This is a genomic window from Nocardia miyunensis NBRC 108239, assembly GCF_001613065.1.
GTDB classification, from domain to species: Bacteria; Actinomycetota; Actinomycetes; order Mycobacteriales; family Mycobacteriaceae; genus Nocardia; species Nocardia miyunensis.
This window is the reverse complement of sequence record NZ_BDBQ01000005.1, coordinates 1-57,671: the sequence shown is the minus strand read 5'-3', so window position 1 is coordinate 57,671 and position 57,671 is coordinate 1. Positions and strand designations below refer to the sequence as shown.

At 67.2% G+C, this 57,671-nt stretch carries 43 protein-coding genes (1 of these 43 running past the window's edge); 23 read left to right on the top strand and 20 right to left on the bottom strand.

Annotated elements, in window-relative coordinates; translation table 11 throughout:
* Window positions 1-228, bottom strand: partial view of a MarR family winged helix-turn-helix transcriptional regulator gene (locus NM2_RS03455; protein WP_067663883.1) — the 5' portion only. Its footprint begins 237 nt before the window's first position; only the first 228 of its 465 coding nucleotides appear in the window; the start codon lies at window positions 226-228; its stop codon lies off the left edge, out of view.
* 122 nt (window positions 229-350) lie between these two features.
* On the opposite strand from NM2_RS03455, the gene NM2_RS03450 reads away from it, so the two are divergent.
* On the top strand, window positions 351-1,319 hold the full coding sequence (locus NM2_RS03450) for an alpha/beta hydrolase (protein ID WP_067663880.1): 969 nt from the start codon (window positions 351-353) through the stop codon (window positions 1,317-1,319).
* Between the two features lie 73 nt (window positions 1,320-1,392).
* Here the strand turns inward: NM2_RS03450 and NM2_RS03445 are convergent, their stop codons facing one another.
* Window positions 1,393-1,887, bottom strand: coding sequence for a MarR family winged helix-turn-helix transcriptional regulator (locus NM2_RS03445; RefSeq protein WP_067663877.1), 495 nt, complete (start codon window positions 1,885-1,887; stop codon window positions 1,393-1,395).
* Between the two features lie 108 nt (window positions 1,888-1,995).
* Window positions 1,996-3,171 carry an alpha-hydroxy-acid oxidizing protein gene (locus tag NM2_RS03440; RefSeq protein WP_067663874.1) on the bottom strand — a complete coding sequence of 392 codons (1,176 nt, stop codon included), beginning with the start codon at window positions 3,169-3,171 and terminating at the stop codon, window positions 1,996-1,998.
* A gap of 351 nt (window positions 3,172-3,522) precedes the next feature.
* Here NM2_RS03440 and NM2_RS03435 point away from each other — a divergent pair, with 351 nt between their 5' ends.
* Window positions 3,523-4,512, top strand: a complete 990-nt coding sequence (locus NM2_RS03435; protein ID WP_067664166.1) for an NAD(P)H-quinone oxidoreductase — start codon at window positions 3,523-3,525, stop codon at window positions 4,510-4,512.
* A 13-nt stretch (window positions 4,513-4,525) separates the two neighbouring features.
* Here the strand turns inward: NM2_RS03435 and NM2_RS03430 are convergent, their stop codons facing one another.
* Entirely contained in the window at window positions 4,526-5,728 is a 1,203-nt protein-coding gene (locus NM2_RS03430; protein WP_067663871.1) for a cysteine desulfurase-like protein, read from the bottom strand.
* A gap of 412 nt (window positions 5,729-6,140) precedes the next feature.
* Between NM2_RS03430 and NM2_RS03425 the strand changes: the two genes are divergently transcribed.
* The 7 genes from NM2_RS03425 to NM2_RS03395 all read left to right on the top strand — a co-directional run bounded on the left by NM2_RS03425 (window position 6,141) and on the right by NM2_RS03395 (window position 12,578).
* Entirely contained in the window at window positions 6,141-6,731 is a 591-nt protein-coding gene (locus NM2_RS03425) for a bacterial proteasome activator family protein (RefSeq protein ID WP_174575595.1), read from the top strand.
* A gap of 56 nt (window positions 6,732-6,787) precedes the next feature.
* Complete coding sequence (gene wzm / locus NM2_RS03420; RefSeq protein ID WP_439956831.1) at window positions 6,788-7,681, top strand: galactan export ABC transporter permease subunit Wzm/RfbD; 894 nt, start codon at window positions 6,788-6,790, stop codon at window positions 7,679-7,681.
* 8 nt (window positions 7,682-7,689) lie between these two features.
* On the top strand, window positions 7,690-8,505 hold the full coding sequence (wzt, locus tag NM2_RS03415) for a galactan export ABC transporter ATP-binding subunit Wzt/RfbE (protein ID WP_067663869.1): 816 nt from the start codon (window positions 7,690-7,692) through the stop codon (window positions 8,503-8,505).
* Complete coding sequence (gene glfT1, locus NM2_RS03410; RefSeq protein ID WP_067663866.1) at window positions 8,502-9,455, top strand: galactofuranosyltransferase GlfT1; 954 nt, start codon at window positions 8,502-8,504, stop codon at window positions 9,453-9,455. The genes wzt and glfT1 overlap by 4 nt, the downstream gene beginning before the upstream one ends.
* Window positions 9,456-9,481: 26 nt before the next feature.
* Window positions 9,482-10,405, top strand: a complete 924-nt coding sequence (locus NM2_RS51335) for a hypothetical protein (RefSeq protein ID WP_245717825.1) — start codon at window positions 9,482-9,484, stop codon at window positions 10,403-10,405.
* A 633-nt stretch (window positions 10,406-11,038) separates the two neighbouring features.
* Entirely contained in the window at window positions 11,039-11,887 is an 849-nt protein-coding gene (locus NM2_RS03400; RefSeq protein WP_067663860.1) for an SDR family oxidoreductase, read from the top strand.
* A 91-nt stretch (window positions 11,888-11,978) separates the two neighbouring features.
* The gene (locus tag NM2_RS03395; RefSeq protein WP_067663857.1) at window positions 11,979-12,578 is read left to right on the top strand and encodes a TetR/AcrR family transcriptional regulator; all 600 of its coding nucleotides are present in this window, start codon (window positions 11,979-11,981) and stop codon (window positions 12,576-12,578) included.
* Window positions 12,579-12,671: 93 nt separating this feature from the next.
* On the opposite strand, the gene NM2_RS03390 is transcribed toward NM2_RS03395, so the two are convergent.
* Window positions 12,672-14,567, bottom strand: coding sequence for a glycosyltransferase (locus NM2_RS03390; RefSeq protein WP_084530442.1), 1,896 nt, complete (start codon window positions 14,565-14,567; stop codon window positions 12,672-12,674).
* A 66-nt stretch (window positions 14,568-14,633) separates the two neighbouring features.
* Window positions 14,634-15,125 carry a GtrA family protein gene (locus NM2_RS03385; protein ID WP_245717824.1) on the bottom strand — a complete coding sequence of 164 codons (492 nt, stop codon included), beginning with the start codon at window positions 15,123-15,125 and terminating at the stop codon, window positions 14,634-14,636.
* Between the two features lie 202 nt (window positions 15,126-15,327).
* Between NM2_RS03385 and NM2_RS03380 the strand changes: the two genes are divergently transcribed.
* Together NM2_RS03380 and NM2_RS03375 are read left to right on the top strand one after the other, a co-directional pair.
* Window positions 15,328-16,293 carry a glycosyltransferase gene (locus tag NM2_RS03380; RefSeq protein WP_067663854.1) on the top strand — a complete coding sequence of 322 codons (966 nt, stop codon included), beginning with the start codon at window positions 15,328-15,330 and terminating at the stop codon, window positions 16,291-16,293.
* A 104-nt stretch (window positions 16,294-16,397) separates the two neighbouring features.
* Window positions 16,398-17,855, top strand: coding sequence for a DUF2142 domain-containing protein (locus tag NM2_RS03375; RefSeq protein ID WP_245717823.1), 1,458 nt, complete (start codon window positions 16,398-16,400; stop codon window positions 17,853-17,855).
* A gap of 24 nt (window positions 17,856-17,879) precedes the next feature.
* Here the strand turns inward: NM2_RS03375 and rfbB are convergent, their stop codons facing one another.
* Entirely contained in the window at window positions 17,880-18,881 is a 1,002-nt protein-coding gene (rfbB, locus tag NM2_RS03370; RefSeq protein WP_067663843.1) for a dTDP-glucose 4,6-dehydratase, read from the bottom strand.
* 310 nt (window positions 18,882-19,191) lie between these two features.
* Here rfbB and NM2_RS03365 point away from each other — a divergent pair, with 310 nt between their 5' ends.
* Window positions 19,192-19,905, top strand: coding sequence for a DUF8020 domain-containing protein (locus tag NM2_RS03365; protein WP_067663840.1), 714 nt, complete (start codon window positions 19,192-19,194; stop codon window positions 19,903-19,905).
* A 109-nt stretch (window positions 19,906-20,014) separates the two neighbouring features.
* Here the strand turns inward: NM2_RS03365 and NM2_RS03360 are convergent, their stop codons facing one another.
* On the bottom strand, window positions 20,015-21,013 hold the full coding sequence (locus tag NM2_RS03360; protein ID WP_067663838.1) for an alpha/beta hydrolase: 999 nt from the start codon (window positions 21,011-21,013) through the stop codon (window positions 20,015-20,017).
* A gap of 228 nt (window positions 21,014-21,241) precedes the next feature.
* Here NM2_RS03360 and rfbA point away from each other — a divergent pair, with 228 nt between their 5' ends.
* Both rfbA and NM2_RS03350 read left to right on the top strand, forming a co-directional pair.
* Window positions 21,242-22,141, top strand: coding sequence for a glucose-1-phosphate thymidylyltransferase RfbA (gene rfbA, locus NM2_RS03355; RefSeq protein ID WP_067663835.1), 900 nt, complete (start codon window positions 21,242-21,244; stop codon window positions 22,139-22,141).
* Between the two features lies 1 nt (window position 22,142).
* Window positions 22,143-22,703, top strand: coding sequence for a dTDP-4-dehydrorhamnose 3,5-epimerase family protein (locus tag NM2_RS03350; protein WP_067663832.1), 561 nt, complete (start codon window positions 22,143-22,145; stop codon window positions 22,701-22,703).
* A 66-nt stretch (window positions 22,704-22,769) separates the two neighbouring features.
* Here NM2_RS03350 and NM2_RS03345 read toward each other — a convergent pair whose 3' ends face one another.
* Window positions 22,770-24,245 (bottom strand): MFS transporter, encoded by a 1,476-nt coding sequence (locus tag NM2_RS03345; protein ID WP_067663830.1) that lies wholly within the window; start codon window positions 24,243-24,245, stop codon window positions 22,770-22,772.
* Between the two features lie 86 nt (window positions 24,246-24,331).
* Here NM2_RS03345 and NM2_RS03340 point away from each other — a divergent pair, with 86 nt between their 5' ends.
* On the top strand, window positions 24,332-24,733 hold the full coding sequence (locus NM2_RS03340; protein ID WP_067663827.1) for a MarR family winged helix-turn-helix transcriptional regulator: 402 nt from the start codon (window positions 24,332-24,334) through the stop codon (window positions 24,731-24,733).
* A gap of 49 nt (window positions 24,734-24,782) precedes the next feature.
* Here NM2_RS03340 and NM2_RS03335 read toward each other — a convergent pair whose 3' ends face one another.
* Window positions 24,783-25,661 (bottom strand): helix-turn-helix domain-containing protein, encoded by an 879-nt coding sequence (locus tag NM2_RS03335; protein WP_067663825.1) that lies wholly within the window; start codon window positions 25,659-25,661, stop codon window positions 24,783-24,785.
* A 184-nt stretch (window positions 25,662-25,845) separates the two neighbouring features.
* Entirely contained in the window at window positions 25,846-26,400 is a 555-nt protein-coding gene (locus NM2_RS03330) for a DUF4282 domain-containing protein (protein ID WP_084530441.1), read from the bottom strand.
* A 350-nt stretch (window positions 26,401-26,750) separates the two neighbouring features.
* Between NM2_RS03330 and NM2_RS03325 the strand changes: the two genes are divergently transcribed.
* Both NM2_RS03325 and NM2_RS03320 read left to right on the top strand, forming a co-directional pair.
* Window positions 26,751-27,248 (top strand): hypothetical protein, encoded by a 498-nt coding sequence (locus tag NM2_RS03325; protein WP_174575594.1) that lies wholly within the window; start codon window positions 26,751-26,753, stop codon window positions 27,246-27,248.
* 130 nt (window positions 27,249-27,378) lie between these two features.
* Window positions 27,379-29,595, top strand: coding sequence for a molybdopterin-dependent oxidoreductase (locus NM2_RS03320; protein WP_067663823.1), 2,217 nt, complete (start codon window positions 27,379-27,381; stop codon window positions 29,593-29,595).
* Window positions 29,596-29,741: 146 nt separating this feature from the next.
* Here NM2_RS03320 and NM2_RS03315 read toward each other — a convergent pair whose 3' ends face one another.
* The gene (locus NM2_RS03315) at window positions 29,742-30,224 is read right to left on the bottom strand and encodes a GtrA family protein (RefSeq protein ID WP_245717822.1); all 483 of its coding nucleotides are present in this window, start codon (window positions 30,222-30,224) and stop codon (window positions 29,742-29,744) included.
* A 159-nt stretch (window positions 30,225-30,383) separates the two neighbouring features.
* On the opposite strand from NM2_RS03315, the gene dprE1 reads away from it, so the two are divergent.
* Together dprE1 and dprE2 are read left to right on the top strand one after the other, a co-directional pair.
* Window positions 30,384-31,874: a decaprenylphosphoryl-beta-D-ribose oxidase gene (gene dprE1 / locus NM2_RS03310; RefSeq protein WP_084530440.1), complete on the top strand. Its 1,491-nt coding sequence runs from the start codon at window positions 30,384-30,386 to the stop codon at window positions 31,872-31,874.
* Entirely contained in the window at window positions 31,871-32,632 is a 762-nt protein-coding gene (gene dprE2, locus NM2_RS03305; RefSeq protein WP_067663820.1) for a decaprenylphospho-beta-D-erythro-pentofuranosid-2-ulose 2-reductase, read from the top strand. Before dprE1 ends, dprE2 begins: the two co-directional genes overlap by 4 nt.
* A 104-nt stretch (window positions 32,633-32,736) precedes the next feature.
* Here dprE2 and NM2_RS03300 read toward each other — a convergent pair whose 3' ends face one another.
* Both NM2_RS03300 and NM2_RS03295 read right to left on the bottom strand, forming a co-directional pair.
* Window positions 32,737-33,084: a type II toxin-antitoxin system PemK/MazF family toxin gene (locus NM2_RS03300; RefSeq protein WP_067663817.1), complete on the bottom strand. Its 348-nt coding sequence runs from the start codon at window positions 33,082-33,084 to the stop codon at window positions 32,737-32,739.
* Window positions 33,085-33,303, bottom strand: a complete 219-nt coding sequence (locus tag NM2_RS03295) for a ribbon-helix-helix domain-containing protein (RefSeq protein ID WP_067663814.1) — start codon at window positions 33,301-33,303, stop codon at window positions 33,085-33,087. It lies immediately after the preceding gene.
* 621 nt (window positions 33,304-33,924) lie between these two features.
* On the opposite strand from NM2_RS03295, the gene NM2_RS03285 reads away from it, so the two are divergent.
* From NM2_RS03285 to NM2_RS03270, 4 genes are all read left to right on the top strand, one after another.
* Complete coding sequence (locus NM2_RS03285; protein WP_084530439.1) at window positions 33,925-35,919, top strand: galactan 5-O-arabinofuranosyltransferase; 1,995 nt, start codon at window positions 33,925-33,927, stop codon at window positions 35,917-35,919.
* Between the two features lie 338 nt (window positions 35,920-36,257).
* Entirely contained in the window at window positions 36,258-38,135 is a 1,878-nt protein-coding gene (locus NM2_RS03280; RefSeq protein ID WP_157120864.1) for a DUF6541 family protein, read from the top strand.
* Between the two features lie 655 nt (window positions 38,136-38,790).
* Window positions 38,791-42,084, top strand: coding sequence for an arabinosyltransferase domain-containing protein (locus tag NM2_RS03275; protein ID WP_067663808.1), 3,294 nt, complete (start codon window positions 38,791-38,793; stop codon window positions 42,082-42,084).
* Window positions 42,085-42,164: 80 nt separating this feature from the next.
* Complete coding sequence (locus NM2_RS03270; protein ID WP_067663805.1) at window positions 42,165-45,536, top strand: arabinosyltransferase domain-containing protein; 3,372 nt, start codon at window positions 42,165-42,167, stop codon at window positions 45,534-45,536.
* Window positions 45,537-45,588: 52 nt separating this feature from the next.
* Here NM2_RS03270 and NM2_RS03265 read toward each other — a convergent pair whose 3' ends face one another.
* From NM2_RS03265 to NM2_RS03240, 6 genes are all read right to left on the bottom strand, one after another.
* On the bottom strand, window positions 45,589-45,789 hold the full coding sequence (locus tag NM2_RS03265; RefSeq protein ID WP_067663802.1) for a DUF5988 family protein: 201 nt from the start codon (window positions 45,787-45,789) through the stop codon (window positions 45,589-45,591).
* Between the two features lie 252 nt (window positions 45,790-46,041).
* Complete coding sequence (locus tag NM2_RS03260) at window positions 46,042-47,586, bottom strand: acyl-CoA carboxylase subunit beta (RefSeq protein ID WP_067663799.1); 1,545 nt, start codon at window positions 47,584-47,586, stop codon at window positions 46,042-46,044.
* The gene (pks13, locus tag NM2_RS03255) at window positions 47,583-52,949 is read right to left on the bottom strand and encodes a polyketide synthase Pks13 (protein ID WP_067663797.1); all 5,367 of its coding nucleotides are present in this window, start codon (window positions 52,947-52,949) and stop codon (window positions 47,583-47,585) included. Before pks13 ends, NM2_RS03260 begins: the two co-directional genes overlap by 4 nt.
* Before the next feature lie 67 nt (window positions 52,950-53,016).
* Window positions 53,017-54,939 (bottom strand): long-chain-fatty-acid--AMP ligase FadD32, encoded by a 1,923-nt coding sequence (gene fadD32, locus NM2_RS03250; RefSeq protein ID WP_218025843.1) that lies wholly within the window; start codon window positions 54,937-54,939, stop codon window positions 53,017-53,019.
* Between the two features lie 656 nt (window positions 54,940-55,595).
* Window positions 55,596-56,561, bottom strand: coding sequence for a cutinase family protein (locus tag NM2_RS03245; RefSeq protein WP_067663792.1), 966 nt, complete (start codon window positions 56,559-56,561; stop codon window positions 55,596-55,598).
* 29 nt (window positions 56,562-56,590) lie between these two features.
* Entirely contained in the window at window positions 56,591-57,124 is a 534-nt protein-coding gene (locus tag NM2_RS03240) for a DUF732 domain-containing protein (RefSeq protein ID WP_067663789.1), read from the bottom strand.
* Window positions 57,125-57,671: the final 547 nt, after the last annotated feature.

Sequence of the window (57,671 nt, the reverse complement as noted above, 5' to 3'; positions counted from 1 at the left end):
GCCGTAGTCGAGTTGGAGGGCTGCGCCGATGTCCTTGACGGGGACGGTGTCGTGTTCCCAGAGGACGAGTAGGACCAGGTATTGCGGGTAGGTGAGGCCGAGGCTCTCCAGGAGGGGGCGGTAGCGCTGGGTGACGGCGCGGGAGGCGGCGTAGAGGGCGAAGCAGAGTTGGTCGTCCAGGAGCAGGGAGAACTCCCGGGGCGGATCCTCGCCGATGTTCCTGGTCATCTGCCGAAGGTACGTTACCTATCGGACAATTTCAACGCTGGCATTTTACTTGTGCACGAGGTAATCGTGCGCTAGCTTTTTGGCAGCGGGGTCCACCGGGGGTCTCGCGGAGGAGGAACACCATGTCGGAGTACACACCCGTCGCGCCGGTGCTGGAGCAGGCCGCGGCCGAGTTCGCCCAGGCCACTTCGAAGCCGCCGTTCCTTTATCAGCTGTCCGTCGAGGAGGGGCGCAAGACCGTCGACGAGGTTCAGGCCGGGGAGATCGCGAAGCCCGCGGTCGACGAGGAATGGGTGAGCGTGAGCGGGGGGCCGACCGGTTCGGTCAAGGCTCGGATCGTGCGGCCCGCCGGTGTCGCGGGGACGCTGCCGGTCATCATCTACATCCACGGGGCGGGTTGGGTTTTCGGTGACGCGCACACCCACGATCGACTGGTCCGCGAGCTCGCGGTCGGCGCGAACGCGGCCGTGGTCTTCCCCGAGTACGACCGCTCGCCCGAAGCCCGCTACCCCGTCGCGATCGAGCAGAACTACGCGGTCGCACAGTGGGTCGTCGCCGAGGGCGCTGGTAAGAATCTGGATGCCACCCGGATCGCCGTGGCCGGTGACAGCGTCGGCGGCAATATGACCGCAGCGCTCACCCTGATGGCCAAGGAGCGCGGCGACGTTCCGCTGGTCGCGCAGGTGCTGTTCTACCCGGTCACCGATGCCGGCTTCGACACCGGTTCCTACCACCAGTTCGCCGAGGGCTACTTCCTCGCTCGCGAAGGGATGCAGTGGTTCTGGGACCAGTACACCACCGACGAGACCGAACGGGCCCAGATCACCGCCTCACCGCTGCGCGCCACCCTGGACCAACTCGCCGGACTCCCCCCGGCGCTGGTCATCACCGGCGAGGCCGACGTCCTGCGCGACGAGGGCGAGGCGTACGCCAACAAACTCCGCCAAGCAGGCGTCCCGGTCACCGCCATCCGCTACCAGGGCATCATTCACGACTTCGTCATGCTCAACGCCCTGCGCGGCACCCACGCCGCCGAAGCCGCCATCACCCAAGCCATCACCACCCTCCGGAATGCCCTGGGCACCAACTGATCACGGCACAGCGCCCGGCGGTCCGGAACAGCCTCGCCCGGACCGCCGGGCATTTTTTCGAAGGCGGTATTTCCTACTTCGTTGTGCGCGTGGAGAGTTCGGCGTCGACGAGTTCGAAGACCTCGGCGATGACGCGGAGTTGGGTGGGGGTGAGCAGGTCTACGAAATCTCGGCGGACCTCGGTCACGTGGCCGGCGGAGGCGGCGCGGAGCCGGTCCATGCCCGGGTCGGTGAGGTGGGCGCGGACGCCTCGGCCATCCTCCTCGCAGGAGGTGCGGCGGACCAGGCCCGCGGTTTCCATACGCCGGATCTGGTGTGTCAGACGGCTTCTGGAGGACAGGACGCCGTCGGCCAGATCGCTCATCCGGAGGGAGCGGTCGGGGGCCTCGGACAGCAGGACCAGGATGCGGTACTCGGCGACGCTCAGGTCGCTGTCGCGCTGGAGCTGACGATTCAGTTCCGCCATCAGGCGCTGGTGGCCGTCCATGTAGACGCGCCACGCCCGCTGCTCGTCCGAGCTGAGCCACCTCGGTTCCACCGCCGTGTGACTGCTCGGTTCCTCGATCATCCGCACAGTCTATTGGCCGAGCCGATCAGCACCGCCATCTCGGTGGCCGCTCGATCGCCGCACCGCAGTACCCGCGCCGCGAAGCACACCGCCAGCTGAGTGAAGGGTTCAGTGTGCCCGCGCCAGGACACCGCGATCCAGGTCGGCGGGGCGGGCATAGCCCGAAAGTCCCATCGACGCATCGAAATCGGCCAGCAGCAGGCGCAGCGCGTGACGTACGCCGTCGCGACCGGCCAGGCCCAGGCCGTATGCCCACGGACGTCCGTAGAGCACGGCCCTGGCCCCGAGGGCCAGGGCGATCATGACGTCCGAGCCGGTGCGCACGCCGGAATCGAACAGGACGTCGGCGCGATCGCCGATCGACGCGACGACCTCGGGCAGGGCGTCCAGCGCCGCGATCGAACCGTCGACCTGACGGCCGCCGTGATTGCTCACCACGATCGCGTCCGCGCCCGCGTCGACCAGTTCGCGGGCGTCGGTGGGATGCAGCACGCCCTTCACCGCGATCGGCAGATCGGTCCATTCGCGCAGCCGACCGAGGTCCGCGGGACGCAGGGTGTGATTGCCGAACAGTCCCACCCAGGTCAGCACGGCCATCCGCATCGCTTCCTCGCTCCGCTCCGGCGGGGTGGCGAGTCTGGCGCGGAAAACCGGGTCGGACAGATAGTTCGCGATGCCCTTGGCCTGCAGGAAAGGCAGATGGCCGAGTTCGAGATCGCGTGGCCGCCAACCCATTCCGGGAGTGTCGGCGGTGACCACGATGGCTCGCGCCCCGGCCGCTTCGGCACGTTCGACCAGTGAGCGGGCCAGCTCGTGATCGCCGGGCCAGTACAGCTGGTACCACCACGCGCCCGCGGCCGCGCCGACCTCCTCGATCGGCGTGGACGACGCGGTCGACAGGACCATGCCGACGCCCAATTCCCGAGTGACCTCCGCGACCAGCTTCTCGCCCTGCTCGCGCAGCAGTTCCAGCACGCCGATCGGCGCGGTGAGCACCGGCGCGGCCAGCTTCGTGCCCAGCACCTCCACCGACAGATCCCGCCCGCCCGGACCGCTCGTCCCGCGCCACATCCGCGGCAGCAGCCGATGCCGATCGAAGGCCGCCGCATTGGCCGCCGCGGTCCGCTCCGCCGACGCACTGCCCGCCACATACGCATAGGCCACCGCATCCAGCTGCTCACGCGCCCGCCGCTCCAACCCCGCGGCGGACATCGGCAGATCCGGCACCACACCGGACAACCCGGCCAGATAGATCTCGTTCTGGAAGTCGGCGAAACTGCTCATGCCGGGAACGCTAGTCCGCCGCGTCCGACCGCGGCACGCGACCGGCGGATTCGAAGATCTCCTGCTCTCGCGGCCCGCACCGACAAGACTTCGGTCCGGCTGTGCCGCCCGGCAGCGCATCCCGATGCGGTCCCGAACCATGCGGCCGAACTCATCCGCGGATCCGGCGACGCTCCCCACTTTCCGGACGAAACCCGGCAATCGGGCACATCGGACGACGCGAAGCGGCGCAAGCCCCCTGGACTTCGCGACGGACACCACCTGCGAGTCCGCGGATACTCCGCCCGGCGATGGCACGCCCGGTGAACCCCGGGACCGCACCGGAGGCGAACGGAGTCCACAATGAGCGTCATGTATGCGATCGAGCTGGACGGCTTCGGTGGACCCGAGGTGATGCGGTGGGCGCAGGCCCCTGATCTGCCCGGTCCGGGGACCGGGGAGGTTCTGATCGACGTTGTCGCGGCGGGGGTGAACCGAGCGGATCTGTTGCAGCGGCAGGGGTTCTATCCGCCGCCGCCGGGGGCCAGCGAGGTGCTCGGGCTGGAGTGCTCGGGTGTGATCGCGCAGGTGGGGGACGGCGTGCGGGAGTGGCGGCCCGGCGATCGGGTGTGCGCGCTGCTGTCCGGGGGCGGGTACGCCGAGCAGGTCGTGGTCCCGGCGACGCAGCTGCTGCCGGTACCCGAGGGGATGGATCTCGCTGTGGCAGCGGCACTTCCGGAGGTCGCGGCGACCGTCTGGTCGAATCTGGTGATGCGGGCCGGGCTGCACGCCGGGCAGCTGCTGCTGATCCACGGCGGCGGCAGCGGGATCGGGACGCACGCCATTCAGGTGGCGGTCAGCCGGGGTGCGCGGGTCGCGGTGACGGCCGGGTCGCAGGGAAAACTGGACCGCTGCAAGGAATTCGGCGCGAGCATCCTGATCAATTACCGCGAGGAGGATTTCGTCGCCACACTCGCCGAATCCGGCGGCGCGGACGTCATCCTCGACAATATGGGCGCGGCCTACCTGGGCCGCAATATCGAGGCCCTCGCCGATGACGGCCAGTTGTGCGTCATCGGCATGCAGGGCGGCGTCAAGGCCGAGATGAACCTGTCCACGCTGCTGGGCAAGCGCGGCACCGTGCACGCCACCAATCTGCGCAAACGCCCGGCAACCGGACCATCCAGCAAGGCCGAGGTCATCACCGAACTGCGCCGCCACCTCTGGCCGCTGATCGCCGAGGGCACCGTGGTCCCGGTCGTGCACGCCGAACTCCCCGTCACCGAGGTCGCCGCCGCCCACGAACTGCTGAATTCCGCGGAAACCGTCGGCAAGGTCATCCTGCGAATCCGCGAGGACTGACCCCGAAGCTGTTTCAGTCCAGCGAGGTGAGCGCCCGGCCCAGCTGATCGATCTCGAATTTCGTTGTGTACGGGGCCAATCCGATGGTGACCGCGCCGCCCTCGTCGTTCACGCCCAGCGCGTCCAGCAGACGGCTGCCGCCGTGCGCGCCGGACAGTGTGCCGATGCGCAGATCGGCGAGTTTGGCGGACACCTTCTCGGCCTGCAATCCGGAGATGGTGAAACTCACCGTCGGGATGCGGGTGGACGCGCGGCCGATGACGGTCAGGTTCGGGATGCGATCGAGCACCTCCATGAGGTGCTCGAACAGGTGATCGTGGTAGTCCTGCAGTGAGGTGATCGACATCTCGAGCCGCTCACGCCGGGTGCCGGTGGCCTGCTCGTCCAGACCGGCCAGATAGTCGATCGAGGTGGTGAGCCCGGCCAGCAACGCGTACTGGTGCCCGCCGACCTCGAGCCGTTCGGCGCCCTTGGCGTACGGATTCAGCGACATCGACGGGATCCGGTCCAGGAAGGCCGGATCGCGGAAGACCAGCGCGCCGATCTGCGGACCGCCCCACGCCGGAGCCGACAACGCCACCACATCGGCATTGAGGTCGTCGATATCGATCAGCGCATAGGGTGCCGCGCCGAAGCAGTCGGCGACCAGCAACCCGCCGACCTCGTGCACGCGATCCGCGGCCACCCGCACCGACGGGGCCGAACCCACGATCGGCGAGGCGGCGGTCAACGCGACCAGACGTGCGGTCGGCCCGATCAACTCCTCGAACTGCCAGGCGGGCATCTCGCAGGTCTCGATCTCCACCTCGGCCCAGCGCACATGCGCCCCATACCGATTCGCGATCCGCAGCCACGGCGCGACGTTCGCCTCGTCGTCCAGGCGCGAAAGCACGATCCCGGTGCCCAGTCCGAGCCGGGAACTCAGCGATTCGGCGAGCCAGGCCAGCAGGACCGCCCGATCCGGGCCGAGCACCACACCCGCCGGATCACCACCGACCAGGTCCGCGACGGCCTCGCGGGCCGCGTCCAGGATGGCGCCGCTACGCCGGGCGGCGGCGTGGCGATTGGTGTGCGAGTTGGCCGACGTGCGGAAACCCGTTGAGACAGCACGCGATACCGAATCCGGAACAAGCATGCCTGCCTGTGGGTCGAGATGGATCCACCCGTCGCCCAGGGACGGTATCAGGCCCCGAACCCGTGCGACGTCGTAAGTCATGCAGGCCACTCTAAGCGCAGGGGGCAAGTCGGCGTAACCGTGTTCACGGCAAACGACCGGTCGCCGACGAATGAGCGCAGCGCCGCGGAACCCGCGCCGAGCGGATTACCGGGTGGGAGATCACGCAACATGGGTAACCGACTTTCAGCAAACCGAGCACCACATACGATGCGGACACGACCGCAACAGAATACTGAATTCTTGGCCTCCGCTCCGCTCCGGCGTGTTCGCGGCCCCGGAGAGTCTCACCGCTCGGCCCCCTGTCGGGCACTCGTGCTTGCGCCTGCGGCCTCCGCTCCGCTCCGGCTGTTCGCGGCGTCGGTGTTGTCCGGGGTATCGGAACTGGGTGCGCTGGGGGTTGTGTCGTCGGCCCGCTTAGCGCGTCGCGACCGAACCGGACATGATGGAGGCCATGACGCACTCGGACGGAGAATCGGAATCCATCGTGGTGATCGGACCCGACGGCCAGCCGCTGGTCGTCCCCGCCAGCTCCCGGGGTGAATCGCCGTTCGCCGGGCAGGTGGTCGGCGAGGGCGCTGCCGGGGACGACGACGAGCAGAGCAAGGAGGAGTCGCTGGCCGACATGGTCGAGCAGCCCGCCAAGGTCATGCGGATCGGCACCATGATCAAACAGCTGCTGGAGGAGGTGCGGCACGCGCCGCTGGACGATGCCAGCCGCACCCGGCTGCGCGAGATCCACAAGACCTCGATCCGCGAACTCGAACAGGGCCTGGCACCGGAGTTGCGCGAGGAACTCGAGCGGCTGGCGCTGCCGTTCGGCGACGACACCATCCCGTCCGACGCCGAATTGCGCATCGCCCAGGCGCAGCTGGTCGGCTGGCTGGAGGGGTTGTTCCACGGCATCCAGACCGCGCTGTTCGCCCAGCAGATGGCCGCGCGCGCGCAGCTCGAGCAGATGCGGCACGCGCTGCCGCCGGGGATGCACGCTCCCCGCGACGGAGGTCAGCAGGGTTCTTCGGGAGTCTCCGGGCAGTACCTGTAGCCGGATCTACTCCGTACCTGCAGACCGCCGTGCACCGTCGGCTACAGTCGAGCACTGTGCCCGCAGCTGCCCCTGCCGAGTCGGCGACCGCCGAGCAGAGCCCGGCCGACGTCTCGGTACCCATAGTGTCCGACTCCCAATCGTTCCGGCGTGCGTTCAAGGATCTGCGCGACGGCTTCTCCCAGCGCGAGCTATGGCTGTCCCTGGGCTGGCAGGACATCAAACAGCGATACCGCAGATCGGTGCTCGGCCCGTTCTGGATCACCATCGCGACCGCGGTGCAGGCGGGCGCGATGGCGATCCTGTACTCGACGCTGCTCGGTCAGGATCTACGCGCGTACGTGGCCTATGTGACGGTCGGCCTGATCACCTGGAACATCATCCAGAACAGCATTCTGGAAGGTTCGGAGATCTTCATCGCCAACGAGGGGTTGATCAAACAACTCCCCTCGGCGCTGAGCGTGCACGTCTACCGGTTGGTGTGGCGGCAGTTGCTCTTCTTCGCCCACAACCTGATCATCTACGCGATTCTGATCCCGGCCTCGGGCCTGTGGCATCACCTGCATTGGACTGTGCTGCTGGCGATTCCGGCGATCGCGCTGATCTTCCTCAACGCGATGTGGGTCTCGCTGGTGTTCGGCATCTTCGCCACCCGCTACCGGGATATCGCGCCGATCCTGAGCAGTATGACGCTGATGCTGTTCGTGCTGACACCGGTGATGTGGAATACCAAATCGCTCGCCGACCACACCGGTTCGATCGGCGAACGCGCCCGGCTGATCGAGATCATTCCCACCTACCACTATCTGGAGATCGTGCGCGCGCCGCTGCTCGGCGAGCCGTCGAGCCTGCTGAGCTGGGTTGTGGTGCTGGGCATCACCGTGGTGGGCTGGGCAGTGGCGCTACTTGCCATGAAGCAATTCCGTTCTCGCGTCCCGTACTGGGTGTAAAGGGCCACATGACCGAGCGAGTGAGCATCGATACCCATGACGCATGGGTGGAATTCCCGATCTTCGACGCCAAGTCGCGATCGCTGAAGAAGGCGTTCCTGGGCAAGGCGGGCGGCGCGATCGGACGCAATCAATCCGACGTGGTGGTGGTCGAGGCGTTGCGCGAGATCACCCTGTCCTTCCGCGAGGGCGACCGCGTCGGGCTCGTCGGGCACAACGGCGCGGGCAAATCGACTCTGCTGCGGCTGCTTTCGGGCATCTACGAACCCACCCGCGGCAGTGCGCAGGTGCGCGGACGGGTGGCGCCGGTCTTCGATCTGGGCGTCGGGATGGACCCGGAGATCTCCGGCTACGAGAACATCATCATCCGCGGGCTGTTCCTCGGGCAGACGCGCAAGCAGATGCTGGCGAAGGTGGACGAGATCGCCGAATTCACCGAACTCGGCGAATACCTGAACATGCCGCTGCGCACCTATTCGACCGGTATGCGGGTGCGGCTGGCGATGGGCGTGGTGACCTCCATCGACCCGGAGATCCTGCTGCTGGACGAGGGCATCGGCGCGGTCGACGCGGAATTCCTGAAGAAGGCGCGCAACCGGCTGCGCGATCTGGTGGCTCGCTCGGGCATCCTCGTGTTCTGCAGCCATTCCAACGAATTCCTCGCTCAGCTCTGCGATTCCGCGATCTGGATCGATCACGGCACGGTGCGGATGCGCGGCGGCATCGAGGAAGTGGTGCGGGCCTACGAGGGTCCGGAGGCCGGTGACCATGTCGCCCAGATACAGCGCGAACTCGCACGGGAACTGGAGCACAATCGTTCATGAGTGATCAGGTCTCGGGTGAGGGTGTGCGGCTGACCGGCCCCGATTCGACGTCCCGGATCGTCGCGGTGGTCGTCACGCACAAGCGTCGCGAACTACTCGCCGAATCGTTGAAGGTACTCACCGCGCAGACGCGTCCGATCGATCACCTCATCGTCGTGGACAACGCCAACGAGCCAGAGGTCGGCGAGCTGGTGCGCGAGCAGCCGGTGGAGTCGACCTATCTGGGGTCCGAACACAACCTCGGCGGCGCGGGCGGTTTCGCGCTGGGCATGCTGCACGCGCTGACGCTCGGCGCGGACTGGGTGTGGCTGGCCGACGACGACGGACGTCCCGAGGGGCCCGAGGTGCTGGCCACGCTGGCCGACTGCGCGACGGCGCACGGCCTGGCCGAGGTGTCCCCGGTGGTGTGCGATATCGACGATCCGGATCAGCTGGCCTTCCCGCTGCGCCGCGGGGTGGTGTGGCGGCGGCGGCGTTCGGAGCTGTACACCTCCGCGGACGGCGACGAGGATCTGCTGCCCGGTATCGCCTCGCTGTTCAACGGCGCGCTGATCTCCGCCCGCGCGGTCGATGTGATCGGCGTGCCGGATCTGCGGTTGTTCGTGCGCGGTGACGAGGTGGAGGTGCATCGGCGGCTGGTGCGGTCGGGTCTGCCGTTCGGTACCTGTCTGCGCACGGCCTATCTGCATCCCAACGGATCCGCGGAGTTCAAGCCGATTCTGGGCGGCCGCATGCACACCCAGTATCCGGACGATCCGGTGAAGCGGTACTTCACCTACCGCAATCGCGGATATCTCATGTCGCAGCCGGGTATGCGCAAGCTGCTGCCGCAGGAGTGGGCCCGGTTCTCCTGGTTCTTCCTTGTGCAGCAGAAAGATCCGGCGGGTCTGCGAGAATGGTTGCGCCTGCGGCGACTCGGGCGGCGCGAGCAATTCCACAAACCTGGATAGACCAGCATTTTCTTGGAGGCACGGCCGTGAGCAATCCCTACGGCGGACAATCACCCTACGGCCGGCCCTGGCAGCCGAGCAGCCCACAGCCCGGTCCGGATGCCCCGCAATCGTCCAATGGGCACAGTCCTCAGAGTGCTGCACAGCCGGGTCAGGCGGCAGCCGCGCAGCCGGGTTACCCACAGCCGCAGGGTAATTCCACGCCCGGGTATCCGCAGGTCGGCTATCAGCAGCCCGGTTATCCACAGCCGCACAACGTTTCGTCACCCGGAATTCCCCAGCCGGGTCATCCACAGCAGGGTGTTCCGCAGCCCGGGTATCCCCAGCCGGGCACATCACAACCGGGATATCCGCAGCAAGGCGTTCCGCAGCAGGGGTATGACCAGCAAGGCACTTCGCAGCCGGGTTACCCGCAGCAAGGCGTTCCGCAGCAGGGGTACCCACAGCAGGGTTACGGTGCGCCGAATCCCGGTGTGCCGCAGCAGTTCGGCGGCGCACCGGCGAATCCCTATCCGTACCCGCAGCCGAATTACGTTGCGCCGCAGGGTGCTGTCTTCCAGCCCCAGCCCGGACCGCCGGGAATCGTGGTGGAGTCGTCGTACTACCCGCTGCAGATCCTGCTCGCGCTGAGCAGTCCGCGGATTCTGCTGAACGGGCAGGAGGTGCCCGGATCACGTTGGGGCACAACGCATATCCCCGTCGGTGCGGGCCAGTACCATGTGCAGGTCAAGACCAAATGGCTCTGGGATTACGGCCCGGGCGACGCGGTCGTGCCCGTCGCCGACGGACAGAGCACCAAGGTCTACTACCGCTCACCGGTGATGTGGATGTTCCAGGGCGCCATCGGGCCGGTGCCGCAGAAGACGCCCGGCGTCACGGCCATGTACATCATCTGGGGCATCGTGGCGGCGCTGATCCTGCTCGAGCTCATCGTCGGCCTGGCCGCGTAGCCGACGCGAAATTCCGTTGCGGTCCGCGTAATGGACTGCGACAGTAGGTATCACAGTTCAGCAGCCAGTGAAGAGCAGGAGGTGAGATACGTGAAGGCGAATTTCCGGACAGTGGTGGCCGGGCTGCGAGGTGGTGAGGCGACCCCCGTCGCCGCACATATCTCCCTCGGCTTCCCGTCGCGCTGAGTCCCGCGCGCCGGCACCGGACCGCCCTACTGGCCCGGTCGCCGGCGACGTTCTCGCCGTCGACGCGGCCCCCTGTCCACACGGCTGGCTACAGCCGTTTTTTCGCTGGGTGAGCACGGCTGTTCGATACCGGCTGGGTCCCGGCCCGCGCGATCCGTATGGACGCGGCGCAGATATCGCGACACCCACCGGGCTCTCGCATGCGCGCCGCCGCGGGCGGATACCAACATCGGCGGCCTGTGCACCGGTGACTCTTGTTGTCCAGCATTCGATTTCGTCATACCCGGTCGGGCAATCGGGTCCAATTCGCACAGTGTGACTTTATATGCAACTGATTGCATATACACCGAGCGTGGCCTACTGTGCGATTCAGTCGATCCGGACAACCGGCGGCGGCTCGTTCGAGATCATCGAAGGGGAGCGACGCCGAGAAGATTGGAGACAGGCATGACGAACGCAGCAAAGCCGCTATCGGGCAGAACCATGATCATGTCCGGCGGCAGCCGGGGTATCGGACTCGAGATCGCCAAGCGTGCCGCCGCCGACGGGGCCAACATCACCCTGATCGCCAAGACAGATCAGCCGCATCCCAAGTTGCCCGGCACCATCCACACCGCCGCCGCGGAACTCGAACAAGCCGGCGGGGCGGTGCACAAATTCGTCGGCGATGTGCGCGACGACGAGGGCGTCGCCCGCGCGGTGCAGGAGACCGTCGAGCGGTTCGGCGGTATCGACCTCGTGGTGAACAACGCCTCGGCGATCGATCTCGCGCCCACCGAGCAGCTCGCGATGAAGAAGTACGACCTGATGCAGGACATCAACTGCCGCGGCAGTTTCCTGCTGTCCAAACTGAGCATTCCGGCGTTGCGGGCCTCGGCCGAGGCCGATCGCAACCCGCACATCCTGACCCTTTCGCCGCCGTTGAACCTGGACCCGAAGTGGGCCGGGGCCTCGCTCGGCTACACCATCGCCAAGTACGGAATGTCGCTCACCACACTGGGTTTGGCCGAGGAACTGCGCAAGTACGGCATCGGGGTGAACTCGCTGTGGCCGCGCACCACCATCGCCACCGCCGCGGTCCGCAATCTGCTCGGCGGCGACGAGATGGTCTCCTCCTCCCGCACCCCCGACATCTACGCCGACGCCGCGTACCTGGTGCTGACCTCCCCTGCCAAGAGCACCACCGGCAACTTCTACATCGATGACGAGGTGCTCGCCCAACACGGCATCACCGACCTGGACAAGTACCGGGTGACCCCCGGCGACGGTCCGCTCACCACCGACCTGTTCCTCTAATCGCCAGGCCGCGCCCGGACCTCGTGCGGGATCCGGGCCGGACTAGTCTGGGGTGCCGTCAGACTTCCGAAACCGAGGAACGCACTGGTAGATGGCCCCGCCCCGCAAGCACGACACCGACGCGATCCTGGACGCCGCCCGCAGCCTGGTGCTGCGGGACGGCCCGCGCGCGGCCAGCGTCGCCGCGATCGCGACGGCCAGCGGCGCGCCGGTGGGCACGCTCTACCACCGCTTCGGCAATCGCAACGGCGTCCTGGTCGCGACGTGGGTCCGGGCCCTGGAACGCTTCCAGGCCCGCGCCCTGACCGCCGCGGAACATCCCGACCCGCTCGAGGCCGCGATCGGAATGGCCGTTGCCACAATAGATTTCGCCCGCGCCCTCCCGGAAGACGCGAGACTCCTCCTGCAGCTGCGCCCCCGCGACCTGCTCGACGGCGAACCGGAATCCGACCTGCGCCACCGCCTCGACGAGATGAACGCCCCCCTGTTCGCCCACATCCAACGCCTCACCCGAGAACTCTTCCACAGCACCGCCCCCCGCGACCTGGACCGCGTAGCCAATGCCGTAGTCGACCTCCCCGGCGCCACCCTCCGCCGCCACGCCCGCCAAGGGGAACTACCCCCTTGGCTGGCAGCAGACATCGCGGAGTCGGCCCGAATCCTGCTGACCGCCAAGCGAACTGGCCGCTGAGCCAGACCCTCACAGCACCCAGGAACGCCTACCCCGGACAACGCCGACTCCTGGCCGGGGCCACGAGGGCCCCGGCCCGCCGGGAGGCGGAAATTACTTGATGCCGTAGAGGCGTTCCCAATTCTCGCGGCTGGTGAGTTCGGGCATGGCGGCTCGGTACTGCCGGCTCAGGGCTGGCAGGTCGCGGCGCAGGCGGCGCAGGACGCGGATGGTGCGCAGCAGCAGGGCGCGGGCCTTGGCCTTGTCGCGCTTGCGGATTCGCACACCGGACTGCGAGGCGTCGGTGACCATGACGTGGTCGAACAGCGCCACGTGCCACCAGTGCGCGTCCTCACGGGTGATGGCCTTGAGGCCGGGCTGGGTGCGGCCGGTCCACTGCTGGATCGCGCGCTTGACCAGCACCAGCATGGGCCGGCTGGGTTCTCCGGTATCGCGGCGCACCTGGATGTCGGCGGACCGGACGGGGGCCGTCGCGGCCGGATGCTTGACCGTCTCCTCGTACTCCGAGCGAGTGCCGCGCGCGGCGGCGAGGGCGTCGATTCCGCCGTCCCGCAACACCTTCGGGCCCTTCAGGAAATCCTCGATGCCCTGCAACGTGGTGTGCACCAGGCCGTACTGCATCGCGACGAGATGTTCGGCCAGGGTCTGGAACAGCTGGCGGGTGACCGCCTTGGGATCCAGATCGGCGTGCATCGATCCGACGATGAGCGAATTGCGCATGCTGAAATAGCGCGCCCAGTCGTCGTAATCCTTCCAGTAGAAGTCCGCGTGCCACACCGCGGCGTTCGGCAGCGTCACCGTCACGAAACCCGCCTCGCGGGCCCGGATGCCGTATTCCACGTCGTCCCACTGGAAGAAGACGGGCACCGGAAGTCCGATCCGGTCCACCACCTCGGCCGGGATCAGGCAGGTCCACCAGGCGTTGTAGCCGGCGTCGACGCGACGCTCCTGATTGCGCTTGAGCATGCTGGTGTTGCGCAGCGCCTTGGGCACCTTCTGCCCATGCTTCAGCTCGCCCAGATGCACCTCCTCCGCGCCGACGTTCAGGTAGTCGGGGTTGAGCAGGAACAGCATCTGCGCGCCGACCAGCGTCGGCTCCACGGTCAGATTGGCGAAAGCCCGAAGTCGCACAACGGTTTCCGGCTCGCAGAGAATGTCGTCGTCCATCAGGATGATGTCGGCGTGCTCCGAACCGGCGAAGCTGCCCGACGCGGACACCTCGTACAGTCCGCGGGTGAACCCGCCCGCGCCACCGAGATTGGGCTGGCGGATGTAGTGCAGCTTCTCGCCGAACCGCGGCGCGGTCTCCTGATACAGCGGGCGGTTCTCGACCAGGTCGGTGCCCTGATCCACGACGTACACCGCGGTCAGCGCGGACAGCACCACCGGATCCGAGGCCAGCGCGGCGACGGTGTGCGCGCAGTCCTGCGCGCGGTTGAACGTGCAGATCGCGATGGCCACCGGACGAACGCGTTCGGGCGCGGGCGCGCTCCAGGCCAGTTCGGTGATGCCGAGTTCCCCACCGACAGCGTCGAATTCGAGCCACAGCGCACCACCGTCGACGTACTGGTCCAGCGGTGCGCGCAGCACCACCCGGCCGTCGCCGGACACGTCGGCGGAGTCGATGATGCGGCGATGCCCGGCGATATCGGACGCCGCCAGACGAATGCGCGCCCGATCACCAACCTCGAGGGTCATCGCGACCTCGACCTCGGTCACGGTCGTCCAGCGCTGCCAGTAACTGGCCGCGAACCGGCCGAAATAGGTGTTGGTGTGCGCGCTCGCGCCCTTGTCCAGCCGTAACGACAGTCGCTCGCGCTGTGATTTGCCTTTGACCACCGCGTACAGTTCGTCGCTGATCTTGGGCGCCGGGCCGGTGAACACGCCGCGCGCCAGCACCATCCGGTCCGGGGCCAGGTTTTCCGCGGCCCGCACCTCGGGGGCGGGGCGTTCGTTCTCGGTCACGGCCTGGCCAGCCGACTGTTCCATACTGGATTTCCCTCTGTGTTTCGTCTGCTAGGTGTTTCCTGTGCGGCGGCAACCATTATCGCCGACTCACGCATCCGTGGCGGGCTGGGTCGCCGACGCACCGGTGAACACGAATTTGTCGTATGCCCAATAGCGAAAAATCACGGCCACGATCTGACCGATGAGTGTGCCCGAAATGTTGTCCGACAGCGGCGTCGACAGGTGCAGCACGTACCGGGAAAACCCCAGGCAGCCGAGCTGCAACGCGATGGCGATCAGATTGAACACCGTGTACAGCACGTATTCGCGCGCCGCGCTGCCGCCCTTCTTGTGCGCGAACGTCCACCATTTGTTGCCGAAATAGGTGACGACGGTCGCGACCGCGATCGCGATGATCTTCGCGACCAGCGGCGAGTGGTACAGCACGCCGTGACCGCCCCAGAACACCAGCAGGTTGTAGGTACCCGCGTCGACCAGGAACCCGATCGCACCGACCACCAGAAATGCTCCGCCGGTACGCAATGCGGCGATCAACCTACCGAGCATGGCATCACCGGATCTCCCGGTTTCCTCGGTCACTGTCTCACTCCGGGACACCCGGCGACGGTACCCGATCCACACGAATAGCGCTCCCACCACTGGGTCGCCCCTGGTCCGGCGCGGGCCGGGCTCGGCCGCACAGCTCGTATACAGGGTTCGAGGAGAGGGGCCCGTGGGAGCCCTGTAGCCTCCCGTTGTTCGTAATTTCGTCGGCCGATCAAAATACCGAGGGATTGACGGGGTGGACCCCACCGAATTTCGCATCGCCGCCGTGGTGCCGTGCCATAACGAGGAGGCCGCGGTGGCCAAGGTCGTCAAGGACCTCAAGGCTGCCGTGCCGGACATCGTCGTCTACGTCTACGACAACCTGAGCACCGATGCCACCGCCGACCGGGCCCGCGAGGCGGGCGCGATCGTACGTACCGAGACGACCAAGGGGAAAGGCAACGTTGTCCGGCGTGCCTTCGCCGATATCGAGGCCGACATCTATCTGATGATCGACGGCGACGACACCTACGACGCCGCCGCCGCGCCCCGGATGATCGAGGCTCTGCTGGCCGGCCCCTACGACCACGTACTGGGCGTTCGCCGCGAGGACGCGGGCGCGTCGGCCTACCGCACCGGTCACGAAACGGGCAACAAGGTGCTCAACGGCGTCGTGGGCAAGGTGTTCGGCGATAACGTCGAGGACATGCTCTCGGGCTATCGGGTGTTCTCGCGCCGATTCGTCAAGAGTTTCCCGGCGGTCTCGCGCGAATTCGAGATCGAAACCGAGCTCACGGTGCATTCACTGCACCTGCGAGTGCCACAGACCCAGGTCCCGGTGGGTTTCCGCGATCGCCCGGCGGGCAGTGAGAGCAAACTGCGCACCTATCACGACGGTTTCAAGATCCTGGCGCTGATCGTCGGCCTGGCCCGGCACGAGCGCCCGGTCGCGTTCTACGGGCTGTTCGGCACGGTGGCCTGGCTGATCTCGATCATCCTGACCGTGCCGATCATCGTGCAGTTCTATCAGATCCACTCGGTGCCGCGATTCCCCACGCTGTTCCTGGCCTTCACGCTGTTGCTGCTGGGCAGTCTGGCCTGGACCGCGGGCCTGATCCTGGACGGCATCCGCCGGTCCCGGCACGAGGCCGCGAGACTGATGTATCTGCGGTATTCGGCGGTGGGAACCCCGGTGCCCGAACGTGCCGAGCAGGCCGGATGACCACGCAGGCGGAACCCGAAGCCTACCGATCGCCCGCCGACGCCGCCGGGACGAACATCGGAGAAAAGCCCGAAGATGCTGCGCCACAGGCGGATTCACCCAGAATGAGCCGCGCGAGCGCCATGCTGGGCCGAGTGCGGCGACACTTGGGCCCGGGCGCGCTGGCCTTCGTGTTGATCGCCGCGGTCTTCGGCGCGGTGTTCACCGTGGTGACGCCGCCGTTCTGGGGACACGACGAACTCACCCAATTCGGCCGCGCCTATCAGGTCGCGCACGGCGGATTCGAGCCGCAGCGGATCACCGACTCGCGCGGCGTGGCCTACGGCGGGCAGATCCCGGTCAGCGTCGACGCGATGATGAACTACGCGTTCAAGGACTACAACCGCAAACCGCCCGAGCCCGCGCCGCTGTCGGCCGGTCGTGCGCAGTACAACCGGCTCGGGGACGCGCCGGTGTCCTCGGCGACCAAGGAGATGTGGTTCACCAATACCGCCGCCTACTCCCCGGTTCCGTACCTGCCCGCGGCCGCGGGCCTGCGCATCGCCGAGGCGACCGGGCTGAACGTCGGGCAGACGGTCATGCTGACCAGGCTCGCCGGACTGCTCGCCTATCTCGTGCTGGTCGGCTTCGGGCTGCGCGCGTTGCGCGGATATCGGGTGCAGTGGCTGGCGTTCACGGTGTCGGTGCTGCCGATCGCGCTGTTCCAGGCCGGTACGGTCACCGCCGACACGATCACCAACGCGCTGGCCGTGCTGGTGTCCTGCCTGGTGGTCAAGGGCCTGTTCCTGAACGCGCGGCTGTCCCGCGGCGAGGTGGTCGCGGCCCTGATCGCCACGATCGCGCTACCGTTGAGCAAACCGACCTACGTGCTGCTGGCGATGCTGGTCGCGCTGATTCCCGCGCGGCAGTACGGATTCCGCCGCGCGTTGCGCTGGATCCCCTGGTTCTTCGCGATTCTCGGCGCGGCACTGTTCGCGGCGTGGATGAAGATCGCCGCGCCGACCGGTGACGGGATGGGCCTGATGCGGCCTCGGGCGCAATGGTATTCGGTGCGGACGGGCGATCAGCTGCAGTTCATCCTCGGCCATCCGTGGCAGTTCACGCAGATCTTCTACCACAGCGTCTGGCTCCGGGATCAGCACTGGTTCACCCAGTTCTTCGGTGAGCTCGGCTTCTCCTACGTCGAGGTTCCGGCGCTGTCGGTGCTGGCCTGCCTGCTGGCGTTCGCGGTGAGCGCCGGGATCGCCGAGCGGATGTCCGCGGCGCACCCGCGCACCGCGATCGTCGCGCTGGTGGTCGTGGCGAGCGTCGCGATGATCTACGTGACGTTGTACATGTCCTTCTCGCCGGTCGGGTACTACCTCGTCGACGGTGTGCAGGGACGCTACTTCGTACCGCTGGCCATCGTCGGCCTGGCGGTGCTGCTGCGCTGGATGCCGTTGCGGCTGAGCGACTCCGCGGGCCGCACACCGGCGCGCGGCCCGGCCGTGGTGATCGTCGTCGCGACGATCGTGGCGCTGGTGGCCGCGGTCCTGAAGTACCACTTCATGGTCTGGGGCTGACGCGCCGAACGCGGCGGGGGACGATTACAGAACCCGTTCCCCCGCTTGGGCATACGCGGTTTCGACGTCGGCTTTGCCTGGCCGCCACCAGGTTTCGTGCTCGCGATACCAGCCGATGGTGGCGGCCAGCCCGGCGCGGAAATCGGCGTACCGCGGCTCCCAGCCGAGTTCGGTACGCAGCAGGCTCGCATCGATGGCATAGCGGCGGTCGTGGCCGGGCCGATCGGTGACGTGGTCGAAATCGTCGGGATCGCGTCCGAATTCGGTGAGGATGAGCTGTACCACGGATTTGTTGTCGAGTTCCCCGTTCGCGCCGATCAGATACGTCTGTCCGATTCGCCCGAATTCCAGAATCGTCCAGACCGCTCGATTGTGGTCCTCGACGTGAATCCAGTCCCGAATCTGATTCCCCGCGCCGTACAGCCGCGGCCGCACGCCGTCGATGAGATTGGTGATCTGGCGGGGAATGAACTTCTCCACATGCTGATACGGCCCGTAATTATTACTGCAGTTGGAGATGGTCGCGCGGACGCCGAACGAGCGCACCCAGGCCCGGACGAGCATGTCGCTGGACGCCTTGGACGCCGAATAAGGACTGGACGGATTGTAGGGAGTGTTCTCGGTGAATGCCGGGGCGGCGGCGGCCAGGTCGCCGTAGACCTCGTCGGTGGAGATGTGGTGATATCGCACGTCGTGCCGCCGCACCGCCTCGAGCAGCGTATAGGTGCCGACGATATTGGTCTGCACGAACGGCCACGGCCGGGCCAGGGAGTTGTCGTTGTGCGATTCGGCCGCGAAGTGCACGACCGCGTCCGCGCCACCGACCAGGCGATCGACCAGTTCCGCGTCGGTGATATCCCCGCGGACGAACTCGATCCGATCGGCGATCGAATCCAGCGAGGCCCGGTTACCGGCGTAGGTGAGCGCGTCGAGTACCACCACACGGATATCGGGACGTTCCACAACGGTCTGCCGGACGAAGTTCGCACCGATGAATCCGGCGCCCCCGGTGATGAGCAATCGCATGATCACCGATCATATCGGCCGGGTGGAAACGCCCAGTGCGCGTCGTGTCAATACCCCATTCAGATCAAGTTTCCAGCACTGAATGCCTTCATGCTGTGTGATGTTGGTCACATACAATGCTTTATCATCGGTCCGATAGTGTCCCAGAAACCACACGCGTGCTGCGATTTTGCGGAATCGCACAGACCGCAGGTACCGCTCGGTGAACAGAATTTGAATTAACGGTCACAGGTGATTCACCGGACGTTAGCTGATCTGGATTTCGATTCCCGTGTCCCCCCGATTCGAAACCACCGAGGTTCCACGAAACATGTTGATGAGGAAATTCGCCGCGACGTCGGCCCTGCTGATCGCCGCGCTCGGCATCACCGCAGGCACCGTGAACGCGGCCCCGGCCACCGCCGACAACGGCGCGGTCAACTACAAGGCCAACACCACCAAGACCTCGACCATCATCAAGACCGATGCCGGTTCGATGGACGTCGAGAACGGCGTGTTCAAGATCAAGGCCGCCAACGGCACCGTGCTGGCCGGAACTCCGCTGAAGTTCCGGGTGGACGATTTCGAGTTCCCGATCGCGGCGAACATCGCCGGTCACACCGCGACCCTGACGCCGCAGTTCGACGTCCAGCACGCGGTCTACAAGCCGGTCGACCTGCCCTACCAGGACACCGCGCCCTGGAAGACCCCGTACGACCGTGAGCAGGCGGCCTGGAACCGGATGAAGGACACCATCTCCACCGGTGCCACCGTCGGCACCCTGGTCGGCGGTCTGTCCGGTGGCGCTGTGGGTTGTGTCCTCGGCGGTATCGCCGGCGCGACCGTCGCGGCGGCGACCATCGTGGGCCTGTTCGGCGCGTTCGTTCCGGCTGCCGTGATCGGCTGCATGGGCGGCATCATCGCCGTCGGCGCGCTGGGCACCCTCGCGGGTCAGCTGCTGGTGACCGCCCCGGTCGCGATCCTGGCCGCGGCGCAGTACTTCACCACGATCAACGCGCCGTTCGCCCCGTCCAAGAGCAAGTAATACCGCTCGAGACGAACAGCACCCCCGCACGAGTCGACAGTGCGGGGGTGCTTTCTCATTCAGGTCGTGCGGCTGCCTCGTGGCGAACAATGCGGCGGCACGCGAACTCTCACGCGGTGCGCTCGGAAGGTTCCGCCTCGATCCGGGCCCGCACGAAACGCGCCACCCGGCCCAGGACCGACCGGCTCTCGGGCATGTTCGGCAGGATGCTCATGAACGCGTGCACCTGACCGCGCCACAGCTCGAGGGAGTTCGGCACCCCGGCCGCGGTGAGCCGATCGGCCATCAATTCGCAGTCGTAGCGCAGTAATTCGTCCTCGCCGACGATCAGCAGCGCCGGGGGCAGACTCGCCAGCGCGCCGTTGACCGGAGAGAGCGCCGGGTCCAGCCGGCCCGCCACCTTCGCGCCGTATTCGACCACGTGCTCGAGTCCGCACAGCGGAATGTAGGGATCGCGGTCGACGTTCATGTAATCCTGTTTCGCCGCGCAGTCCAGATCCAGCAGCGGCGACAGGCCCACCAGCCCGGCCGGGGTCGGCAGACCGATCTCGACCGCGCGCAACGCGGTCGCGAAACTCAGATACCCACCGGCCGAGTCACCGGCGAAGACGATCCGCGCCGGATCGGCCCCGTGCCGCAGCAGCCAGCGATACGCGGTCAGGCAGTCCTGGACCGAATCGAGGATGGACGCGCCCGGCAGCTGGCGGTATTCGACGTTGACCACCGCCAGGCCCGTGCGCCGGGCGAGCGCGGCCGCGACCGGACGATGCGTGTCCAGGCCGCACAGGAAGAATCCGCCGCCGTGCATGTACATGACCGCGCCGTCGTGCAGTGCCTTGCGAGCTCCGGCGGGACGCAGGATCTCCATTCGGAAACCGTTGAGCCGCACCTGTTCTCGTTCCACACCGCTCGGCCCCGGGCGCAGCGCGGCCAGTCCGTCGACGAGCATGCGCGCGAGCGGCATGGTCAGCGGGGTGACCGGGCAGTGCCGCACGACGGGGCCGACGACGCCTCGGCAAGCGAGCAGCAACATTCGGGAGGTCAGACTGCTCCCATCCGGATTCGCCACGACACCCGGTCCGGATTCCAGCACTCGAACGGTCGCCATCACGCACCACCTAACTCCGGCGCGCCGCATGACCAGCAACCGGAGTTCCGGCGGCGAGTTGTCGGCGCTGACATCTCACACAGTGCCATTTCTGTGGACCACGCCGCACGTGGTCCACAGAATATGGATCGGCCGGATCGAGTCCCGCGTAACCCCCCGTGACAGTTTCGTCGCCGACTCGGAACCTCATCGAGCCCTGTCTCCCGGTGGCTGGCAGACTCCTGAGACATGCGCGGAATCATCCTGGCCGGTGGCACCGGGACACGGCTGCACCCGATCACGCGCGGTGTGAGCAAGCAGCTGGTCCCGGTCTACGACAAACCGATGGTGTACTACCCGCTCTCGACCCTCATGCTGGCCGGTATCCGGGACATCCTGATCATCACCACGCCCGAGGACGCTCCCAGCTTCGCTCGGCTGCTCGGTGACGGATCGCAGTTCGGCATCTCGATCAGCTACGTCGTGCAGCCGAAACCGGACGGGCTCGCGCGGGCGTTCGTGCTCGGCGCGGATCACATCGGCACCGAACCGGCCGCACTCGTGCTGGGCGACAACATCTTCTACGGGCCCGGCCTGGGCACGCGGCTGCGGCGGTTCCATCGGATCGACGGCGGCGCGATCTTCGCCTACTCGGTGTCCGATCCCACCCGTTACGGTGTGGTCGAATTCGCCGACGGCCGTGCGATTTCCATCGAGGAGAAGCCCGCGAAGCCGCGCTCGAGCTACGCCGTCCCGGGGCTGTACTTCTACGACAACGAGGTCGTCGAGATCGCCCGTGCGCTACAGCCTTCCGCGCGTGGCGAATACGAGATCAGCGATATCAACCGGATCTATCTGGAACAGGGCAGACTCCGGGTGGACGTGCTGGCCCGCGGCACCGCCTGGCTGGACACCGGAACCTTCGACTCGATGCTGGACGCCGCCAACTACGTTCGTACGATCGAGCAGCGCCAGGGCCTGAAAATCGGTGCGCCGGAAGAGGTCGCGTGGCGGATGGGCTATATCGACGACGAGCAGCTGGCGCGGCTGGCCGCACCGCTGATCCGCTCGGGCTACGGCGATTATCTGCTAGGCCTGCCCGCCCGCGGGCGCGAGACGAGTCCGCCGGAATACGAACAGGATTGGTGATATGCAGATTCGCGAGTTGTCCGTACCCGGCGCCTGGGAGTTCACGCCGAGGCTGCACTCCGACGATCGCGGGGTCTTCCTCGAATCGTTCAAGGCATCGGAGTTCGAGAAGGCCGTCGGGCGGCCGTTCGATCTGCGGCAGGTGAACACCTCGGTGTCCGCGGCCGGTGTGCTGCGCGGCATCCACTACACCGAAACCCCGCCCGGCCAGGCGAAATACGTGACCTGCGTGCGCGGCGCGTTCCTGGACGTGGTGGTGGACCTGCGCCCCGACTCGCCCACCTTCGGCACCTGGGACACCGTGCTGATCGATGACACCGACCGCCGCTCGGTCTACCTCTCCGACGGCCTCGGCCACGCGCTGCTGTCCCTCGCGGACGGCTCCACCGCCACCTACCTGTGCTCCCTGGAGTACTCCCCCGAATTCGACCGCGACATAGACGCTTTCGATCCGGACCTCGCCATCGACTGGCCCACCACCGGCCGCGACGGACAGCCGCTGACCTACGTCCGCTCCCCGAAAGACGCTGCGGCGCCGAGCCTTCGCACGTTGCGCGCCTGACAGCGTGAAACCCCCGGTGGCCGAATCATGTTCGTCCACCAGGGGTTTCACCTTACCGGCTGATTTTCAGGCCGCCGCGAGTTCCTCCCGTTCCGGCTCGTCGTCGAGGTCATCGACCGGCTCCGCCGCGCGGCGGGCGGGCAGGAAGTGGGTCAGCGCCACCAGTGCGCCGATGATCGCCACCACGCCGACGAAGATCAGGCCGGGACGGTAGCCGCTCAGGACGGCGGCGGGCGAGGCGTCGCCGTGCGCCCCGGAGGCGATGATCGCGGTGTTGATCGCCAGGACGATCGCCGCGCCGACCTGCATCGAGGTCTGCAACACTCCGGCGGCCAAGCCCTGTTCGTCGTCATCGATACCGGCGGTGGCCTGGATGTTGATCGACGGGAAGCCGATCCAGCCGATGCCGACCAGCAGGACCGCGGGCAGGATGACCGTCAGATAGGACGGGTGCGTGTTCACCCGCAGGAACAGCAGGTAGCCGATGCTCATCGCGATCATGGTGACCGCGATGATCGGGCCGGTGCCGAACCGGTCGACCAGCTTGTCGGAGAACACCGAGGACAGCGCCACCAGCAGGCCCACGGGCAGCAGCGCCATGGCCAGTTGTAGCGGCGACCAGTGCAGCGTGTCCTGCATATAGAGCGTCACGATGAACTGCCAGCTGAAGTAGGACCCGGCCAGCGCGACGATGACCAGACTCGCCCGCACCAGCGTCGCGCGGCGCAGGATGCCGAGCCGGATCAGCGGATGCCGCACCCGCTTCTCCACCGCCACGAACCCGATGAACAGCGCCGCCACCGCCGCGAACGAACCGACCGTGCGCGCCGAACCCCATCCGGCCTGCGGCGCGGAGACCACGGTGTAGACCAGCAGCAGCATGCCCGCGGTGGACAGCAGCGCACCGAGCAGATCGTGTCCGCCCTCCTGCGCGCGAGTGTCGCGGGGCACCAGGATCGCCGCGGCGATCAGCGCGGCCAGGGCGATCGGCACCGGCAGCAGGAACGTCCAGCGCCAGCCGAGTCCGGTCATCAGGCCGCCGAACACCAGGCCCATCGAGTAGCCGCCCGCACCGAACACGGTGTAGATGGACAGCGCCCGGTTGCGGGCCGGGCCCTCGGCGAAGTTGGTGGTGATGATCGACAGGCCGGTCGGCGCGGTGAACGCCGCGGCCAGACCCTTGATGAACCGGGTCGCGATCAGCAGTGCGGCCGAGCTGACCAGCCCGCCCGCGAGTGAGGCGAGGGCGAACACGCCCAGCGCGATCAGGAAGACGCGGCGGCGGCCGAGCAGGTCGGCGGTGCGCCCGCCGAGCAGCAGCAACCCGCCGTAACCCAGCACGTAGCCGCTGACCAGCCATTGCAGGGTAGAGGTGCCCAGATGCAGATCTTTACCGATGGACGGCAGGGCGACACCGATCATCGAAACGTCGAGTCCGTCGAGGAACAGCACGATGCACAGCGTGATCAGCATGCCCCACAGGCGCGCCGACCACTGAGTATCGGCAGTCGAGCTTGCCGAGAACGTTGCCGTGGAAGTCATGACCCGGAACATTACTTGCGTGTGCATTAAATGTGCAAGCATTTAATGCGTTTGCATTGTTCGGTCCGGCACACTAGGATGACGGCATGACGAAGGCGTCGACAGCGTCAGCGCCCCGAGCGGCGGCATCCACCGAGCTGGTGGCGCAATGGCGCGAACTCCTGGACAAGCACGCGACGGTGTCCTGCGCTCTGGAGAAGGAGTTGCAGCACCGGCACCGCATCGGCCTGAGTGAGTTCGAAACGCTCGACCGCCTGGTCGACGCCGCCTGTGAGACGTACCGGATGAGCGATCTGGCCGCCGACATCTACCTGAGTCAGAGCGCCCTGTCCCGCGCGGTCGCCCGCCTCGAACGTGACGGCCTGGTGAGCCGCAGCATGTGCAGCGACGACCGCCGCGCCATCTTCGTCTGCCTCACCGACAAGGGCCGCGCCGTCCACGCCGACTCGGCCCGCACCCACCGAGAAATCCTCGGGCAAACGCTCTGAGCTACCCGCCTCGCGCGTGCCGCCGGATGTGCGAAATCAGTTGCCGCGGTTATGCGGCCAGGCCCGCGCGGGCCTGCTCGAGCGGCCGGCGGGCATCGATGGCGACCGAGCGGATACTGGCGAAAGCCTCACGGTAGCGAGTGATCTCGTGTTCCTTGTCGAAATAGGCCGCGCCGGTGTAGTTCTGCACGAAGACGACCGGAGGTTCGGCCAATTCACCTGGGGCGTCGTCGAATTCGAGTAGGCTGAAGCGGCCCGACTCCATACCCTCGTGATAGCCGGAATCGGTTGGCACGACCCGGATCTCGATATTGGGTAACTCGCACAGGCGGCGCAGGTGGTCGAGCTGGGCGGCCATCACGCCGACACCCCCGACGCGGTGCCACAGCAACGCCTCGGTGATCATCGCCTCCAGCCGAAGGGGTTTGGAGCTACGGGTGAGCACCGACTGACGCGCGACGCGCACCGCCACCCGCCGATCGGCCTCGGTGGCCGAGATGTTCGGGCGTGCGCCGGTCAGCAACGCGCGGGCATAGTCCGGGGTCTGCAGCAGGCCGGGGACCAGCTCGTTCTCGTAGGTGGCCAGGTGTGTGGCGGCCTCCTCGAGACCCAGGTACACCTCGAAACCCTCGGGGATCACATCGCTGTACTCGGTCCACCAGCCGCGCGCCTTGGTCTCGCGGGCCAGCGCGATGAGTGGTTCGGCCGCCTCCGGGGCCGCGCCGTAGATCTTGCACATGGCCTCGACGTCCAAGCCGCGCAACGAGGTCTGCCCGGTTTCGATGCGCCAGATCTTGGCCTCGGACCATTCCAGGCGCTGCGCCGCCACTCGCGTGGTCAGACGGGCTCGATTGCGCAGATCGCGGAGCCGTCGGCCCAGCTGACGTCGGGGCATCGTCGAACCGGTGATGCCGTGCGGTAGGCCCATGTACTTCCCCCTGTGTCCCGTGCGTCGATCGTACTCGCCCAGCGCGGCACACCGAACGGCAAAAACCCTTATGCGGTACCGGATTCGGCTTCCCGGACCCGAGTTCGGATTGTCGCACAACAAAACGATCTCCCGATCGGGTTGTGGCGCATTCACGCCAACCGCACAGGTGGGCCAATCAGGATTATTTTCGATCCGACCGCCTGCGGAACCGCCAGAACTGCACCGCTCGCACATCCTCGGACAGCTGGTTGACCGGTTCGGCCACATCCGAGAGCGCCTGGAACAGGTCGTCCGCCAGATCGGTGATGTGCTCGACGCGTCCGGCCAGGCGCGCGGCGTTCACCAGGAACTCCAGCGCCAGCCGCACCACCGCCGCGATGGTGAGTCCCAGCGGCGCCGCGACCACCACCAGAAATGCGATCCCCAGCGGTAGTGAGAACTGCCACAGCAGCACCGTCAGCACGATCGGCACCGCGAGAGCGAAGGCCAGGCCCAGGATGTAGGCCAGCGGCAGCAGGGTGCGGGTCGCGGGCCGGGCGAACTGCACGTCGAGCAGGGCCCGCGCGGCGGATCCGCACCACTCGCGGAACGCGCCCGGGCTGCGGAAGGGCTCCGCGCGCGGCTCCTCACCCGCGCCGCGCGAGCGCAGCGGCAGCCGCCGGGACACGGATTCGCGCCAGGCGAGGTACTCCCCATCCGGATCCGCGGTCACGGGTTCACCCGTGTCATCGGTCATATCCGTGATCCTCTACCCACCCGCACCCTGCGGCAATGCGACCGCTCCCAGCGAACGTTAAGGATTCCGTTGGGAATCTGCCAGTCCCAACGGATTTGATTCACAGGCAGCACCTCAGGGATTCACAGACAGCGGCGCGAAGGTAGGAGCCATGACAGCCGAGGGCGACACCGCGAAGTTGATAGCGGTTCTGAATCAGACCGCCGGTTTTGTGATGAATTCTACGGCTGCCGAAAAAGTTTCGAGGATCTGTAACACAACGGATGCTGGGGCCCGATATGACTCGTGACCAGCCAGTGACAACAGCAAGACCAATAAACATCGAAGCAGGACCCAGATCTACCCGGGGAATGGAGAAGACAGTGCGTACGACGTTTCCGACTTCCGTCACGGCGGCCACGCTGGCCGCTAGCGCGCAGGACTACATCCAGCGCGGCTGGACGGTCGCCGAAACGGCCAACGGCATCTGCCTGATCACCGACGAGGATGTATCGGGCATCGAGGTCACCGGCGAACTCGCCGCGGCCGTGCGCAGGTTCTTGCGAGCCAACGACCTGACGGGCCCGGTCATCGAGATCCCGGGGGCCGAGCGTCGCGAGATCCACCTGGTCACGGGCGTTGCCAAGGCCGCCATGGCCATCGAGGCGTTGCGCCGGGCGGGCGCGATCGTCCACACCGACGGCGCGGGGATCCCGCTGCCGCCGACCCAGCTCTCGACCGGCGATGCCTGCTGGGGTGTCGCCCCGAACGAGGCTCGCTGGATCCCGCCGGTGGTCGCGCTGGGCGCGGCCGTCCGTTCGGCCGCCGCAGGCCGTCGCAAGCCGCAGTTGGCCCGCATCGCCAGCTGAGCCTGGCCGAAGTTTCGACAACGCTGAATTTTCGACAACAAAACCGCGAGTACCACCCGGTACTCGCGGTTTTGTGTCGCGTATGACCGTTTACATACCGGCGGCCGGCCGGGCGGGTGATGATGGGGATATGACGGATGTCACCGATGCTCATCGCACCCTGCTGCGCACCTGCCCGCTGTGCGAGGCGGTGTGCGGACTCGAACTCACCCTCGACGCGCAGGATCGGGTCGTCGGAGTGCGCGGGGATCGCCAGGATCCGTTCAGCCGGGGATTCCTGTGCCCGAAGGGTGCGAGTCTGGGACATCTGGACGCCGATCCCGACCGCCTCACCCAGCCGATGATCCGTGATCGCGCCGACGACAGCTGGCGCACCGCCTCGTGGCAGGAGGCGTTCGACCTCATCACGGAGCGGATTCCGGCGCTGGTCCAGGAGTTCGGCCGCTCGGCCGCGGCCCTGTACCTGGGCAATCCCAACGCGCACACCGTCGCCGGGGCGCTGTACGTCCCGGTGTTGATACGCGCGTTGAGCACTCGCAATCTGTATTCGGCCAGTACCGCCGACCAGATGCCCAAACAGGTCGCCAGCGGTCTCATGTTCGGCGATCCGCTGACCGTGGCGGTACCGGATCTGGACCGCACCGATCACCTGCTGATGCTCGGCGCGAATCCCTTGGAGTCCAACGGGTCACTGTGCACCGCACCGGATTACCCGGGACGCTTGAAGGCGCTGCGGGGGCGCGGCGGTCGGCTCGTGGTGGTGGATCCGCGACGCACCCGCACCGCGAAACTCGCCGACGAACATCTGTTCATCCGTCCGGGCACCGATGCCTATCTGCTGTTCGGGATCGTGCACACGCTCTTCGCGGAGAACCTCACCGAGATCCGGGTTCCGGTGGACGGCCTGGCGGAGGTGCGCTCGGCCGCGAGCGATTTCACCCCCGACGTGGTCGCCGAACGCACCGGCATCCCCGCCGGCACCGTGATCCGGCTGGCGCGGGAACTCGCCGCCGCGCCCAGCGCCGCGGTCTACGCCCGAATCGGCACGTGCACGTCCGAATTCGGCACGTTGACGCAATGGCTGGTGGACGTGATCAACGTGCTCACCGGCAATCTGGATCGTCCGGGCGGGGCGATGTTCGCCACCGCCGCCACACTCGGCATCGCGCGCACCCGCCCGTTCCGGCTCGGCCGCTGGTCCACCCGCGTGCGCGAATTGCCCGAAACCATGGGCGAATTCCCGATCGCCACACTCGCCGAGGAGATCCGCACACCGGGCGAGGGGCAGATCCGGGCGCTGATCACCGTCGCCGGGAATCCGGTGCTGTCCGCGCCCGGCGGGCCCAGGCTCGGCGCGGCCCTGGCCGAACTCGAGTTCATGGTGAGCGTGGATCGATACCTCAACGAGACCACCCGGCACGCCGATGTGATCCTGCCGCCGCCGCGCACCGTCCAGTCGCCGCATTACGATTTCGCGCTGCTGCAATTCGCGGTGCGCAACTACGCGCGCTACTCGCGGCCGCTGGTTCCGCTCGGCGATGCCGTCTCGGAGGCCGAGATCCTCGCCCGGCTGGCCATCGCGGTTTCCGGGCAGCAGCCCGAACCGAGCCATGATCCGGTCACCGCCGTCGACGAGTTGGTCATCGCCGGAACGCTGCACAAGGCCGGACTGCTGGAGCGTCGCGCGGAACTGCTCGGGGAGAACAGCACCGAACAGCGCATCGATATGATGCTGCGCCTGGGTCCCTACGGTGAGTGGAACTCCGCCGCGTCGGACGATGACGCCGCCGTCCGCAACGACCTGAATCTGCAAGTGCTGCTGGACAATCCGCACGGAATCGATCTGGGCCCGCTGCGCCCGCGCCTGCCCGGAGTGCTGCGCACCGCCTCGCGCCGCGTGGATCTCGCGCCGCCACCGCTGCTGGAGGATCTGTCCCGGCTGCGCGAGCGCCACACCGACGCCGCACCCGGACTGCTGCTGATCGGCCGCCGCCAGCTGCGCTCCAACAACAGCTGGATGCACAACATCCCCACCCTGGTCGGCGGATCCAATACCTGCACCCTGCACATCCACCCCGACGACGTCGAACGCCTCGGCCTGACCGACCGTGCGGTGGTGAAATCCGCGGCGGGCGCGCTCACGGTTCCGCTCGAACCGACCGAGGAGATCATGCCCGGCGTGGTCAGCCTTCCGCACGGCTGGGGTCACGAGGCGAACGACACCCAAGCCATCGCCCGCACACATCCCGGGGTCAATGCCAACACCCTCACCGACGACTCACTGGTCGACGTTCCCTCCGGCAACGCGGTCTTCAACGGCGTTCCGGTAACCGTCGTCCCGGCCTGATCGCCGTAATCCGGATCGTCCGTATTCCATCGATCACCCGGGAGATGGTCCCGCACAACGGGACCACCCCGATCGCGGATTTCGGCCTGTCCGGGTAATCCGCAGCTACCGAGTCGGCGCGGGGGCCGGTCTCGGTGCGTCGCGATTCAGTGCATCTTGAAGATGACCAGCCGCTGCACGACGAAGTTGATCACCGTGGCGATGCCCTGGGCGATGACGAAGGCCACCAGGACCGCGAGCGTCACGGGATGGCCCAGGACGTGCAGCTTCATCGCGGGCAGAATCGTATTGAGCAGCGCGTTGATGCCGACCTGCGCGGCGAAGGTGATCGCGTAGAGCACGACCACCGCGATGAACCGGGCGCGGCTGGGTTCGGCCTTGAACGTCCAGCGGCGGTTGATCAGGTACGCCGTCGTGGTGCCGACGATGAAACTGCACGCCTTGGCGATGTCGCGGTCGAAGCCCACGCCCTTCCACAGCAGGATGTAGAGGCCGAAATCCACGACCGCCGACAACACACCGGTCAGAATGAACCGGATGATCTGCGTCATCAGATCGACATCCGTACCGCCGGGCTCGTCGACCAGAGGCAATTCGGGCGGCAGAGGAAGATGAGGTTCCGCGGTCACGGCACGAGCGTAGCGGGCCGGGCCCGACGCCGGACGCCCCGTAGCAGCCCGGGCCGGGTCGGCCGGTGCAGCGACCATCCAGCACACTGCCAGCGACGTTGCATCCTGGGAACGCTCCGGTGACACCCGATCCATTGTTCGGCGATACCTGTAGCCTCTATGCCGATGTCCACCAAAGCTCAGACCTCGACAGCCGCGGATCCGGCCGCCAGTGAGGGCGGCGAACCGCGGCACGGCAGCGCAGGGTCGCAGGAATCCCCGGCACTCGCCACGCACACCCGTCGGTTGACCGGGTGGGGTCGCACCTCGCCAACCACCTCCGAAGTGCTCTCGACCGGTGATCCGGAAGTGATCGCCCAGGCCGTCGCCATGGTCGCCGAGGACAACGAGTCCAAGCCCGCGCACCTGCGCCGCGGCGTCATCGCCCGCGGGCTGGGCCGGTCCTACGGCGACCACGCGCAGAATGCGGGCGGACTGGTCGTCGACATGACCCCGATGAACCGCATCCACCGCATCGACCGCGACACCCGCATGGTCGACGTCGACGGCGGCGTCAGCCTGGACCAGCTGATGAAGGCGGCCCTGCCGTTCGGGCTGTGGGTTCCGGTGCTGCCGGGAACCCGGCAGGTCACCATCGGCGGCGCGATCGCCTCCGACATCCACGGCAAGAACCACCACAGCGAGGGCAGCTTCGGCAATTGGGTTCGCTCGATCGAGCTGCTCACCGCCGACGGCCAGGTGCAGCACGTCACGCCCAAGCGCAATGCCAAGTTGTTCTGGGCGACGGTCGGCGGCAACGGGCTGACCGGCATCATCCTGCGCGCGAGCATCGAGATGGTGCCGACCGAGACGGCCTATTTCATCAACGACGGCGTCAAGACCTCGACGCTCGAGGAGACCATCGCCGCGCACAGCGACGGCAGCGAGGCGAACTACACGTACTCGAGTGCGTGGTTCGACGTGATGAACCCCGCGCCGAAGATCGGCCGGGCCTGCATCACTCGCGGCCGCCTGGCGACGGTCGACGAGCTGCCGAAGAAGAAGCAGAAGAACCCGCTGAAATTCGACGCGCCGCAACTGCTCACGGTGCCGCCGATCTTCCCGAGCTTCACCGCGAACCGGCTCACGCTGGGTGCGGTCGGCGAGGCGTACTACGCGATGGGCGGCAACTACACCGGCAAGATCCAGAACCTGACGCAGTTCTATCACCCGCTGGACATGGTCGCGGAGTGGAATCGCGCCTACGGTCCGGCCGGATTCCTGCAGTACCAGTTCGTGGTGCCGACCGAGGCCGTCGATGAGTTCAAGCGGATCATCATCGATATCCAGGCGTCCGGGCACATTTCGGCGCTGAACGTTTTCAAGCTGTTCGGCCCGGGTAACCCGGCTCCGCTGAGCTTCCCGATGCCGGGCTGGAACATCTGCTGCGATTTCCCGATCCGGCCCGGCCTCAACGAGCTGGTCAGCGATCTGGACCGCCGCGTCATGGAATTCGGCGGCCGGCTCTACACCGCGAAGGACTCCCGGACCACCGCGGAGGCCTTCCACAAGATGTATCCCCGGATCGACGAGTGGATCAAGATCCGCCGAAGTGTCGATCCCACAGGCGTTTTCATGTCCGATATGGCGAGAAGGCTGGAGCTGCAGTGATCAACGCCGTAGGTAACCCGCAGACGATTCTGCTCCTGGGCGGCACCTCGGAAATCGGTCTGGCGATCTGCGCCGAGTACCTGAAGAAGGGCCCGGCGCGCATCGTGCTGGCCGCGCTGCCGAACGATCCGCTGCGCGGCGACGCGGTCGCGCAGATGGAGGCCGCGGGCGCCTCCGCGGTCGAGGTCGTCGACTTCGACGCCCTGGACACCGGCTCGCACCCCAAGGTGATCGACGCGGCGTGGAGTGCGGGCGATGTGGACGTCGCCATCGTCGCGTTCGCCCTGGACGGCGATCCCGAGGAACTCTGGCAGAACCAGGCCAAGGCCGTTCGGGTGGCCGAGGTCAACTACACCGCCTCGGTGTCGGTCGGCGTACTGCTGGGCGAGAAGATGAAGGCGCAGGGCTTCGGGCGGATCATCGTCATGTCCTCGGTCGCCGGTGAGCGGGTGCGTCGCTCCAACTTCGTGTACGGCTCTACCAAGGCCGGACTGGACGGGTTCTACCTGGGCCTGGGCGAGGCGCTGCGCCCGCACGGCCCGCGCGTGACGGTCATCCGCCCCGGCATGGTGCGCACCCGGTTCTCCGCGCACGTCAAGGAGGCTCCGCTCACCGTCGACAAGGAAGATATTGCGACGCTTGCGGTTTCGTCCGCCCAGAAGGGCCGCGAACTGGTCTGGGCCCCCAACCAGTTCCGCTTCGTCATGATGATCCTGCGCCACATCCCGCGCCCGATCTTCCGCCGCCTGCCGATCTAGCATCGCTCGTCCCGGGGGCCACCACGGCCCCCCGGGATTTTGTGGCCCCCGGCGCTGACCCGGAACCGAAAGCGCTGCACCGCAACCGATTCCACCAAGTGCGGTCAAAGATCTAGATGTAGGCGCAATGCCCGATCGATCTCCGCCATCACCTCTCCCGGCAACTGCCCCAGCGCGGGACCGAGCCGTTCGACGGACACTGAGCGAACCTGTTCGGCCTGGACCTTGGAATCCACGCGGACACCGGGTAATTCACTGCTCAGGAAGACCTGGAACGGATAGACACGTCCGGTATTGCTCGTCACCGGAGCGACGGTGATCACACCCCGGCCCAGTCGTTCGGCGGTCTCGTTGGCACGGTCGTTGCTGACGATCACCGCCGGACGACGTTTGTTCGACTCCGCACCACGCACCGGATCCAGGTCGACCAGCCGGATCTCACCCCGCCGCATTCACCCGAGCCCATCACCGGACGTGTCACCCCACAGCTCCGCGTCGCCGGAGGACTCCCACTCCGACCACGCGTCCGCATACGCGTCGGCGAGGCCGGCCTGCCTGAGTAGCTGCAATGCCTCCTGCACCGCCGCCGACCGCGAGGGCAGACCTCGCTCTCGCACGATCTCGTCGAGCAGCGCAACATCCTGCTCCGAGAGACTGACACTCAACTTCACACCCCCAATGCTACTTCGAGTAGGAAAACTGATGCTACCAGGAGACACTCCGCAGGTGGCATTGAAACCCAACCGACACCGAGCGGACCTCGTCTGCCGTCGCGGTGACGAGTGGCTAGGCTGACGCGCGGCGACGGACGCTCGGGGAGCGTGGCGAGAAGACTTATCCGGAGGCACAGTGCACAGGATCGGGCAGTTCCCGGTATGCGGCTCACCCGCGCGACGATTCGGCGCGGATTCCCTCGCGGGACGCTTCGAATATCCACTGCAAGACACACTCGGCCGGATCAGCTCGCTGCGGTGCGGTCTGGATTCCGAGTTGGTCCAGCTCTACGCGGCCAACCGGCCCGATACCTCAGCCACGGAAGTGTTCAACGCGATCGTCACCGATGGGGACCACGACGCAACGTCGGCCCCGACGACGGCGGCGCATACGGTCGCACGCGAATATCATCCGTCGAGGCTCACACTCGATCGGGGCCGGATTCTGCGACGGCCGGGCAGCAACGCGATATCGGTTGCAGCGCAGTGGCTTTCGCGCACACCGGACCGGTCCAGGATTGTTCGGCAACGCGGCGAGGGACCGAGTTCGGTGGCCGGGATCGCGGCGGGAGGTCTGTGATGAGCACGGCAGTGGCCGACAGCACGACAGTGGCGAACAGTTCGCCGGGACGTGGACCGGGGCGGTTCGCGGTGCTGGTGCGGCGGATCGGCGGAGCCGCCGGGGACGGCGTGCTTGCGGCCGTTGTCGCCGTTGTCGTGGCCGTCGTCGGGCTCGAGGCGTTCTCGTCGGTGCACTGGCCCGCGTTCAACGCGTCCAATGTGACTCGGGCGATCACCACCGTCGGGCAGGTGGGGGCCGCGGTGCTGCTCATCGCGGCGGTGACGCTGATTCGCGCGCGGCGCTGGCCGTGGGTGGCGAAAGTGCTGTCGTGGGCGGGGATTTCGGCGTTCGTCACGGTGACGTTGGGTATGCCGCTGGCGGCTACCAAGTTGTATCTGTTCGGAATCTCGGTCGATCAGGAGTTCCGGACCGAATATCTGACGCGACTGACCGATTCGGCGGCACTGCACGATATGACCTATGTGGATCTGCCGCCCTATTACTCGGCCGGCTGGTTCTGGCTCGGTGGACGGGTGGCGAGTCTGCTCGGGATGCCGGGGTGGGAGGCGTTCAAGCCGTGGGCGATCGTCTCCTTGGCGGTGGCCTCGGTGCTGGCATTGGTGTTGTGGTCCAAGCTGATTCGCGCGGACTGGGCGATCGGGGTCGCGGCCGCCACCACGGCGGTGATGGTGGCCTACGCCTCGCCGGAGGCGTACAGCGCGGCTCTGGTGGTGTTGTTCGCACCGGCGATGGTGCTGGCGTGGGGCGCGCTGCACCGGCCTCGGACCTCGGGCCAGGACGCGGCCGCCGCGACAGCGGGTGGCTGGGGCGCGGTCACCGGCACCGGGATCTTCCTGGGCGTCTCGGCCATGTTCTACACGTTGTTCTTCGCCATGGCGGTATTCGCGGTATGCCTGATGGCGCTGTTCGCGTGGATCGCGGCGATAGCACAGCGGGGCCGGGACTCCGATCGAGCGAGCCTGTGGTGGCTGCGCGCGCTCCGGCCGATTCTGTTGCGGCTCGTCGTGATCGGCATCATCTCCGGGGCGCTCGGCCTGGTCACCTACGGGCCCTACCTGGCGAAATCGCTGAGCGGGCCCGGATCCAACGCGGCGCTGCACTATCTGCCCGAGGCCGGCTCGCAGCTCGCATTTCCGATGTTCCAATTCTCCCTGCTCGGTGTGCTGTGCCTGATCGGCACGATCTGGCTGGTGCTGCGGGCGGCGAGTTCGCGGCGGGCGCAGGCACTGGGCATCTCGGTGGTGGCGATCTATCTGTGGTCGCTGCTGTCGATGACGGCGACGGCCGCCGGGACGACGCTGCTGGCATTCCGGCTCGAACCCATCCTGCAGGCGCTGCTGGCCTCGGCCGGGGTCTTCGGATTCGCGGAGGGGTCCCGGGCGATCTACCGAGCTCTCAACGAGCCCAAGCGGTTTCGCGCGGTCACCGTCGTGGTCGGGGTGGTCGGCGCGCTCGCCTTCACACAGGACATTCCGAGCATTCTGAACACCGAGATCACCACCGCCTACACCGATACCGACGGCGACGGGGTGCGCGCCGATCAGCGCAGCCCCTCGGCGGTGTCGCACTATCACGACGTCGACGCCGCGCTGCTGGCCCAGACCGGGCGGCGACGGGATCAGACCGTGGTCCTCACCGCGGACACCAGCTTCCTGGCCTACTACCCGTACTACGGTTTCCAGGCGCTGACGCCGCACTACGCCAATCCGCTCGCCGATTTCTCCGCCCGCGCCGCGGAGATCACCCGCTGGAGCAAGCTGGGGTCCCCGGCCGAACTCCGCGACGCGCTCGCGCACTCCCCGTGGCGCGCGCCGGATGCCTTCGTGTTCCGCAGCAGCGGTGACAGTTACACCCTGCGCCTGTCCTCGGACGTGTATCCGAACGATCCGAATGTGCGGCGGTACTCCGTGACGTTCCCGAAGACGTTGTTCGCGGATCCGCATTTCCGGATCACCGATATCGGGCCGTTCACCCTCGTCGTCGTGCGGTGAGCGTCGTCGTGCGGTGAGCATCGTGGCGCTCTTGCGCGGCTCGTCCGCCCCTGGTCGAACCACCGCTATCGGGATATAACACGCATATCGGATCATTCGGACTGTTAATTCTGCCCGAAAGACTCGATCGGGCTGCGCAGAGCCTCGAACAGCCCTTTCACCTGGTATTTCGACTCGTTCACAGTGACGATATAGCGATGCACACACACCCGCCGCCCTGTGCATAACCTTGTGGAAGACGGTGTTTTCTGTGGATAACTCCCTGTCCGACCTGCGCGCACTCATGCCTCGTAGGTAGCCTGGGCCGCTGATCACGATCGGCAAAAGGAGTTCTACGAGTGGTACCGGTGCAGGCATCGGATCGAACCGAGCAGACGGGGGGCGGCGCCGGGACCGCGGTTCTGGATCGGCCCGCGGCGGCCGAGGACACCGTCTCCCGCGGATGGCGGCTCCCGCTCTCCCGCGCCGATCTGGTCATCGCGACGCTCTATCTGATCCTGGCCACGTATGTCCTGTCCGGTCAGTGGCGCGACACCCACGACGGCTATCTGGTCAAGAGCGGCCAGGACCAGTTCATGTGGGAGTGGTTCTTCGCCGAGACCGCCCACGCGATCGCCCATCTGCAGAATCCGCTGGGCACCCATCTGCAGAATTTCCCGGCCGGTGTGAACATGATGGCCAATACGGCGATGTTCGGCGTCGGCGTGCCGCTCATCCCGGTCACCATGCTGTTCGGGCCGACGGTCACCTTCGTCCTGGTGCTCACGCTGGGGCTGTCCGCCACCGCCTTCGCCTGGTACTGGCTGTTCTCCCGCGAACTGGTGCGCTCCCGCTTCGCCGCGGCCATCGGCGGCCTGTTCTGCGGTTTCGCCCCGGCGATGATCTCGCACGCCAACGCCCACCCCAACTTCGTCCTGCTCGCCGCCCTCCCCGCCATGGCCACCCTGCTCATCCGCATGACCCGGCGGGCCCTCGCCGAGGAAGGCGTAAATCGCACTGGTCGGGACATGCTGCTACTGGCCGGGCTGCTGACGTTGCAGATCGCGTTCGGCGAGGAACCGCTGCTGATCTTCGCGATCGCCTTCGCGGTTTTCGCGATCGTGTACCTCCTGCATCGGCCGCGAGCCGCCGTGCGGGTGTTGCGCGCGCTCACACCGACGGTGGCGGGCGCGACGCTGATCACGTTGGCGCTCACCGCGATTCCGCTGTGGTGGCAGTTCCGCGGGCCGCAGAGTTACGCCTCCATCGATCACGGGCCGATGGGGAACGACGTGAAGACGCTGACGCAGTTCCCGTCCGAATCGCTGGGCGGGGAATTCGCGCCGGGACAGAACGTCGCGATCAATCCCACCGAGCAGAATGCGTATTTCGGCTGGCCCCTGCTGATTCTGGTGGCGGTGGCCGCGATGCTGCTGTGGCGGCGGCGCGATCGGTCCGGCAACGAGCGCGCGGGCTACCGCGTGGTGCGCGCGTGCACGGTGGTGATCCTCGGGTTCGGCGTGCTCTCCCTGGGCGCGACAGCGATGTTCGGCACCCATTCGACCGGAATCACCCTGCCGTGGCATTGGCTGGAGAATCTGCCCCTGCTGGACACGATGCTCGAGACGCGGTTCGCCATGGCCGCCGTCCCGGCGATCGCCGCGATACTCGTGCTGGCCACCGAACGCGCACTGAGCTATTGGCAGAATTCGCTGACCGAGCCTCGACCGCTGATCTGGTTCGCCGCCCTGGGCCTGGCGCTGGTCCCGCTGACCCCGACGATCCTGCCGGTCACCCACCGCCCGGACGTGCCGTCCTTCTTCACCGACGGCACCGTCGAACGCTACGTCACCGACGGCTCGGTGGTCATCGCACCACCGCCGACCCGCCTGAATGCCGGCCCGCTGCGCTGGCAGTACGCCGCGAACTTCGACTTCCCCATCGCCGGAGGCTATTTCGTCGGTCCGATGGCCGACAAGAAGGGCGGCTACGGCCCCATCGACCGCCCCACCGCGGGCCTGCTCATGGACGTGAAACGCACCGGCCACATCCCCCGCGTCGACGCCGCCACCCGCGAGCGGGCCCGAAAGGACCTGCGCTACTGGCACGCCGACATCATCGTCCTGCCGCCCACCCGCAACGCCGACGCCCTGCGCACCACCCTCGACCAATTACTCGGCGTCCCAGGACAACACGTCGACGGCGTCCGCCTCTGGGATGTCCGCGGGCTCGACTGATCCGCGCCGTCCACACGACACGGCAGCCACGCGAGGCCGCATCCCGAATGATTCGGCGACGACGAAACCCACTCTGCTGAAAAGGATCACGACTACCCACGACACAACAACCGTCAACCACAACGACATCAGCACCGGCAAGTACCAGCCTCCGGCCCCTGGACGCCCGCGAGCTCGACCGATCCCGCGCCCTCTCGCAAGCCAGCAAGCGCACGAGACCGCCACCCACCGCTTCGAGCGATTCAGCGACAACGAAACCCATCCTGCCGCACGGAATCACGACGCTCACTACACGGCCGGTAGCCATTCATCACGACATCAGCACAGGTGACGACGGCATCGCATCCGGCGGCACGAATCTGGTTCGGCTGGAAGGGATCATGGCCCAACCCAGGACTACGGCCGGGTGCGACCGGAAGCGGGCGACGACGCCGGCGGATGGTGGCCGCGCACCCGTCTCCCGAGCGTCGACACTGAAATCCGTCGACGACAACGGCGTCGGCACACGCGATATCGACGAGGGTGCAGCGGTAACGGCAGGGCTGGGTAGCGCCGGTGCATCATCTGCCGGAGTCGAGTGCCGGTGTGATCGCGGTCATGGCGAGATGCGGCCCACGGACGGATCGGAACCGGCGGATGGCTAGCATCGGGGATCGTGCGCGCTGACTCCCCGGGGTTTTCCCGTGTCCGGCTGGTTGCTCTCGTTTCGGGGGTGCTGGCAGTTCTGTTGGCGGTCATCACGCCGCTGCTGCCGGTGCGGCAGGACCGGGCGACGCTGGACTGGCCGCAGCCGCAGTCGGTGGACGTGAATGCGCCGCTGGTGTCGTATACGCCGATCGAACTGCATCTTTCGCTGCCGTGCTCGGTTCTGCGGGAGCTTCCCAGCGGGACCGTGTTGTCCACGGTGCCGGTCGAGGCGTCGAAGGCCTCGGCCAAGGGATTGCTCGTGCGGGTGAGCGACCAGCCGGGCACCGGGCGCACGCTCTCGGTGTTGCAGCGCGAGATTCCGGTGCTGTCCGCGCCGGTCGCCGAGGTCGCCGGGTGCGGTGAATTCACCCTCGATTCCACGGTCGCAGGGACGACCGCCACCCTGACCGGCGTGCACCGCAAGGACGGCACGCCGTTCACCAATACCGTTGCCGGGGATGTGCGGCCGCAGGTGGTGGGTGTGTTCACCGATCTGACCCGCGCCCAGCTCGGTGACGCGCACCTGCACGCCGACATCGACGCGCGCTTCTCCTCCTCGCCGACCGTGCTGAAAACTCTCGCGACCGTGGGCGCGGTGCTGTTCACCATCATCGCGCTGATCGCGCTGCATCTGATCGATACCGCCGACGGCCGACGGCCGCGCCGGTTCCTGCCCGCGCACTGGTGGCGGTTCACCCTCGCGGACGCGGTCGTACTGGGCACGCTGGTGCTGTGGCACATCATCGGCGCGAACACCTCCGACGACGGCTACATCCTGAATATGGCTCGCACGGCCGGACATTCGGGCTACATGTCCAACTACTACCGCTGGTTCGGCGTGGCCGAGGCGCCGTTCGGCTGGCCGTACGAGGTACTGGCCTGGATGACCCGGATCAGCGATTCGAGTCCCTGGATGCGCCTGCCCGCCCTGCTGGCCGGAATTCTGTGCTGGCTGGTGATCAGCCGGGAAGTGTTGCCGCGCTTGGGTGCTCGGGTGCGCCGGGACCGGGTGGCGCTGTGGACCGGCGGGCTGATCTTCCTGGCCGCCTGGCTCCCCTACGACAACGGCCTGCGCCCGGAACCGCTGATCGCGTTGGGCGCCTTGCTGACCTGGGCCTCGATCGAACGGGCGATCGCCACCGGACGCCTGCTGCCCGCCGCGATCGGCGTGCTCATCGCGGCCTTCTCCCTGGCCGCCGGACCCACCGGACTGATCTGCATCGCCGCCATGATCGCCGGATCGCGGCCGGTGCTGCAGATCATCATCAAGCGGGCACGGCACGGTTCGGGCCGCGAGGTGTCGGACGCGAAGCGAGGCGGAATCGGTTCCGTCATACTGCGTTACGGCTCGGTGCTGGCTCCCGGCGTGGCCGCGGGAACGCTGGTGCTGGTGGTGGTCTTCGCCGACCAGACGCTCGCCGCCGTCATGGAGGCGACCCGGGTCCGCACCATCATCGGACCCAATGCCGCCTGGTTCGACGAACGCACCCGCTGGGATGCGCTGCTGTCACTATCGCCGGACGGTTCGCTCTCGCGCCGGTTCGGCATCCTGGGAATCCTGCTGTGCCTGGCGGTCTGCGTCCTGGTGATGTTGCGCAAGAACGGCAGGATTCCGGGGACCTCGCGCGGGCCGTCGGCGCGCATCCAGGGCATCGTGTTCATGTCGCTGCTGCTGATGATGTTCACGCCGACCAAGTGGACCCACCACTTCGGCGTGTACGCGGGCCTGGCCGGATCGATGGCCGCGCTGACCGCGGTCGCTGTGGGCACCAACGGAATTCGCGCGCGGTACAACCGATCGGTGTTCGCGGCCGGGGTGTTCTTCCTGCTGGCGCTGACGTTCACCGGGTCCAACGGCTGGTGGTACGTGTCGAGCTACGGGGTGTCCTGGTACGACAAGGCCCCGCTGATCCTCGGCAAGGGTTTCTCCACCATATTCCTGGGTCTGGCGGTGCTGTGCCTGCTGCTCGCGGCCTGGCAGTACTACCGGGAACCGTACCGGCGCAAGGACATTGCCGGCGCGCCGCGAGGTTTCGACCGGTTCGCCGTACAGCCGCTGACCATCGTCGCCGCGGTCATGGTGCTGTTCGAGGTCGCCTCACTGGCCAAGGCCGCGATCACCCAGTACCCGGCCTATTCGATCGCGAAGTCGAATCTGCGTGCGCTGGCGGGAAATTCGTGTGCCCTCGCCGACGACGTTCTGGTGGAGACGAATACCGCGAACTCGCTGCTCACCCCCTACTCCGGTCCGGCCGCCAAGGGCCTGTCCGGGGACAGCACCGGATTCACCCCCGACGGCGTCGCCGAGGATCTGACCGCCGACGCCGAGGAGACCTCGACCGGCGGCGCGAACTCGGTCAACCAGGATTCGCAGAACAAGACCACCCGCACCACCTCGGCCGGAACCGGGGGCGGCACCATCGATCATCCGGGCATCAACGGCAGTACGGTCGCGCTTCCGTTCGGCCTGGACCCGGCCCGCACACCGGTGATGGGCAGTTATACGACCGGGGACAAACAGCAGGCCCACCTGACCTCGCAGTGGTACCGCCTGGATCTGGCCGGGGCGCAACGCGATCCGGCGTATCGGATGCTGGTGGTGACCGCGGCGGGCCGGATCGAGTCGGTCGACAAGGACGGCGTGGTCACCTACGGCCAAGATCTGAGCGTCGAATTCGCCCATCGCGCACCGGACGGCACCGAGACCTCGCTCGGCTCGTTCGTCCCACTGGACATCGGCGGCGCACCGTCCTGGCGGAACATGCGCATTCCGCTGGACCGAATTCCCGCGCAGACCAACGCCGTTCGGATCGTCGCGGCCGCTGACGACCTGACCGCCAGGCAGTGGCTCGCGGTCACCCCACCCCGCCTGCCGAAGCTCGCGACCCTGGATTCGGTTCTGGGCCAGCATGATCCGGTCCTGGAGGACTGGCACGTCGGCCTGGCGTTCCCCTGCCAGCGTCCCTACGACCACCGCGACGGCGTGGCCGAGGTCCCGAAGTGGCGCATCCTGCCCGACCGCACCGGCTCGGATGCCGCGAACGCCTGGCAGGACGATATCGGCGGCGGCCCTCTCGGCTGGACCGGCCTGCTCATGGACGCCCAGACCGTCCCCGCCTACCTCGACAACGACTGGGACCGGGACTGGGGCTCCCTGGTCCGCTTCACCCCGTACGCCCCTCGAGCCACCCCCGCCACCATCGGCGTCACGGTACACAGCACTTGGGGCTGGCAGAAGGAACCCCCGATCAAGGAGAAGTGAGCGAGCACATCGCCCGGGTCCGAAAGGTAAGTTGCGCTCGCGTCCCGGCCCCGTCCCCATAGCACAGCTACTATCACCCAGTGCCCGACGCCGCTACTGCTGTCTTGACAGACCCGACGCCCGCCGCTACACACGCGACGGCCAGAGACTTCCGCACGGCGCGCCTGATCGCCCTCATCGCCGGCGTCCTGGGCGCGCTGTTCGCGCTCGCGACGCCGTTCCTCCCGGTGAACCAGACCACCTCCGAGGTGAACTGGCCGCAGAACGGCACGCTCGGCAACATCGAGGCGCCGCTGGTGTCGCAGGTGCCGGTGGATCTGGAGGCGAGCATCCCGTGCTCGGCCGTGACGAAACTCGCGCCCGGCGCGATGGTGCTCAACACCGCCCCGGCCCAGGGCGACCGGGCCGCACTCGAGGCGCTGTTCGTCCGCGTCACCCCGGACACCGTCGACGTGGTGAACCGCAATGCCATCGTGGCCTCGGCCAAACGCTCCGAACTGCGCGGTTGCAGCACAATCCACATCGTCTCGGACATCAACCACACCTACGCCGCATTCGGGGGCCTCACCACGCAGGTCGATCAGCCGGGCGCGAACGGCGAGACCACGAAGGTGACCGTCCCGGTCGAGGGCACCCAGGCGGGCGATCTGCGGCCGCAGGTGGTCGGCGTGTTCTCGAATCTGAAGGGTGCGGTTCCGGCGGGACTGTCCTTCCACATGACCGTCGACTCGCGATTCACCTCCAGCCCGACGCTGACCAAACTGGCGGCCTCGATCGCCGCGCTGTTGTGCACGCTGATCGCCCTGGGCGCGCTGGCCCGGCTGGATTCCGGCGACGCGCGCGGGCATCGCCGGATCTTCCCGCGGCACTGGCTGAAGCCGACCTGGGCCGACGGCGCGGTCGTCGGCACGCTGGTGGTGTGGCATTTCATCGGGGCGAACACCTCCGACGACGGCTACATCCTGACCATGGTGCGCGTCGCACCGCACGCGGGTTATCTGGCGAACTATTTCCGCTGGTACGGGGTGCCCGAAGCGCCGTTCGGCTGGTACTACGACGTCATCCAGGCGTTCGCGCACATCTCCACGGCCAGCCCCTGGATCCGCATCCCCGCGACACTCTGCGCGATCGCCTGCTGGATGGTGATCAGCCGCGAGGTGGTTCCGCGACTGGGCCGCGGCGTGCGCAACTCCCGCGTCGCGCTGTGGACGGGCGGGCTGGTGTTCCTGGCCTTCTGGCTGCCCTACGACAACGGCCTGCGCTCGGAACCCATTGTCGCCCTTGGCGTTCTGCTGACCTGGGTATCCATCGAACGGGCCATCGCGACCGGGCGTCTGATGCCAGCCGCGATCGCGGTCCTGGCCGCCGCGTTCACCCTGGCCGCCGCGCCGACGGGCTTGAACTGCATCGCGGCGCTGCTCGCCGGAATACGTCCGCTGGTGCGAATCGTGGTGCGCCGCAGGCGTGTTCTGGCCGAATCGGGCCGCAACCGCTGGGACCGGTCGTTCCTGGGTTCGACGCTGCCCCTGCTGGCCCCGATCGCCGCGGCCGGACTCCTGGTGCTGACCGTGGTCTACAGCGATCAGACCTTCGCCGGAATTCAGGAGGCCGACCGGCTGCGGCAGCAGACCGGGCCGAATCTTGCCTGGTACGAGGATTATCTGCGGTACTACTACCTGTTCGTGGAGACCGTGGACGGCTCGGTGTCGCGCCGATTCGCCTTCCTGGTGATGATCCTGTGCCTGTTCACCACGATGCTGGTGCTGCTGCGGCGTCGCCGGGTGCCGGGCATCGCGAGCGCGCCGACGTGGCGGCTGCTCGGCGTGGTGTTCGGGACGATCTTCCTGATGATGTTCAACCCGACCAAGTGGACCCACCACTTCGGCGCGTATGCCGGTATCGCCGGGTCGCTGGCGGCGGTGACCGCGGTGGCGGTCTCCGCGACGGCCCTTCGCTCACGCAAGAATCGCTCGATTTTCCTTGCGGCGCTGCTGTTCACGCTGGCGGTGTCGTTCTCGGGCATCAACGGCTACTGGTACGTGTCGAGTTACGGCGTGCCGTGGTTCGACAAAATGGTTGTGCTGCACGGCATCAAGTCCAACACCGTGGTCCTGGTGCTGTTCGGCCTGGCGCTGATCCTGGTGGGCTGGCAGGCGTTGCGAGAGGGGTACGCCAAACCGCTCGATTCCGCGAAAACCGTGCGCGGCAGGCGGATTCGCAAATTCGCCGCCATCCCGCTGACGGTCATCGCGGCCGCGATGGTGTTGTTCGAGGTGCTCTCGCTGGCCAAGGGCGCGTATTCGCAGTATCCGGCGTTCTCGCTGGCCCGCTCCAATTTCGACGCGCTGGGCGGTAACTCCTGCGGTCTGGCCAATGACGTTCTGGTGGAATCGAATCCGAACAACGGACGGTTGCAGCCGATCGTCGATCGGGCGAATCCGCCCGCCGGGGGTGATCCGCTCGCGGGCGCCGACCCGACCGGATTCACCGCCAACGGCGTGCCCTCGGACCTGAAAGCCGATGCGGTGGAGGTGAAACCGGGTACCGGTAACACCTCGAGCCAGTCGGTCGGCGCGAATTTCGCGGAGGGGCAGAACGCCGGAACCGGTGGCGGTTCGATCCAGCATCCGGGCGTCAACGGCAGTACCGTCGCGCTGCCGTTCGGCCTCGATCCGGCGAAGACGCCGATCATGGGCAGCTATCAGGAGGGCCTGCAGACCCCGGCGCACCTGACCTCGAGCTGGTATCAGCTGCCACCGCGTTCGGCGCAATCACCGCTGGTCGTGATCACCGCGGCGGGACGGATCCTGTCCTACGACCAGAGCGGCGCGCTGCAGTACGGCCAGAATCTGGCCCTGGAGTACGGCAAGCGCCAGGCCGATGGGACCGTGTCGCTGCAGGGCAGTTACATTCCGCGCGACGTCGGCCCGGCCCCGTCCTGGCGCAATCTGCGCATCCCGCTGGACAAGCTCGCCCCCGATACCGACGTGGTGCGCATCGTCGCGGATCGCCGGGTGCTGATCGGCGATCAGTGGCTGGCCTTCACCCCGCCGCGCGTGCCGAAATTGCAGACGCTCGACACCTTCCTGGGTTCCAAGCAGCCCGTCCTGGAGGACTGGGCGGTCGGCCTGCAGTTCCCCTGCCAGCAGCCGTTCCTGCACCGCTACGGCGTGGCCGATATGCCGAACTACCGCATCCTGCCGGACCGCCCGCTCGCGGTCAGCTCCACCGACACCTGGCAGGCCGAGGAATTCGGCGGCCCCCTGGGCTTCACTCAGATGCTGGCCGGCTCCACCACCATCCCCACCTACCTGAAGGACAACTGGGCCCGCGACTGGGGTTCGCTCGAACGCTACGACCGCTACGTCCCCGACGCCACCCCCGCGATCATCACCACCGGCACCGCCACCCGCTCCGGGCTCTGGTCACCGGGCCGTATGCGGAGCTACTGAAACCGAGCGGCAGGCGGCGCGGTCGTTTCGCGCCGCCGCCGCTCGTCTTCGGTCAGCGTTCGATGCGTTCGAACCATTCGTATACGGGAAGGTTGCCTTCGGGGGTGTCCTGATGGCGAGGGGTTACCTTGAAGCGCTCGTAGCCGCCGTGGAACTGCACGCGCAGTTCGATGCCGGGCGGAGTTATCGGGACGATGCGTTGCGGCAGGTCGGCGGGCCCGCCTTCTAGTACGGCCTTCGGTGCGCTACCCATAGCAGAAGGCTCTCACATGCTGAAGGTCGGACCGGGTGAATCCGGGAAAGACACTCCGTTCATCCGTCGTTCACAGAGGTGAGAGCGTGCGTTCAGCGCCGGTCGAGACCTCGATCGCGACCTGCCGGGCCGTGCCTGGGCTATCCAGCCCGGGACGCCGAACGATCATCTCCCGGATTCCGCCCCGCCGGATTCCGAGCTGGGCGGACCGGACGTGCCCGGCAACGCGAATCGCCGGGTAGCCCGAGCTGCTTACAGCGGCAGCAGGTGATGTTTGCGCGGATTGCGGATGAGCTGCTTCTCACGCAGCAGACGCATGGCACGACGGATCTCGAGACGGGTCGTCGAGGGTTCGATGACCGCGTCGACGTAGCCGCGTTCGGCCGCCACCCACGGGGTCGCGACGGTGGCGTTGTAGAAGTCGATCATCTGCTTGCGGATGCCCTCGCGCTGATCCTCCGGCGCGGCGGCGATCTGCCGTCCGCCGATCAGGCTGACCGCGCTCTCCGCACCCATGACCGCGATGCGGGCCGTGGGCCAGGCCAGGTTGATATCCGCGCCGAGCTGCTTGGAACCCATCGCCGCGTAGCCGCCGCCGTAGGACTTGCGGATCACCACGGTCACCTTCGGCACCGTGGCCTCGACGAACGCGAACAGCAACCGCCCGCCGCGCTTGATGACGCCGATCTTCTCCTGCTCGACCCCAGGCATGAAACCGGGCGTATCGACGACGTACACCAGCGGAATGTCGTACGCGTCGCACATCCGCACGAAGTGCGACGCCTTGTCCGACGCGCGCGCGTCCAGCGAACCGGCGTACACCTGCGGCTGATTCGCCACCACGCCGACCGCATGCCCGTCCACGCGGGCGAATCCGGTGATGATGTTCTTCGCCGCCGCCGCGCCGACCTCGTGGAAATCACCGTCGTCGAAGATGCGCAGCAGGATCTCGTGCATGTCGTACCCGGCGTTGTCCGAGTCCGGCACGATCGAATTCAGTTCCAGATCGGTCTCGGTGACCTCCGGCTCGAGCCCCGGATTGATCACCGGCGGAACGTCCTGGCAGCTCGACGGCATGAAACTCAGGTAGTGCCGCACCCAGTCGAAGGCCGCCTGCTCGTCCTTGGCGATGTGGTGGACGTTGCCGTACTCGGCCTGGCTGTACGCGCCGCCGAGCTCCTCGAGGCTGATGTCCTCGCCGGTCACCTCGCGCAGCACCTTCGGCCCGGTGACGAACATGTGCGCACTCTCGGTGGCGACCACGACGTCGGTGTTGATCGGCTGGTACACCGCGCCACCGGCGCAGTTGCCCAGAATGATCGAGATCTGCGGGACCATGCCGGACAGCGGCTCGGTCAGCAGCGCGAGGTTCGCGTACCAGGCCAGCGAGACCACGGCCTCCTGCACGCGCGCGCCGCCGGAGTCCTGAATGCCGATGATCGGGCAGCCGACCTTGGCCGCGTACTGCATGATCATGCCGACCTTGCGGCCGAACATCTCACCGACCGACCCGCCGTACACGGTCTGATCGTGTGAGAACACCGCCACCGGACGTCCCTCGACCTTGCCGTGGCCGACCACGACGCCGTCGCCGTAGAGCGAATCCTTGACGTTCGGGTTGCGCATCAGCGCGCCGATCTCGACGAAGGTGCCGGGATCGAGGAACATGTCTATCCGCTGGCGGGCGGAAGGGATCCCCTTCTTGACGCGCTTGGCCACACCGGCTTCGCCTGCAGGTTCCTGGGCAAGTTCGAGCTTCTTGCGCAGATCGGCAAGCTTCTCCGCCGTGGTGTTCACTGGGCTCCCTTCGCAATTTCCGCGAGTTTCAGGGTGAGGTCTGCCCCGATCGTTGCGATACGTGGCTCGTCGATGATCTGGAGATGATCCCCCGGGATGTGGATGATTTCCAGACTCGGGATGAAATCGTCCCAGCCTCCGTTGGGGAGCCGGTCGGCGTATCGGGGTTCGAGTTCGATGATGCCGTCGTGGTAGCGATCGGCGAGGTACAGCACGGTGTCGCCGTCGTAGTGCGACGGACGGGTCTTCTCGAGATCGCGGCCGTCCAGCCACGAGGTGCGCTGATGTTCGATGACGCCGCCCGGAATCTTGACGTCCGCGAACTTCATCAGCTCGATGATGATCTGGTACTGCTCCTCGTCGGTGGCCTCGGCCAGTTCGGTGAGCATGTCGTCGTCCAGCTCACCCTTGATGCCATAGGTCTTCTGGGCGAAAGCCTGGAAACGTTCGACGCGCGCGCGACGGCCCTTGGGGCTGTTGTCCTCGGGCTCGACCGGAATCGCGAGATCGATCAGCCCGACCAGGCGCACGTCGTCACCGGCGGCGCGCATCACCTGCCCGACGCCGAGTGCGAACACCGCGCCCAGCGACCAGCCGTACAGCACGTACGGCCCGCCCGGGTGCAGTGCGCGGATCTTGTCCGCGTACTCCCGGGAACGATCCTCGATCGAACCCTCGATGCGCTCGAAGCCGTACATCGGGGTGTCCTCGGGCAGGCGCTTGAGCAGCGGCTCGTACACCAGCGTATTGCCGCCCGAGGGGTGGAAGACGAAGACCGGCAACGCATCCGAGCCCTCGACGGGCGCGCGCAGGGTGCGCACGTAACCGTCGACGTCGCCTTCCTGATGTTCGCGCACGATGTTCGCGAGCTGTTCGATGGTCTCGCCGGCGCGCACGTCGGCCGCGGTGACCTCCGACCCGAGCCGCTCGGTGAGCCGCTCGGCCAGCTTCTGCGCGGTGGGTTCGTCCAGCGGCGGCAGAGCGTCGAAGATGCCGCCCGCGGACTTGCCGACGATGGTCGCCCAGGTGGCGTAGGCCAGTCGCTCGGCGGCGTCGCGCGGCGGGATGTTCGCCTGGGCGGCCTTGGCGAGATCAGCGGGGGTCGACTCCGCGGCAACCGATTCGGTGACGGTCGAATCCGGCTCCGCTGAAGCGGACTTCACATCTGCGCCGGAATCCTGTTCCGCGACTGTGGTTTTCGCCTCGAACTCACCGGACTCTATTGTCGCAGTGGATTTTTCGTCTTCGGCAGCCTTCTCGGACTCGGCGACCTTGGCCTTCACCGCGGCGGCCGGATCGTGCCCGGCCTCCACGGCGGCACGGGCAGCGGCGACGAATTCGTCGTCCACGGCGAGCGTGCCGCCCTCGGCGGCCTGCTTCTCCGCCATGGCGACCATCTCGTCGCGGTGCTCGATGGCGTAGTGCAGCACCTTGCCGACCTCGTGCAGGCTGGCATCGCGCACCGCCGCGATCTGCAACTGCGGAATGTCGAATTCGTATTCGACGCGGTTCTTGATCCGCATGGCCATCAGCGAATCCAGACCCAGCTCCATCAGCGGGATCTCCATCGGCAGATCCTCCACGGCGTAACCCATGGATTCGGAGACGATGACGGCCAGGCGCTCCTCGACGGTCTCACTGCTGGCCGAATCCCAGCGCTCACCGAATTCGGCGAGGACGGCCGGGGCGTCCTCGGCGGTATCGGCCTGTGCCGCAACGGTTTCCACGGCAGCGGGGGCGGCCGGGGCGGGGGCGGCACCCGCGGTCGGGGAGGTGACCACGGCCTCGTACAGCAGCCGGAAAGCGTTGTCCTGCTTGGCGTGCACCTGCACCGACGCACCGCCGGGATGCGGGGTCAGCGTGGTGGTCAACGTGCCCGAGGCGGGTACCGGTGAATGCGCCACGGCCGCACCGACGACAACGTCGGCGAGCACCTGCGAAGCGGCGGCGGCGACCAGTTCGGGCAGTCCGGACACGGCCGCGGCCTGCACCTCCCAGGCGTGCCGGCCGTCGGGCATCGCGACGTGCGCACCCGGGGCCCGGCCGCTGCCCGAGCCGGTGGCGATGCTGACCTTGGGCCAATATTCCTTGCGCAGGAAGGCCGTTCGCGGAATGTCGGCGTAGTCACCGGCGCCCACCAGCGAGAACAGGTCGACCGAGTGGCCCTGCACGTACAGCTGGGCGAGCGCGGAGATGATGCCCGCGGACTCGTCCTCCTTGCGCTTGAGCGTCGTGATCAACGCCGCGTTGTGCACTCCGGCGGCGAAGGTGGTGCCCAGAACCTGCATCAGCGCAATGGAATTCGGCGCGAGTTCCAGGAACGTGGTGATCCCGGCGTCCACGGCCTGGCGCACCGCATTGGTGAAGTACACCGAGTGCCGCAAATTGGTCACCCAGTAGTCGACGTCGTGGACGGGATCGGACCCGGCGCGATACACGACGCCCTGGTGCACGGTCGAATACAGATCCACGGTCGGCTTGGTCGGCTCGATACCGGCCAGCTCGGCGGCCAGCTCACCCAGCAGCGGATCCATCTGCGAGGTGTGCCCCGCGCCGCGTGTCTTCAGGACTCGGGCGAACTTGCCCGCCGCCTCGGCCCGCGCGACGATCGCGTGCACCTGATCCGGCGGACCGCCGATCACGGTGTTGGTCGGCGCGGCGTACACCGCCACCTCGATATCCGGGAATTCCGGCAGCAGCGCCTCGACATCCGCGGCGCTGTACTCGAGCAGCGCCATGTTGCGGATATCGGAGTCGGGCAACATCTCGTCGCCCTCCTTCATCAGCCGCGAGCGCGCGCAGATCACCCGGACCGCGTCCTCGAGCGGCAGGCCGCCGGACAGATACGATCCGGCCGCCTCACCCTGGGAATGTCCGACGATGGCCGAGGGCTCGGCGCCGTGCGCGCGCAGCAGCGCGGCGATACCCAGCTGGATGGCGAACACGCCGACCTGCGAGGTGCCGATATCCCAGTCCTGCGCGTCGTCGAGCATCATCTCGCGCACCGAGTATCCGGCCTCGTCCTGCACCAGTTCGTCGACCTCGTCGATGGTGCGCGCGAAGATCGAATTCTCCAGGTACAGCTGCTTGCCCATCTTGCGGTGGTGCGAGCCGAAGCCCGACAGCACCCACATCGCACCCTTCGCGGCGGGCGCGTCGGCGGTGAACACACCCTGGCCGGGCTTACCCGTGGCGAGGGCGCGCAGACCGGCGACGGCCTCTTCGCGGGTAGTCGCCACGACCACGCCGCGCGAGCGGCCGTGATTGCGCTTGGCCAGCGAACGCGCCACGTCGGCGAGCGGAACATCCTGTGCCGCATCCGATTCCAGCCAGTCGGCCAGCTTCTGGGCGGCATGGCGACGCCGCGAGGGCAGATAGGCCGAGACCGGCAGGATCACCGGCAGCGGTTCGGTGCGCTCCGAAGTCCATTCGGCGGCAACGGCATCCGCGGATTCGGCGGCGGCATCGCTCGCGGCGCCGGAACCCCCGAACGGCGCATTGCCGTTCGCGAGAATCGCCTCGGCATCCGCGACGATATCGGTGGTCTCGTCGTCCAGACCGCCGTGCGCATCCGCCGGAGCGGAGACCGCGGCGGCGGACTGCGGGACGTACTCCTGGATCACGACGTGCGCGTTGGTGCCGCCGAAGCCGAAGCCGGACACGCCGATCGTGGCCGTACCGCTGTAGCGCGGGAATTCGGTCGGCGCGTCGACGATCTTCAGATGCGCCTCGTCGAACTGGATGTACGGGTTCGGGCCCGCGAACCGGATGTTCGGCGGAATCACGTTGTGCCGCAACGACATGATCACCTTGGCCAGGCTCGCCGCGCCCGCGCCGGACTCCAGGTGACCGAAGTTGGTCTTGGCCGAGCCGAGCAGTGCGGGCTTGTCCTCGTCCCGCCCGCGACCCACGATCCGGCCCAGCGCACCGGCCTCGATCGGATCGCCGATCAGCGTGCCGGTGCCGTGCGCCTCGATGTAATCGACCGTGGAGGGCGCGATTCCGGCGTCGCGGTAGGCGCGGCGCAGCACGTCGGCCTGCGCCTCGGGATTGGGCGCGAGCAGGCCGTTGGACCGGCCGTCGTTGTTGATCGCGGTGCCCTTGATCACGGCGTGGATCGTGTCACCGTCGCGCTCGGCGTCCGCGAGGCGCTTGAGCACCACCAGACCCGCGCCCTCGGACCGGATCATGCCGTCCGCGTCGGCGGAGAAAGCCTTGATGTGCCCGTCCTTGGCGAACGCCCCGATGGCGTCGAAACCCAGCGAGCCCGCGGGGGCCAGCAGCATGTTCACCCCGCCCGCGAGCGCGAGATCCGCATCGCCCGAACGCAGGTCGCGCACGGCCTGATGCACCGCGACCAGCGTCGAGGAGCAGGCGGTGTCGACCGCGACCGACGGGCCGCGGAAGTCGTAGAAGTAGGAGACGCGGTTGGAGATGATCGCCGAGGAACTGCCCGTGATCGCGTAGGCGTCGGCCGAGGCGGGCGCGTCCGGATCGGACTTGCCCGCACCCAGCACCGCGAGCAGCTGGAAGTCGTTGGTCGAACTGCCGACGTACACACCGACCGACTCGCCCTTGAGCCCGCTCGCGGGAATCCTGGCGTGCTCCAACGCTTCCCAGGTCAGTTCCAGCATAAGCCGCTGCTGCGGATCCACCCGCGCCACCTCGACCGGCGACATCGCGAAGAACTCGGCGTCGAAGCCCTTGACGACGTCCTGGTCCAGATAGCCGCCCAGGGTGTTGGCCGAGGCCACGGCCTCGGCGATCTCCGGATCGGCGGTGAACTCCGACCACCGGCCCGGCGGCAGATCGCGGATGGCATCGCCGCCGCCGATCAGGAATTCCCACGTCGACTCGGGGGTATCGCCCGCGCCCGGCAGCCGGGTGGACAGGCCCACGATGGCGATGTCGTGGGCGGCGCCCGGCTGATATCCGGCGGTGTAGAACGAATCGTCGGTGGTCTCCTCGGGAAGTTCGGGCTCCCCGTTGATGATTCGCTCCGCCAGCGAGGCGATGGTCGGATGCTGGTACACGATCGTCGCGTTCAGCATCACGCCGGTCAGTTCCTCGACATCGCCGCCGAGTGCGATGGCATCGCGCGAGGCCAGGCCGAACTCCTCCATCGGCCGATCCACGGTGATGTTCTCGATCGGCTGGCCGGTCGCATCGGCGACCCAGCGCTGCAACCACTCGCGTAGTTCGGCCACCGACATCTCACCGCCCGCGGCGGGCTGCGAATCGCCCGTCTTCGCTACTGCCGCAGTCGATTCCGCGTTCTCGGTCGACTCCACGGCGGTACCTTCGGCGGACTCCGCGTACTGTGCGGCGGTCTCGGTCGGGTGGGTGCCCTCGTTATCAGCCATCAATCCTCAAGCTACCTGTGTCCGGGTGGTGCGCGGGTAGGGAACGACGGCCGGTATCGCCGTCACGTCACTCTTCATCGGGTGCATCGGGGAATGCCTGCTGTGTGTAACCGCCACGCAGCGTGCCCTCCAGATACGAGGCCTTGCAGGCGCGGCGAGCGATCTTGCCGCTGGAAGTGCGGGGAATCGAGCCCGCGGGGACCAACAGTACGTCGCGAACGGTAACACCGTGTCGTTGCGCAATCGCGCCACGCACCGCATCGGCGATGGGCAGCGGATCGGCCTTGCCCGCACCCGGTCCGCGCTCGGCCACGATGACCAACTGCTCGGAGGCGTCGTCGGCGTCGAATTTCAGGCCCGAATGGCTGTCCGCCTCGAACACCTCGGCGGGCAGCTGATTCGCGGGCACCGAGAACGCGGCGATGAAACCGGGGCGCAGCGCGTTGCTGGCCTCCTGCGCCGAATACTCGAGATCCTGCGGGTAGTGGTTGCGGCCGTCCACGATCACCAGATCCTTCACGCGGCCGGTGATGTACAGCTCGCCGTCGACGTACACGCCGTAATCGCCGGTGCGCAGCCAGATCGCGTCCTGCGGGGTGCCCTCGGCGTGCGAGCCCTCGGGCTGGCGCCGGGTGAGCAGGTTCTTGAAGGTCTTGCGGGTCTCCTCGTCCCGGCCCCAGTACCCGATGCCGATGTTGTTGCCGTGCAACCAGATCTCGCCGACCCGGCCCTCCGGCAGCTCACGCGCGCCCTCGGCGTCATCGATGGACTCGGCGTCCACGATGGCCGCCCACTGCGACAGCGCGATATAACCGCAGCTGACCTGCGGGATGGCATTGGCCTCGTGCTGATCGACCTTGACCACGCGACCGGCGTTGAGCTCGTCGCGGTCCACGTAGATGACCTTGGCCTCGTCCTCGTGCCGCGTCGCGGAGACGAACAGCGTCGCCTCGGCCATGCCGTAGCAGGGCTTGATGGCCGTCTTGGGCAGGCCGTACGGCGCGAACGCGGCGTTGAACTTCTTCATCGAGGAGGTCGTCACCGGCTCACTGCCGTTGATCAGCCCGATGACGTTCGACAGATCCAGCGACTCGCCGTTGCGGGGCAGACCGCGCGCGGCCGCGTGCTCGAACGCGAAGTTCGGCGCGGCGGCGAAGGTGCCCGCGCCGTCGGAGACCGCGGCCAGCTCCTTGATCCACCGGTACGGGCGCCGCACGAAGGCGCTCGGGGACATGATGGTGATGTACTTGCCGCCGATCGCGGGCAGGATCACGCACAGCAGGCCCATGTCGTGGAACAGCGGCAGCCAGGTGACACCGCGCGAATTCCAGTCCAGATTGATCGCGTGGACCATCTGCAGCAGGTTGGTGCCCACCGCGCGGTGGGTGATCTCCACACCCGCCGGAGTGCGCGTCGATCCCGAGGTGTACTGCAGGTACGCGATATCGTCGACGTCGACCTCGGGCACGATCCACTTGTCGCCGAGGGCATCGGGCACGGCGTCCACGGCGATGATGCGCGGACGCTGAGCGGCAGGCAGTGCACGGAAGAGCTGACGCACGCCGGCGGCGGAGGAGCTCGCCGTCAGGATCGCCGAGGGCGCGCTGTCGGACAGCACCGAATGCAACCGGTCGGAATGACCGGGCTCGTCCGGATCGAACAGCGGCACCGAGATGCAGCCGGCGTAGATCGCGGCGAAGAAGGAGACCACATAGTCCAGACCCTGCGGCGCCAGAATCGCCACCCGATCGCCCGGCTTGCTCACCTGCTGCAGGCGTGCGGCCACCGCACGAAGCCGGACGCCGAATTCCTTCCAGGTGAGGTCCTGGTACTCACCGTCGCGCTCACGTGAGTAGTCGATGTATCGATAAGCAAGGGTGTTCGCGTCGTTGCGGGTGTGCTTCTCGACGTAGTCGACCAGGGTACGACCCTCGGGAATTTTGATGTTCCCGGTTTCGTCCAGGTAGTCGTCGAAAGTCTCGTCCGTCATTCCTTCTCCTCCGAGGCACACGCAGCACGGCGCCATGGCCGCTGATACCTGTGAGGCCCCGACTCTTTTACGCCCGCGGCCGCTCTTCGTGCAAGAGCCTGCCTGCAGCTTTGTCGGCGGTCTGCGCGGTGACCGCCTATCGGCTAGATGTATTCAAAACCAGAGACATGGTACAGAGCGGGCACCGCGGCAGTCTGCTCAGCGGACCCAACCTGTTCCAGACCACATACAGCGGCCCCATTCCAGTGAGCTGCCACGGTGTCGCCCCGCCGTGACGACCGAATCTCCGGCACGAGAACATCCATCCGGATCGAAAGCGCTCCATTATAGAACATCGACCCGGGCCGACCCATGTTACGGATACCTCCGCTGGTCTCACCGGATGTGCCGATCACCACAGTCGGCGAGATCCGGGCGTCGGCGGTCCGCGGGACGCGAAGGCCCCGGGGCGGCGCGCCCGGCGCGGTCTGGCGACCGGCCGGTGCAGCGGCTTGTGTCATGAACTCATGCTCCTGACCCTGCGGAAATCGGTGCGACGCCGGTCGGTCTCGATGGACCGGCTCCGGCGTCGCGATCAAACGTGCACTTTACAGCCTACGAGCCGAACCGAGGGGTTCTCGCCGGGTACCTCCGAACGAGGACTCCCGGCGAGGATCTCACGAATGCTTCGGATGCGGGGCGCCGTTCACCAGCCCCTCGGCCCAGCCCGCGGTCCACTCCGTCGCGGTGGTGCGGTTGCTCGCGTCGACCACGAACGAGTTGTACAGGGCGTGGACCGGATTCCCGGCCGCGCGGACCAGCGTCATCAGGCTCGGGAGCATGTTGACCGGCGTCAGCGCCTGTTCCGGCGCGGCGCAGATCAGATCGCCCTTCGCGCAGATCGTGTACGTGCGATTGGCCAATGCGCCGAATCCCGGGCGCGCTCCGGTCATACTGATGCCCGGCACGCTCAAGCCCTTCAGGGTGACCTCCGCGCCCTCACCCGGCGGCGTCGGGCCGACCTCGATCGCCTGTCCGGCTCCCGCCTCGCGACGGCCGTCGGCGATGAGCATCACGCCGAGCACCTGATCGGCCGGAACCGGGCCCTTGTCCGCGCCGATATCGGCGGCGATGTCACCGGCGATCACCGCACCCTGGGAGAAGCCGGCGATCACATAGGTGGTCAGCGGGCAGTTCTTGTACATCGTGGTCAGCTCGGCCACCGCCCGCGAGGTGCCCTCGGACCGGCTGACGTTGTACGAGGCCTGACCGTCCGGGGGGATGGCGATCGGATTGGAGAACTGCGCCACGTACGGAACGGTGTAGACATCCAGGCGACTGTTCGCGAACTGCTGCCGCACCGGTTTGGTGACGTTCAGCATCAGCGACGCCGGGTTCGCGGTCGGATTGTGCGGATCGTCGTTGCTGTTGGACTCCCAGGTTCCCGGAATCGCGAGTAACTGCACGTCCGGACAGGAGGCCGATTGCGAGGTCGGCTTCTTGGTCGTTCCGGGCGGCGTCGGCACGGGTATGTGCGAACAACCGGCCAGCATGTACCACAGCAGGATCACCACCAGGACGATCACCGCGAGAACCGCGAGCACCGGCAGACATCCCACGCCCCGGCGACGCCGTCCGCGCATACCCCCGCCGTACCCCGAGCGTCGCGCGGTCACTTGTTGCAGTACGTCTGGTTGGCCACGTCGACGTAGGTCTGGCCGAGCTGGGCGATCGGCATCTTGTTCGGATCATAGGAGGGATCCTGACCGGCCATCGCGTTCACGTAGGTCTGGATCTCCTGCGGTGAGACACCGCTCTTCTTGGCCTGGCAGATGTAGTTCGCGACGGCCAGCGGGATGTCCGGGGTCGACACCGAGATCCCGCGCGCCTTGAGCGCGTCGAGGAATCCCTGGTCCTTCGCGGTGATCTTCGGCGTGGCCAGGGTGGGCGTCACGGCCGGCGCCGGCTGTTCGCTCGTGGTGGTCGTTGCCGCCGCCTCGGTGGTGCTGTCGACGGTGCTGGGCGCGGACGTCGTGGTGGTCGGCCCGGCGGTGGTGGTCGAGGTCTTCAGCGTGGGCGTGCTCGATGCGGTCGAGTCGTTGCCGCCACAGCCGGTGAGCAACAGGACGGAGGCGATCGCGACGGCCGCACCCGCGGCCGCACCGCGTCCGGCGAGGCCGGAAGCCTTTCCACTGGTCCGAAGCATGAATTCGTATCCTCGATCTGGGTCAGGTCAGAAGGTCGCCGTCCAGGCTAACCGCATCCGTTGTCAAGGTGGAGTGACCACCACGAACCAGACACGCTCGAGCAGCCCCCGAAACACACAGTTCCAGCACTTCGGACAATGCGACACCTGTTCGTGGCCCGTCTCACCACACGATGCGTGGCGGATCTGAGCCACACATACTCGCCACACCCCGAACCACCTGGTTCCAACGCCCCGCACAACGCCAGCACCTGGCTCGCCGCCAATCCAACCGCTTGAACACGTGGCGGATCTGAGCCATCCACAGGCACGCCCTGAAATACGCAGTTCCAACACCCGGACAACGCCACACCTGGTTCGCGGCCTGTCCCGTCGCATGGCGGGTCCGAGGAACGCAAACTCGGCCACACCTCTCGAACACCTGGTTCCAACCCAATGGACAACGCCACACCTGGTTCATGGCCCGACCCGTCGCATGGCGGGTCCGAGAAGCACAAACTCGGGCTACACCTCCCGAACACCTAGTTCCAACACCCTGGACAACATC

Excerpts from the sequence above, each read along its gene's own strand:
- NM2_RS03450 (WP_067663880.1), top strand. The coding sequence starts at position 351 with ATGTCGGAGTACACACCCGTCGCGCCGGTGCTGGAGCAGGCCGCGGCC.
- NM2_RS03445 (WP_067663877.1), bottom strand. The coding sequence starts at position 1,887 with ATGATCGAGGAACCGAGCAGTCACACGGCGGTGGAACCGAGGTGGCTC.
- NM2_RS03440 (WP_067663874.1), bottom strand. The coding sequence starts at position 3,171 with ATGAGCAGTTTCGCCGACTTCCAGAACGAGATCTATCTGGCCGGGTTG.
- NM2_RS03435 (WP_067664166.1), top strand. The coding sequence starts at position 3,523 with ATGTATGCGATCGAGCTGGACGGCTTCGGTGGACCCGAGGTGATGCGG.
- NM2_RS03430 (WP_067663871.1), bottom strand. The coding sequence starts at position 5,728 with ATGACTTACGACGTCGCACGGGTTCGGGGCCTGATACCGTCCCTGGGC.
- NM2_RS03425 (WP_174575595.1), top strand. The coding sequence starts at position 6,141 with ATGACGCACTCGGACGGAGAATCGGAATCCATCGTGGTGATCGGACCC.
- wzt (WP_067663869.1), top strand. The coding sequence starts at position 7,690 with ATGACCGAGCGAGTGAGCATCGATACCCATGACGCATGGGTGGAATTC.
- glfT1 (WP_067663866.1), top strand. The coding sequence starts at position 8,502 with ATGAGTGATCAGGTCTCGGGTGAGGGTGTGCGGCTGACCGGCCCCGAT.
- NM2_RS03400 (WP_067663860.1), top strand. The coding sequence starts at position 11,039 with ATGACGAACGCAGCAAAGCCGCTATCGGGCAGAACCATGATCATGTCC.
- NM2_RS03395 (WP_067663857.1), top strand. The coding sequence starts at position 11,979 with ATGGCCCCGCCCCGCAAGCACGACACCGACGCGATCCTGGACGCCGCC.
- NM2_RS03390 (WP_084530442.1), bottom strand. The coding sequence starts at position 14,567 with ATGGAACAGTCGGCTGGCCAGGCCGTGACCGAGAACGAACGCCCCGCC.
- NM2_RS03375 (WP_245717823.1), top strand. The coding sequence starts at position 16,398 with ATGAGCCGCGCGAGCGCCATGCTGGGCCGAGTGCGGCGACACTTGGGC.
- rfbB (WP_067663843.1), bottom strand. The coding sequence starts at position 18,881 with ATGCGATTGCTCATCACCGGGGGCGCCGGATTCATCGGTGCGAACTTC.
- NM2_RS03365 (WP_067663840.1), top strand. The coding sequence starts at position 19,192 with ATGTTGATGAGGAAATTCGCCGCGACGTCGGCCCTGCTGATCGCCGCG.
- NM2_RS03360 (WP_067663838.1), bottom strand. The coding sequence starts at position 21,013 with ATGGCGACCGTTCGAGTGCTGGAATCCGGACCGGGTGTCGTGGCGAAT.
- rfbA (WP_067663835.1), top strand. The coding sequence starts at position 21,242 with ATGCGCGGAATCATCCTGGCCGGTGGCACCGGGACACGGCTGCACCCG.
- NM2_RS03350 (WP_067663832.1), top strand. The coding sequence starts at position 22,143 with ATGCAGATTCGCGAGTTGTCCGTACCCGGCGCCTGGGAGTTCACGCCG.
- NM2_RS03345 (WP_067663830.1), bottom strand. The coding sequence starts at position 24,245 with ATGACTTCCACGGCAACGTTCTCGGCAAGCTCGACTGCCGATACTCAG.
- NM2_RS03340 (WP_067663827.1), top strand. The coding sequence starts at position 24,332 with ATGACGAAGGCGTCGACAGCGTCAGCGCCCCGAGCGGCGGCATCCACC.
- NM2_RS03335 (WP_067663825.1), bottom strand. The coding sequence starts at position 25,661 with ATGGGCCTACCGCACGGCATCACCGGTTCGACGATGCCCCGACGTCAG.
- NM2_RS03330 (WP_084530441.1), bottom strand. The coding sequence starts at position 26,400 with ATGACCGATGACACGGGTGAACCCGTGACCGCGGATCCGGATGGGGAG.
- NM2_RS03325 (WP_174575594.1), top strand. The coding sequence starts at position 26,751 with ATGGAGAAGACAGTGCGTACGACGTTTCCGACTTCCGTCACGGCGGCC.
- NM2_RS03320 (WP_067663823.1), top strand. The coding sequence starts at position 27,379 with ATGACGGATGTCACCGATGCTCATCGCACCCTGCTGCGCACCTGCCCG.
- dprE1 (WP_084530440.1), top strand. The coding sequence starts at position 30,384 with ATGCCGATGTCCACCAAAGCTCAGACCTCGACAGCCGCGGATCCGGCC.
- NM2_RS03300 (WP_067663817.1), bottom strand. The coding sequence starts at position 33,084 with ATGCGGCGGGGTGAGATCCGGCTGGTCGACCTGGATCCGGTGCGTGGT.
- NM2_RS03285 (WP_084530439.1), top strand. The coding sequence starts at position 33,925 with ATGAGCACGGCAGTGGCCGACAGCACGACAGTGGCGAACAGTTCGCCG.
- NM2_RS03265 (WP_067663802.1), bottom strand. The coding sequence starts at position 45,789 with ATGGGTAGCGCACCGAAGGCCGTACTAGAAGGCGGGCCCGCCGACCTG.
- pks13 (WP_067663797.1), bottom strand. The coding sequence starts at position 52,949 with ATGGCTGATAACGAGGGCACCCACCCGACCGAGACCGCCGCACAGTAC.
- fadD32 (WP_218025843.1), bottom strand. The coding sequence starts at position 54,939 with ATGACGGACGAGACTTTCGACGACTACCTGGACGAAACCGGGAACATC.
- NM2_RS03245 (WP_067663792.1), bottom strand. The coding sequence starts at position 56,561 with ATGCGCGGACGGCGTCGCCGGGGCGTGGGATGTCTGCCGGTGCTCGCG.
- NM2_RS03240 (WP_067663789.1), bottom strand. The coding sequence starts at position 57,124 with ATGCTTCGGACCAGTGGAAAGGCTTCCGGCCTCGCCGGACGCGGTGCG.